Origin of the sequence: Paraburkholderia translucens, from assembly GCF_020881035.1 — a bacterium.
Lineage (GTDB): Bacteria > Pseudomonadota > Gammaproteobacteria > Burkholderiales > Burkholderiaceae > Paraburkholderia > Paraburkholderia translucens.
The window spans coordinates 114,198-170,421 of sequence record NZ_JAJITC010000009.1 but is presented as its reverse complement, the minus strand read 5'-3'; the positions used below and the strand labels follow the sequence as shown (position 1 = coordinate 170,421).

The 56,224-nt window shown below is 64.8% G+C and carries 56 protein-coding genes and 1 pseudogene (2 of these 57 only partly in view); 38 read left to right on the top strand and 19 right to left on the bottom strand.

All coding sequences use genetic code 11. From position 1 onward, the window contains the following. The 14 genes from pheA to cysM all read left to right on the top strand — a co-directional run. Window positions 1-139, top strand: partial view of a prephenate dehydratase gene (gene pheA, locus LJ655_RS18410; protein ID WP_230562666.1) — the 3' portion only. Its footprint begins 941 nt before the window's first position; the window shows 139 of its 1,080 coding nt (coding positions 942-1,080); the start codon falls outside the window, past its left edge; it ends in the stop codon at window positions 137-139. Between the two features lie 82 nt (window positions 140-221). After that, window positions 222-1,343, top strand: a complete 1,122-nt coding sequence (gene hisC, locus LJ655_RS18405; protein WP_230562665.1) for a histidinol-phosphate transaminase — start codon at window positions 222-224, stop codon at window positions 1,341-1,343. Between the two features lie 53 nt (window positions 1,344-1,396). Continuing rightward, window positions 1,397-2,338, top strand: a complete 942-nt coding sequence (locus tag LJ655_RS18400; protein ID WP_230562664.1) for a prephenate dehydrogenase — start codon at window positions 1,397-1,399, stop codon at window positions 2,336-2,338. An 18-nt stretch (window positions 2,339-2,356) separates the two neighbouring features. Beyond that, window positions 2,357-3,661, top strand: coding sequence for a 3-phosphoshikimate 1-carboxyvinyltransferase (gene aroA, locus LJ655_RS18395; protein ID WP_230562663.1), 1,305 nt, complete (start codon window positions 2,357-2,359; stop codon window positions 3,659-3,661). 46 nt (window positions 3,662-3,707) lie between these two features. Further along, a complete protein-coding gene (gene cmk, locus LJ655_RS18390; RefSeq protein ID WP_230562662.1) occupies window positions 3,708-4,394 on the top strand; it encodes a (d)CMP kinase in 687 nt (228 codons plus the stop codon). Window positions 4,395-4,558: 164 nt separating this feature from the next. Further along, window positions 4,559-6,292, top strand: a complete 1,734-nt coding sequence (gene rpsA, locus LJ655_RS18385; RefSeq protein ID WP_187635523.1) for a 30S ribosomal protein S1 — start codon at window positions 4,559-4,561, stop codon at window positions 6,290-6,292. Between the two features lie 21 nt (window positions 6,293-6,313). Beyond that, on the top strand, window positions 6,314-6,637 hold the full coding sequence (locus LJ655_RS18380) for an integration host factor subunit beta (RefSeq protein ID WP_129961450.1): 324 nt from the start codon (window positions 6,314-6,316) through the stop codon (window positions 6,635-6,637). Between the two features lie 281 nt (window positions 6,638-6,918). Continuing rightward, window positions 6,919-7,212: a LapA family protein gene (locus tag LJ655_RS18375; RefSeq protein ID WP_230562661.1), complete on the top strand. Its 294-nt coding sequence runs from the start codon at window positions 6,919-6,921 to the stop codon at window positions 7,210-7,212. 69 nt (window positions 7,213-7,281) lie between these two features. Continuing rightward, a complete protein-coding gene (gene lapB, locus LJ655_RS18370; RefSeq protein WP_230562660.1) occupies window positions 7,282-8,457 on the top strand; it encodes a lipopolysaccharide assembly protein LapB in 1,176 nt (391 codons plus the stop codon). Between the two features lie 124 nt (window positions 8,458-8,581). Further along, complete coding sequence (locus LJ655_RS18365; RefSeq protein ID WP_230562659.1) at window positions 8,582-9,985, top strand: UDP-glucose dehydrogenase family protein; 1,404 nt, start codon at window positions 8,582-8,584, stop codon at window positions 9,983-9,985. After that, a complete protein-coding gene (gene rfaE1 / locus LJ655_RS18360; protein WP_329959710.1) occupies window positions 9,951-10,958 on the top strand; it encodes a D-glycero-beta-D-manno-heptose-7-phosphate kinase in 1,008 nt (335 codons plus the stop codon). The genes LJ655_RS18365 and rfaE1 overlap by 35 nt, the downstream gene beginning before the upstream one ends. An 86-nt stretch (window positions 10,959-11,044) precedes the next feature. Beyond that, the gene (gene rfaD / locus LJ655_RS18355; RefSeq protein ID WP_230562658.1) at window positions 11,045-12,037 is read left to right on the top strand and encodes an ADP-glyceromanno-heptose 6-epimerase; all 993 of its coding nucleotides are present in this window, start codon (window positions 11,045-11,047) and stop codon (window positions 12,035-12,037) included. Window positions 12,038-12,115: 78 nt separating this feature from the next. Continuing rightward, complete coding sequence (locus tag LJ655_RS18350; RefSeq protein ID WP_230562657.1) at window positions 12,116-12,490, top strand: ComEA family DNA-binding protein; 375 nt, start codon at window positions 12,116-12,118, stop codon at window positions 12,488-12,490. Window positions 12,491-12,725: 235 nt separating this feature from the next. Then, window positions 12,726-13,628: a cysteine synthase CysM gene (gene cysM / locus LJ655_RS18345; protein ID WP_230562656.1), complete on the top strand. Its 903-nt coding sequence runs from the start codon at window positions 12,726-12,728 to the stop codon at window positions 13,626-13,628. 112 nt (window positions 13,629-13,740) lie between these two features. Here cysM and mltB read toward each other — a convergent pair whose 3' ends face one another. Beyond that, window positions 13,741-14,919, bottom strand: a complete 1,179-nt coding sequence (mltB, locus tag LJ655_RS18340; protein ID WP_230562655.1) for a lytic murein transglycosylase B — start codon at window positions 14,917-14,919, stop codon at window positions 13,741-13,743. Between the two features lie 323 nt (window positions 14,920-15,242). Between mltB and LJ655_RS18335 the strand changes: the two genes are divergently transcribed. Continuing rightward, window positions 15,243-16,166, top strand: a complete 924-nt coding sequence (locus LJ655_RS18335) for a histone deacetylase family protein (protein WP_230562654.1) — start codon at window positions 15,243-15,245, stop codon at window positions 16,164-16,166. A 76-nt stretch (window positions 16,167-16,242) separates the two neighbouring features. Further along, window positions 16,243-17,052 carry an enoyl-CoA hydratase gene (locus tag LJ655_RS18330; protein ID WP_230562653.1) on the top strand — a complete coding sequence of 270 codons (810 nt, stop codon included), beginning with the start codon at window positions 16,243-16,245 and terminating at the stop codon, window positions 17,050-17,052. 26 nt (window positions 17,053-17,078) lie between these two features. On the opposite strand, the gene LJ655_RS18325 is transcribed toward LJ655_RS18330, so the two are convergent. Continuing rightward, complete coding sequence (locus tag LJ655_RS18325; protein ID WP_230562652.1) at window positions 17,079-17,984, bottom strand: alpha/beta hydrolase; 906 nt, start codon at window positions 17,982-17,984, stop codon at window positions 17,079-17,081. A gap of 240 nt (window positions 17,985-18,224) precedes the next feature. Between LJ655_RS18325 and LJ655_RS18320 the strand changes: the two genes are divergently transcribed. The 6 genes from LJ655_RS18320 (at window position 18,225) to LJ655_RS18295 (ending at window position 24,571) form a co-directional block, all read left to right on the top strand. Continuing rightward, window positions 18,225-19,259, top strand: a complete 1,035-nt coding sequence (locus LJ655_RS18320; RefSeq protein WP_230562651.1) for a methionine ABC transporter ATP-binding protein — start codon at window positions 18,225-18,227, stop codon at window positions 19,257-19,259. Beyond that, window positions 19,249-19,902, top strand: a complete 654-nt coding sequence (locus tag LJ655_RS18315) for a methionine ABC transporter permease (RefSeq protein WP_230562650.1) — start codon at window positions 19,249-19,251, stop codon at window positions 19,900-19,902. Before LJ655_RS18320 ends, LJ655_RS18315 begins: the two co-directional genes overlap by 11 nt. Window positions 19,903-19,949: 47 nt before the next feature. Further along, on the top strand, window positions 19,950-20,747 hold the full coding sequence (locus LJ655_RS18310) for a MetQ/NlpA family ABC transporter substrate-binding protein (RefSeq protein WP_230562649.1): 798 nt from the start codon (window positions 19,950-19,952) through the stop codon (window positions 20,745-20,747). A 236-nt stretch (window positions 20,748-20,983) separates the two neighbouring features. Continuing rightward, window positions 20,984-21,733, top strand: a complete 750-nt coding sequence (locus LJ655_RS18305) for an electron transfer flavoprotein subunit beta/FixA family protein (RefSeq protein ID WP_230562648.1) — start codon at window positions 20,984-20,986, stop codon at window positions 21,731-21,733. 13 nt (window positions 21,734-21,746) lie between these two features. Beyond that, window positions 21,747-22,682, top strand: a complete 936-nt coding sequence (locus LJ655_RS18300) for an electron transfer flavoprotein subunit alpha/FixB family protein (protein ID WP_230562647.1) — start codon at window positions 21,747-21,749, stop codon at window positions 22,680-22,682. 98 nt (window positions 22,683-22,780) lie between these two features. Further along, window positions 22,781-24,571, top strand: coding sequence for an acyl-CoA dehydrogenase (locus LJ655_RS18295; RefSeq protein ID WP_230562646.1), 1,791 nt, complete (start codon window positions 22,781-22,783; stop codon window positions 24,569-24,571). 160 nt (window positions 24,572-24,731) lie between these two features. Here the strand turns inward: LJ655_RS18295 and LJ655_RS18290 are convergent, their stop codons facing one another. After that, window positions 24,732-26,018 (bottom strand): D-amino acid dehydrogenase, encoded by a 1,287-nt coding sequence (locus tag LJ655_RS18290; protein ID WP_230562645.1) that lies wholly within the window; start codon window positions 26,016-26,018, stop codon window positions 24,732-24,734. Between the two features lie 181 nt (window positions 26,019-26,199). Here LJ655_RS18290 and LJ655_RS18285 point away from each other — a divergent pair, with 181 nt between their 5' ends. After that, the gene (locus tag LJ655_RS18285) at window positions 26,200-26,688 is read left to right on the top strand and encodes an Lrp/AsnC ligand binding domain-containing protein (protein ID WP_230562644.1); all 489 of its coding nucleotides are present in this window, start codon (window positions 26,200-26,202) and stop codon (window positions 26,686-26,688) included. Window positions 26,689-26,829: 141 nt separating this feature from the next. Then, window positions 26,830-27,981, top strand: a complete 1,152-nt coding sequence (locus LJ655_RS18280) for a PA0069 family radical SAM protein (protein ID WP_230562643.1) — start codon at window positions 26,830-26,832, stop codon at window positions 27,979-27,981. Window positions 27,982-28,013: 32 nt separating this feature from the next. Here LJ655_RS18280 and LJ655_RS18275 read toward each other — a convergent pair whose 3' ends face one another. Together LJ655_RS18275 and LJ655_RS18270 are read right to left on the bottom strand one after the other, a co-directional pair. After that, on the bottom strand, window positions 28,014-28,481 hold the full coding sequence (locus LJ655_RS18275; RefSeq protein ID WP_230562642.1) for an NINE protein: 468 nt from the start codon (window positions 28,479-28,481) through the stop codon (window positions 28,014-28,016). Between the two features lie 155 nt (window positions 28,482-28,636). Continuing rightward, window positions 28,637-29,821, bottom strand: coding sequence for a PQQ-dependent sugar dehydrogenase (locus LJ655_RS18270; protein WP_230562641.1), 1,185 nt, complete (start codon window positions 29,819-29,821; stop codon window positions 28,637-28,639). Window positions 29,822-29,992: 171 nt separating this feature from the next. Between LJ655_RS18270 and rpsP the strand changes: the two genes are divergently transcribed. From rpsP to LJ655_RS18235, 7 genes are all read left to right on the top strand, one after another. After that, window positions 29,993-30,247: a 30S ribosomal protein S16 gene (gene rpsP, locus LJ655_RS18265; protein ID WP_230562640.1), complete on the top strand. Its 255-nt coding sequence runs from the start codon at window positions 29,993-29,995 to the stop codon at window positions 30,245-30,247. 1 nt (window position 30,248) lies between these two features. After that, a complete protein-coding gene (locus LJ655_RS18260; RefSeq protein ID WP_230562639.1) occupies window positions 30,249-30,389 on the top strand; it encodes a hypothetical protein in 141 nt (46 codons plus the stop codon). Beyond that, window positions 30,382-31,116, top strand: coding sequence for a ribosome maturation factor RimM (gene rimM, locus LJ655_RS18255; RefSeq protein ID WP_230562638.1), 735 nt, complete (start codon window positions 30,382-30,384; stop codon window positions 31,114-31,116). The genes LJ655_RS18260 and rimM overlap by 8 nt, the downstream gene beginning before the upstream one ends. Before the next feature lie 25 nt (window positions 31,117-31,141). After that, entirely contained in the window at window positions 31,142-31,909 is a 768-nt protein-coding gene (gene trmD, locus LJ655_RS18250) for a tRNA (guanosine(37)-N1)-methyltransferase TrmD (protein WP_230562637.1), read from the top strand. Window positions 31,910-32,058: 149 nt separating this feature from the next. Then, window positions 32,059-32,445, top strand: a complete 387-nt coding sequence (rplS, locus tag LJ655_RS18245) for a 50S ribosomal protein L19 (protein WP_230562636.1) — start codon at window positions 32,059-32,061, stop codon at window positions 32,443-32,445. An 87-nt stretch (window positions 32,446-32,532) separates the two neighbouring features. After that, a complete protein-coding gene (locus LJ655_RS18240) occupies window positions 32,533-33,255 on the top strand; it encodes an NUDIX hydrolase (protein WP_230562635.1) in 723 nt (240 codons plus the stop codon). Between the two features lie 150 nt (window positions 33,256-33,405). Continuing rightward, window positions 33,406-34,344, top strand: a complete 939-nt coding sequence (locus LJ655_RS18235) for a CobD/CbiB family protein (protein ID WP_230562634.1) — start codon at window positions 33,406-33,408, stop codon at window positions 34,342-34,344. Between the two features lie 80 nt (window positions 34,345-34,424). Here LJ655_RS18235 and LJ655_RS18230 read toward each other — a convergent pair whose 3' ends face one another. The 3 genes from LJ655_RS18230 to LJ655_RS18220 are packed head-to-tail and all read right to left on the bottom strand — an operon-like array spanning window position 34,425 to window position 36,992. Further along, window positions 34,425-34,745: a putative signal transducing protein gene (locus tag LJ655_RS18230; protein ID WP_230562633.1), complete on the bottom strand. Its 321-nt coding sequence runs from the start codon at window positions 34,743-34,745 to the stop codon at window positions 34,425-34,427. A 1-nt stretch (window position 34,746) separates the two neighbouring features. After that, window positions 34,747-35,736 (bottom strand): ribosome small subunit-dependent GTPase A, encoded by a 990-nt coding sequence (rsgA, locus tag LJ655_RS18225; protein ID WP_230562632.1) that lies wholly within the window; start codon window positions 35,734-35,736, stop codon window positions 34,747-34,749. Then, on the bottom strand, window positions 35,733-36,992 hold the full coding sequence (locus LJ655_RS18220) for a M48 family metallopeptidase (RefSeq protein WP_230562631.1): 1,260 nt from the start codon (window positions 36,990-36,992) through the stop codon (window positions 35,733-35,735). Before LJ655_RS18220 ends, rsgA begins: the two co-directional genes overlap by 4 nt. Before the next feature lie 221 nt (window positions 36,993-37,213). On the opposite strand from LJ655_RS18220, the gene orn reads away from it, so the two are divergent. Continuing rightward, a complete protein-coding gene (gene orn / locus LJ655_RS18215) occupies window positions 37,214-37,825 on the top strand; it encodes an oligoribonuclease (protein ID WP_230562630.1) in 612 nt (203 codons plus the stop codon). Window positions 37,826-37,828: 3 nt separating this feature from the next. Here the strand turns inward: orn and mog are convergent, their stop codons facing one another. Together mog and yjgA are read right to left on the bottom strand one after the other, a co-directional pair. After that, window positions 37,829-38,470, bottom strand: a complete 642-nt coding sequence (mog, locus tag LJ655_RS18210) for a molybdopterin adenylyltransferase (protein WP_230562629.1) — start codon at window positions 38,468-38,470, stop codon at window positions 37,829-37,831. Continuing rightward, entirely contained in the window at window positions 38,451-39,068 is a 618-nt protein-coding gene (gene yjgA / locus LJ655_RS18205; RefSeq protein ID WP_230562628.1) for a ribosome biogenesis factor YjgA, read from the bottom strand. Before yjgA ends, mog begins: the two co-directional genes overlap by 20 nt. 148 nt (window positions 39,069-39,216) lie before the next feature. On the opposite strand from yjgA, the gene pmbA reads away from it, so the two are divergent. Then, window positions 39,217-40,587, top strand: coding sequence for a metalloprotease PmbA (pmbA, locus tag LJ655_RS18200; RefSeq protein WP_230562627.1), 1,371 nt, complete (start codon window positions 39,217-39,219; stop codon window positions 40,585-40,587). 98 nt (window positions 40,588-40,685) lie between these two features. Here pmbA and LJ655_RS18195 read toward each other — a convergent pair whose 3' ends face one another. Together LJ655_RS18195 and LJ655_RS18190 are read right to left on the bottom strand one after the other, a co-directional pair. After that, window positions 40,686-41,186 carry a dihydrofolate reductase gene (locus LJ655_RS18195; protein WP_230562626.1) on the bottom strand — a complete coding sequence of 167 codons (501 nt, stop codon included), beginning with the start codon at window positions 41,184-41,186 and terminating at the stop codon, window positions 40,686-40,688. Window positions 41,187-41,320: 134 nt separating this feature from the next. After that, a complete protein-coding gene (locus LJ655_RS18190; RefSeq protein WP_329959709.1) occupies window positions 41,321-41,578 on the bottom strand; it encodes a hypothetical protein in 258 nt (85 codons plus the stop codon). Window positions 41,579-42,234: 656 nt separating this feature from the next. On the opposite strand from LJ655_RS18190, the gene LJ655_RS18185 reads away from it, so the two are divergent. Together LJ655_RS18185 and LJ655_RS18180 are read left to right on the top strand one after the other, a co-directional pair. Next, complete coding sequence (locus LJ655_RS18185; RefSeq protein WP_230562624.1) at window positions 42,235-43,629, top strand: sigma-54 dependent transcriptional regulator; 1,395 nt, start codon at window positions 42,235-42,237, stop codon at window positions 43,627-43,629. A 149-nt stretch (window positions 43,630-43,778) separates the two neighbouring features. Next, window positions 43,779-44,750 (top strand): thymidylate synthase, encoded by a 972-nt coding sequence (locus LJ655_RS18180; protein ID WP_230562623.1) that lies wholly within the window; start codon window positions 43,779-43,781, stop codon window positions 44,748-44,750. A 105-nt stretch (window positions 44,751-44,855) separates the two neighbouring features. On the opposite strand, the gene LJ655_RS18175 is transcribed toward LJ655_RS18180, so the two are convergent. Together LJ655_RS18175 and LJ655_RS18170 are read right to left on the bottom strand one after the other, a co-directional pair. Continuing rightward, a complete protein-coding gene (locus LJ655_RS18175) occupies window positions 44,856-47,333 on the bottom strand; it encodes a DUF6600 domain-containing protein (RefSeq protein ID WP_230562622.1) in 2,478 nt (825 codons plus the stop codon). A 149-nt stretch (window positions 47,334-47,482) separates the two neighbouring features. Beyond that, on the bottom strand, window positions 47,483-48,196 hold the full coding sequence (locus LJ655_RS18170; protein ID WP_230562621.1) for an ArsR/SmtB family transcription factor: 714 nt from the start codon (window positions 48,194-48,196) through the stop codon (window positions 47,483-47,485). 197 nt (window positions 48,197-48,393) lie between these two features. On the opposite strand from LJ655_RS18170, the gene LJ655_RS18165 reads away from it, so the two are divergent. Together LJ655_RS18165 and LJ655_RS18160 are read left to right on the top strand one after the other, a co-directional pair. Then, on the top strand, window positions 48,394-48,534 hold the full coding sequence (locus tag LJ655_RS18165; protein ID WP_230562620.1) for a hypothetical protein: 141 nt from the start codon (window positions 48,394-48,396) through the stop codon (window positions 48,532-48,534). Window positions 48,535-48,699: 165 nt separating this feature from the next. Then, window positions 48,700-49,206: an acyl-CoA thioesterase gene (locus LJ655_RS18160; protein WP_230562619.1), complete on the top strand. Its 507-nt coding sequence runs from the start codon at window positions 48,700-48,702 to the stop codon at window positions 49,204-49,206. A 38-nt stretch (window positions 49,207-49,244) separates the two neighbouring features. Here LJ655_RS18160 and fumC read toward each other — a convergent pair whose 3' ends face one another. The 5 genes and pseudogenes from fumC to LJ655_RS18135 form a co-directional block, all read right to left on the bottom strand. Continuing rightward, window positions 49,245-50,645, bottom strand: a complete 1,401-nt coding sequence (gene fumC / locus LJ655_RS18155) for a class II fumarate hydratase (RefSeq protein WP_230562618.1) — start codon at window positions 50,643-50,645, stop codon at window positions 49,245-49,247. A gap of 15 nt (window positions 50,646-50,660) precedes the next feature. Continuing rightward, a pseudogene (locus tag LJ655_RS18150) lies at window positions 50,661-52,381 on the bottom strand (phospholipase D-like domain-containing protein). 146 nt (window positions 52,382-52,527) lie between these two features. Next, window positions 52,528-53,487 (bottom strand): ketopantoate/pantoate/pantothenate transporter PanS, encoded by a 960-nt coding sequence (gene panS, locus LJ655_RS18145; protein ID WP_230562617.1) that lies wholly within the window; start codon window positions 53,485-53,487, stop codon window positions 52,528-52,530. Between the two features lie 107 nt (window positions 53,488-53,594). Then, window positions 53,595-55,010, bottom strand: coding sequence for an MATE family efflux transporter (locus LJ655_RS18140; protein WP_230562616.1), 1,416 nt, complete (start codon window positions 55,008-55,010; stop codon window positions 53,595-53,597). A 284-nt stretch (window positions 55,011-55,294) separates the two neighbouring features. Next, complete coding sequence (locus LJ655_RS18135) at window positions 55,295-55,513, bottom strand: RNA-binding S4 domain-containing protein (RefSeq protein ID WP_013090085.1); 219 nt, start codon at window positions 55,511-55,513, stop codon at window positions 55,295-55,297. Window positions 55,514-55,700: 187 nt separating this feature from the next. Between LJ655_RS18135 and LJ655_RS18130 the strand changes: the two genes are divergently transcribed. Further along, window positions 55,701-56,224, top strand: partial view of an ATP-dependent helicase gene (locus LJ655_RS18130; protein ID WP_230562615.1) — the beginning only. The gene runs 1,624 nt beyond the window's last position; the window shows 524 of its 2,148 coding nt (coding positions 1-524); its start codon is at window positions 55,701-55,703; its stop codon lies beyond the right edge, outside the window.

Genomic DNA, 56,224 nt, shown 5'->3' with positions numbered 1-56,224 from the left:
CGTCGGCACATGGGAGTACTACTTCTATATCGACGTCGAAGGCCATCGCGACGATCCGGCCGTAGCTGCCGCACTTGCCGGGCTCGGTGAGAAGGCCGCGTTCCTGAAGATACTCGGCTCGTATCCGCGCGCCCGCTGAGGGTTGGCAGCGCAGTCCGGGCGGCGTCGCGTGCGCTGTCCAAGAGCAGATTTCACCATCCATCGTCGTTCGGAGATTATTCATGACAGCGTCCTTCGGCCCTTCCTATGTGCGAGCGATTGCGCCGTACATCGCCGGCAAGCCGATTTCGGAAGTGGCCCGCGAGTTCGGTCTCGAAGAGGCGAGCATCGTGAAGCTGGCATCGAACGAGAATCCGCTCGGCATGCCTGAGTCCGCGCAGCGCGCAATGGCCCGGGCGATCGGCGATCTCGGTCGTTATCCGGACTCGAACGGTTTCGAGCTGAAGGCGGCGCTCGCCGCGCGCTACGGCGTGCCGGCCGAATGGATCACGCTCGGCAACGGCAGCAACGACATCCTCGAACTCGCCGCGCATGCGTTCGTCGAGAAGGGGCAGGCAGTCGTGTTCTCGCAGTATTCGTTCGCGGTCTATGCGCTCGCGACGCAAGGCGTCGGCGCGCGCGCGATCGTCGTGCCGGCCGTGCGCTATGGTCACGACCTCGACGCGATGCTTGCCGCGATCGACGACGACACGCGCCTCGTGTTCATCGCGAATCCGAATAACCCGACCGGCACGTTCGTCGACGGTCCATCGCTCGAGGCGTTTCTCGACAAGGTGCCGCGCCATGTGGTCGTGGTGCTCGACGAGGCGTACACCGAGTATCTGTCGGCGGACAAGCGCTACGACTCGATCGACTGGTTGCGCCGCTATCCGAACCTGCTGGTGTCGCGCACTTTCTCGAAGGCGTTCGGCCTCGCGGGCCTGCGCATTGGTTTCGCGATCGCGCAGCCCGGCTTGACCGATCTGCTGAATCGTCTGCGACAGCCGTTCAACGTGAATACGCTCGCGCAAGCCGCGGCGATTGCGGCGCTGAACGACAGTGCATTTCTGGAAAAAAGCGCGGCACTGAATGCGCAGGGCTATAAGCTCCTGACCGAGGCGTTCGACAAGCTCGGTCTCGAATACGTGCCGTCCGAGGGAAACTTTGTGCTCGTGCGCGTCGGCGACGACGACAAGGCCGGCGCCCGGGTGAATCTGGCGCTGCTGAAGCAGGCCGTGATCGTGCGACCGGTCCACAACTACGGTTTGCCGCAGTGGCTGCGCATCACGATCGGCCTGCCGGAGGAAAACGAAGCGTTCCTCGCGGCGCTTGAAAAGACGCTTGCCGAGTCTGCCGCAGCGTAAGCATAGATCCTTTACCCCGCGCGTCCGACCGGCAGGAACGGCGCGCTTATCGTGTGACCGACGTGGCCGCGTTTTCTTTTAACAAGCTGGTGATTTTCGGTGTCGGCCTGATCGGCGGATCGCTCGCGCGCGCGTTGCGTGAACGCGGCGAGGCCGGCGGGACGCGCACAGTGATTGGCGTGGGACGGACGTCCGCGTCGAGCGAGCGCGCGTTGGCGCTCGGTGTGATCGACGGCGCCGCGGCACTGAACGACGACGTCGCGCTGCGCGACGCGCTCGCGGGCGCGGACTTCGTGCTGCTCGCGGCGCCCGTCGCGCAGACGCAGCCACTGCTCGAACGCATCGCGCCATTTCTCGACGCCAACACGATCGTCACCGATGCGGGCAGCACCAAGTCCGACGTGGTCGGCGCCGCGCGCGCGGCGCTGGGTGGGCGGGTCGGCCAGTTCGTGCCGGGCCATCCTATTGCGGGCCGCGAATCGAGTGGCGTCGATGCCGCGTTGCCCGATCTGTACGTGAACCGCAACGTCGTGCTGTGCCCGCTGCCCGAGAACACGCCTGAAGCCCTCGAGCGCGTCGCGGCGATGTGGCGCGCCACCGGCGCGCTCGTGCGGGACATGACGCCGCAGCAGCACGACCGCGTGTTCGCGTCGGTCAGCCATCTGCCGCACGTGCTGTCGTTCGCGCTCGTCGAGCAGATCCTCAATTCGCCCGATGCCGCGTTGAAGTTCTCGTTCGCGGCGGGCGGCTTTCGCGACTTTACGCGCATCGCCGCGTCAAGTCCGGAGATGTGGCGCGATGTCTGCGTCGCCAATCGTGCAGCGCTGCTCGATGAACTCGACGCGTACACAGCGGTGCTCGCGCGCCTGCGCACGGCGATCGAAGCCGGCGACGGCGCCGCGCTCGAAGCCGTGTTTGCCCGTTCGCGCGTCGCGCGCAGTCAGTGGCAGGAGCAGCGCGCGGCTGGCATGGCCGGCAGCGACGCATCGAAATAACCGGAGACTGGACACATCATGGAATTCCTCGATCTCGGACCTTTTTCCCGTGCGTCCGGCACGGTTCGTCTGCCTGGCTCGAAGAGCATCTCGAATCGCGTGCTGCTGCTCGCCGCACTCGCCGAAGGCGACACGACGATCACGAACCTGCTCGATTCGGATGACACCCGGGTGATGCTCAATGCGCTCGAAAAGCTCGGCGTGCGTCTGAAACGCGACGGCGACACCTGCGTCGTGACCGGCACGCGTGGCGCGTTCACCGCGCGCACGGCCGACCTGTTCCTCGGCAATGCGGGCACGGCGGTCCGCCCGCTGACCGCGGCGCTTGCCGTGAATGGCGGCGACTACCGGATCCACGGCGTGCCGCGTATGCACGAGCGGCCGATTGGCGATCTCGTCGATGGCCTGCGCCAGATCGGCGCGAAGATCGATTACGAGCAGAACGAAGGCTATCCGCCGCTGCGCATCCGTCCCGGGCAGATTACGGCCGATGCGCCGATTCGCGTGCGCGGTGACGTGTCGAGCCAGTTCCTGACATCGCTGCTGATGGCGCTGCCGCTGCTGCGCACGGCGAGCGGCGTCATCACCGTGCAGGTGGACGGCGAACTGATCTCGAAGCCGTATATCGAGATCACGATCAAGCTGATGGAGCGCTTCGGCATCAAGGTCGAGCGTCACGGCTGGCATCAGTTCGTCGTGCCGGCAGGACTGCGCTATCAGTCGCCGGGCGCGATCATGGTCGAAGGCGATGCGTCTTCGGCGTCGTACTTCCTCGCCGCGGGCGCGCTCGGCGGCGGCCCGCTGAAAGTGGAGGGCGTGGGCCGTGCGAGCATCCAGGGCGACATCGGTTTTGCCGATGCCCTCATCAAGATGGGCGCGAACGTGCAGATGGGCGACGACTGGATCGAAGTGCGCGGGGTCGGCAACGACCACGGCAAGCTCGATCCGATCGACATGGACTTCAACCTGATCCCCGACGCCGCAATGACGATCGCCGTCGCCGCGCTGTTCGCGGATGGCACGAGCACGCTGCGCAATATCGCGAGCTGGCGCGTCAAGGAGACCGACCGCATCGCCGCAATGGCCGCCGAGTTGCGGAAGGTCGGCGCGAAAGTGCAGGAGGGGGAAGACTTTATCGTCGTCACGCCGCCCGAAAAGCTGATTCCGAACGCGGCGATCGACACCTACGACGATCACCGCATGGCGATGTGTTTCTCGCTCGTGAGCCTGGGTGGCGTGCCAATCCGTATCAACGACCCGAAATGCGTCGGCAAGACGTTCCCCGATTACTTCGAGCGCTTCACCGCGCTCGCGCAACCTTGATTCAACCGAGATTCGCCTGCGAATCGCCTGATGTGCGACTTTTTCGATGAAACCGACCCGTCCCTTTCACCAGACGCCCGTCATTGCGATCGACGGCCCTAGCGCCTCCGGCAAGGGCACTGTGGCCGCGATGGTGGCCGCCAACCTCGGCTTTCATCTGCTCGACAGCGGCGCGCTGTACCGGCTCGCGGCGCTTGCGAGTCTGCGCTACAGCGTCGCGGCGGACGACGTCGACGCGCTTGTCAAATTGATCGACGACCTCCATATCACGTTCCGCGAGGGACTGGCGCAGCTGGACGGCGTCGACGTGTCGACTGAAATTCGCGCCGAGGAAGTGGGCAGCCGCGCCTCGGCGATCGCCGTGCATGCGCCGGTTCGAGCCGCGCTGGTGGCGCGCCAGCGGGCGTTTCGCAAGGAGCCGGGGCTCGTCGCCGACGGCCGCGACATGGGCACCGTCATCTTCCAGGATGCCGTCCTGAAAGTGTTCATGACCGCAAGCGTCGAGGCCCGCGCCGCACGCCGGCATAAGCAATTGATCCAAAAAGGATTTTCTGCTAATATAGATGACTTGCTCCGGGATTTGCGTGAGCGCGACGGGCGTGACAGTCAGCGCGCGGCCGCACCGCTCAAGCCCGCGGCGGATGCAAAGCTGCTTGATACCTCCGCAATGTCGGTCGACCAGGCAGTTGAGCAGGTGGTGCAATGGTATGAAGCGCTGGTGCCGCACGCGTAACTGAATACGGTAACGCAGCAGCTGTCAGGCAGCGGCAGTTCCGTTGTTGGTAGGTGCTTCGCGAGGGTCGCGAAGCGTTGTTTTTAACCCTTTAACCCCGCGTGGCGGTCGCGTACTTGCCGAAGTTGCTGACCAGTCCGGTGAGCCAGGCGCATGCGAAAACCATGCAAACCTTGATTTTTATGTCCGACCTGCAAACCTCTACCCCGAATACCGAATCTTTTGCGGCTCTGTTCGAAGAGTCGCTGACCAAGCAGGACATGCGCGCTGGCGAAGTGATCTCCGCCGAAGTCGTGCGTGTCGACCACAACTTCGTGGTCGTGAATGCTGGTCTGAAGTCCGAAGCCTACATCCCGCTTGAAGAGTTCCTGAACGACGCGGGCGAGGTAGAAGTGCAGGCGGGCGACTTCGTTTCCGTCGCGATCGACGCGCTGGAAAACGGCTATGGCGACACCATCCTGTCGCGTGACAAGGCGAAGCGTCTGGCTTCGTGGCTGTCGTTGGAAAAGGCGCTGGACAACAACGAACTCGTGACCGGCACGATCACGGGCAAGGTCAAGGGCGGCATGACCGTGATGGTCAATGGCATCCGCGCTTTCCTGCCGGGTTCGCTGGTTGACACGCGTCCGGTCAAGGACACGACTCCGTACGAAGGCAAGACCCTCGAATTCCGCGTCATCAAGCTCGATCGCAAGCGTAACAACGTCGTGTTGTCGCGTCGCGCTGTCATCGAGGCAACGCAAGGCGAAGAGCGCGCAAAGCTGCTCGAAACGCTGAAGGAAGGCGCGATCGTCGAAGGCGTGGTCAAGAACATCACCGACTACGGCGCGTTCGTGGACCTCGGCGGTATCGATGGCCTGCTGCACATCACCGACATCGCATGGCGTCGTGTGCGTCACCCGAGCGAAGTTCTGTCGGTTGGCCAGGAAGTCACCGCGAAGATCCTCAAGTTCGACCAGGAAAAGAACCGCGTTTCGCTCGGTATCAAGCAACTGGGCGACGATCCGTGGGAAGGCATCTCGCGCCGTTACCCGTCGGGCACGCGTCTGTTCGGTAAGGTCACCAACATCACCGACTACGGCGCATTCGTCGAAGTGGAATCGGGCATCGAAGGCCTCGTCCACGTGTCGGAAATGGACTGGACCAACAAGAACGTTGCTCCGTCGAAGGTTGTCCAGCTGGGCGACGAAGTCGAAGTCATGGTTCTCGAAATCGACGAAGACCGTCGTCGTATCAGCCTCGGCATGAAGCAGTGCAAGCCGAACCCGTGGGATGACTTCAGCCGCAACTTCAAGAAGGGCGACAAGATCAGCGGCGCGATCAAGTCGATCACCGACTTCGGCGTGTTCATTGGCCTGCCGGGTGGTATCGACGGTCTGGTTCACCTGTCGGATCTGTCGTGGAGCGAAACCGGCGAGGAAGCCGTCCGCAAATACAAGAAGGGCGATGAAGTCGAAGCGATCGTTCTTGGCATCGACGTCGAGAAGGAACGCATTTCGCTGGGTATCAAGCAGCTCGAAGGCGACCCGTTCAGCAACTACGTTGCAATGAACGATAAGGGCTCCATCGTCGATGGCACCGTCAAGTCGGTGGACGCGAAGGGCGCTGTCGTCCAGCTGTCGGGTGAAATCGAAGGCTATCTGCGTGCTTCGGAAATCGCGCAAGACCGCGTGGAAGACGCTCGCAACGTGCTGAAGGAAGGCGACAAGGTGAACGCGATGATCATCAACATCGATCGCAAGTCGCGCGGCATCAACCTGTCGATCAAGGCGAAGGATTCGGCTGAGCAGCAGGAAGCCATCCGCGGCCTCGCTGCTTCGGATTCGAGCGCAGCCGCTACCGGCACGACGAACCTCGGCGCGTTGCTGAAGGCCAAGCTCGACGGCCAGAACCAGTAAGCCTGAGAGGTCTGCTGCAGTATGACCAAATCGGAATTGGTCGCCCAGCTGGCTGCGCGATTTCCGCAACTTGTTCTCAAAGATGCGGATTTCGCGGTGAAGACGATGCTCGATGCGATGTCTGAGGCGCTTGCCAAAGGCCATCGCATTGAAATTCGCGGCTTCGGCAGCTTCGGCCTCAACCGCCGTCCCTCCCGCGTCGGACGCAATCCGAAGTCGGGCGAGAAGGTGCTGGTACCCGAGAAGTACGTACCGCACTTCAAGCCGGGCAAGGAATTGCGCGAACGGGTAGATCGTCGCGCGGGCGAGCCGCTGAAGGCCGAGGAGCCGGATGACGACCTTTAATGACTCCGCTGTGCGTCTTGCAGCGTGGCATAGCTAGCTTCTGCGGCCAAAGCCAGTCGGCAAAAGACCAGAAAAAGCGCCTTCGGGCGCTTTTTTTTCGTCCATGCTTCGAGGGCGCCTGGCGCATATCGCGAATCGCCCGCAAGCCCCCCATTCCGCCACTTGCTGCCCAGTCCCGAGGGCATCCATTACAATACGGGTCACTTCGGCGCGGGCGAGGCTGTGGCGCGACGCGTCGTCAAGCCGGCGTCACCCCGCAACTGCCGTCAAGAGATCTATTCATGAAATTTATCGTCTGGCTGATCCGTGTGCTGGTGTTCGTGCTGCTGCTGGTGCTGGCGCTCTCCAACACGCAACCCGCTACGCTGAATTTCCTCGCCGGCTACGTCTGGTCGGCGCCTCTGATTCTGATCGGCCTCGCGTTCTTCGTGATCGGCTTGCTCGCGGGGCTTGTGTCGGCGATGCCTGCCGTCGTGCGTCTGCGCATGGAGAATGGCCGTCTCAAACGAGAGCTGCGCGTGGCGCGCGAAACCCCGGCCGTCGTCGAGCAGCCGCCGATGCCGCCGCTGATCTGAGCTGGCCTGCGCCGCGCACTTTGAGCGCGGCTTTTCGTTTCCGCTTTCCCGCAAACTTGCATTAATCGCATGGATCTAGATTTCTGGTGGCTTCTGGTCATACCCGTCGCGTTCGCGTTCGGCTGGATGGCAGCACGCTACGACCTCAAGACGTTGCTGTCCGAAAGCGCCAACCTGCCGCGTTCGTATTTTCGCGGCCTGAACTTCCTGCTCAACGAGCAGCCCGACAAGGCTATCGACGCGTTCATCGAAGTCGTCAAGCTGGACCCGGAAACGGTCGAACTGCATTTCGCGCTCGGCAACCTGTTCCGCCGACGCGGCGAAACGGACCGCGCCATCCGCGTGCATCAAAATCTGTTGAGCCGCGCGGACTTGCCGGTGAACGAGCGCGACCACGCCCTGTACGAACTCGGTCAGGACTTCCTGAAGGCAGGTCTGCTCGACCGTGCCGAAGAAACTTTTCGCTCGCTGCAGGCGGGTGACTACGCACTGGGAGCTCAGCGCGCGCTGCTGACGATCTACGAGATCGAGAAGGACTGGGTCGAGTCGATCGATACTGCGCGCCACCTCGAAACGATGGGCGCAGCGTCGCTCGACAAGGAAATCGCGCAGTTCCATTGCGAACTCGCGCAGGAAGCGCTGCAACAGAAGAAGCCGGACGAAGCGCGTCGTCAGCTTGATCTCGCGCTGAAGGCAAATCCCACCAACGTGCGTGCCACGATCCTCTTCGGCGACGTCGACGCGGCAGGCGGCGCGCCGGAAGCGGCGATCGGCCAGTGGCGCCGCGTCGAGGAGCAGAACCCCGCGTATCTGCCGCTCGTCGCCGAGAAGATCATGAAAGCGTACGAAGCGCTCGGCCGCGCGCAAGAGGGCGCCGATCTGCTGACCACGTGGGTCGACCGTCATCCGAGCAACGACCTGCTCGACGTCGCGTATCAGTACGTCGCGTCGCTGCGCGGCGCCGATGCCGCGCACGCGCTTGCCCGCTCGCAGATGCAGAAGTCCCCGAACCTGGCCGGCATGACGCGTCTGCTCGAAGCGCAGCAAGCGGTCGCTGAAGAGCCGCGGCGCAGCGAGCTCGAATTGATGCGCACGCTGATCCGGCAGCGCACCAAAAATCTGCCACGCTATACGTGCCAGAATTGTGGCTTCCGGGCGCGGCTTTTCTACTGGCAGTGCCCGGGTTGCAGCGGTTGGGAAACCTATGCGCCGCGTCGCGTCGAGCCGATTACTGCGTCGAGCTGACGCTGCACGGGCGGCGCCGGCCGCGTCGGCGTCGGTAGCCAGGCAACCGCCCGCGAATTTCGCAACGAGTTTATCGCCGGCCTCCTGAGCGGCATCATCACCGGAACCTTCTACCGGAAAGCGTATGAAAATCACCATTATCGGCACCGGCTATGTGGGCCTTGTCACCGGCGCGTGTCTCGCCGAAATCGGCAACGACGTCTTCTGTCTCGACGTCGATCAGCGCAAGATCGACATCCTCAACAAAGGCGGCGTGCCGATTCACGAGCCGGGTCTGCAGGAAATGATCGCCCGCACGCGCGCGGCTGGCCGCATCACGTTTTCGACCGATGTCGCGGCGAGCGTCGCACACGGCGACGTGCAGTTCATCGCGGTCGGCACGCCGCCCGACGAAGACGGGTCCGCCGATCTGCAGTACGTGCTCGAGGCCGCGCGCAACATCGGCCGCACGATGAACGGTTTCAAGGTGATCGTCGACAAATCGACGGTGCCGGTTGGCACGGCGCAGCGTGTGCGCGCGGTGATCGACGAAGAGCTCGCGAAACGTGGGCTCGCCGCCAGTGCGCAGCATCGCTTCTCGGTCGTGTCGAATCCCGAGTTTTTGAAGGAAGGCGCGGCCGTCGACGATTTCATGCGTCCTGACCGCATCGTGATCGGCCTCGACGAGGACGAGCCGGGCGTGCGTGCGCGCGAAATGATGAAGCGCCTGTACGCGCCGTTCAACCGCAACCACGAGCGCACGCTGTACATGGACGTGCGCTCCGCCGAATTCACGAAGTACGCCGCCAACGCGATGCTCGCGACGCGAATCTCATTCATGAACGAGATGTCGAACCTCGCGGACAAGGTCGGTGCCGACATCGAAGCGGTGCGCCGCGGCATCGGTTCCGATCCGCGCATTGGCTATCACTTCCTGTATGCGGGCTGCGGCTATGGCGGCTCGTGCTTCCCGAAGGACGTGCAGGCGCTGATCCGTACCGCGAGCGAAAGCGGTCACAACCTGCGCATTCTCGAAGCGGTCGAGGAAGTGAACGACCAGCAAAAGGATGTGCTCGTGAACAAGATCACCGCGAAGCTGGGCGAGGATCTGGGCGGCCGCACGTTCGCCGTGTGGGGGCTCGCGTTCAAGCCGAATACCGACGATATGCGCGAGGCGCCGAGCCGTCGCGTAATCGGCGAGTTGCTCGCGCGCGGCGCGAAAGTGCGCGCGTACGATCCGGTTGCAGTCACCGAGGCGAGTCGCGTGTTCGCGATGGATCTGCACGCGGCGCCCGAGCAGCTCGCGCGCCTCACATTCACGAGCACCCAGGACGAAACGTTGACCGGCGCCGACGCGCTCGTGATCGTGACCGAATGGAAGGAGTTCAAGAGCCCTGATTTCGTGCATCTGAAGTCAGTGCTGAAGATGCCGCTGATTTTCGACGGCCGCAATCTGTACGAGCCGGACGCGATGACCGAGCTCGGCATCGACTATCACGCCATTGGACGTCCCTATGCCCAACCCTCTGAACTTCCGGCCGATGCCTGAGGCCATGCCCGCGGCGCCCGCATCCACGCCGGCGCAGACGCTAACGGTCGTGCCGCGCGCGCAGCTCAACGCGGCGCGCGTGCTGGTGGTCGGCGACGTGATGCTCGACCGCTACTGGTTCGGCGACGTGAGCCGAATTTCGCCGGAGGCGCCCGTGCCGGTCGTGCACGTGCAGCGTCAGGAGGATCGCCTTGGCGGCGCGGCGAACGTCGCGCGCAACGCGGTCGCGCTCGGCGCCCAGGCGGGCCTGCTGTGCGTGGTCGGCCATGACGAGCCCGGCGAGCGCATCGTGCAGTTGCTCGACGAAAGCGGCGTGACACCGCATCTCGAACGCGACCCCGCCTTACTGACGACGATCAAGCTGCGCGTGCTGTCACGTCAGCAGCAGTTGCTGCGCGTCGACTTCGAAAACTCGCCGGCGCACGAGGTGCTGCTCGCAGGTCTGGCGCGTTTCGACGATCTGCTGCCGTCGCACGACGTGATCCTGATGTCCGACTACGCGAAGGGCGGCCTCACGCACGTCACGCAGATGATCGCCAAGGCGCACGCTGCGGGCAAGCCGGTGCTCGTCGATCCGAAGGGCGACGACTGGGAGCGCTATCGCGGCGCGACGCTGATCACGCCGAATCGCGCCGAGCTGCGCGAGGTAATCGGACAGTGGAAGTCCGAGGAAGATCTGATCGCGCGCGTGACGAAGCTGCGCGCCGAACTACAGTTCAAGGCGCTGCTGCTGACGCGCTCGGAAGAGGGCATGACGCTGTTCTCCGACGACGACATCCTGCACGCGTCGGCCGTCGCACGCGAAGTGTATGATGTGTCGGGCGCGGGCGACACCGTGATCGCGACGCTTGCCGCGATGCTCGGCGCGGGTCTCTCTCTCGTCGACGCAGTCGGGCTCGCGAACCGCGCGGCCGGCATCGTGGTCGGCAAGCTCGGCACTGCCACCGTCGACTACGACGAACTCTTTTCCTGATGCAGCCCGCGGGGCTCCGTCGTCCTGACGGACCAGCGGACCCCGCGCGGCGTTGACTGAACGAAGCTCACTACCGCAGGATCATCATGACTGTTATCGTCACCGGCGCGGCCGGATTTATCGGCAGCAATCTCGTGAAGGCGCTCAACGAGCGCGGCGAACAACGCATCATCGCCGTCGATAACCTCACACGCGCGGACAAGTTCAGGAATCTGGTCGACTGCGAAATCGACGACTATCTCGACAAAACCGAATTCGTCGAGCGCTTTAAGCGCGGCGACTTCGGCAAGGTGCGCGCGATCTTCCACGAAGGCGCCTGCTCGGACACGATGGAGACCGACGGCCGCTACATGATGGAAAACAACTATCGCTACAGCCGCGACGTGCTCGACGTCTGCCTCGCGCAGAACATCCAGTTCCTGTACGCGTCGTCGGCGGCGACGTATGGCGGTTCGAGCCGCTTCGTCGAGGAGCGCGAGGTCGAGCAGCCGCTCAACGTCTACGGCTATTCGAAGTTCCTGTTCGACCAGGTGATTCGCCGCGTGCTGCCCACCGCGAAAAGCCAGATTGCGGGCTTCCGCTATTTCAACGTCTACGGCCCGCGCGAAACGCACAAGGCGCGCATGGCGTCGGTCGCGTTTCACAACTTCAACCAGTTCCGCGCCGAGGGCAAGGTCAAGCTGTTCGGCGAATACAACGGCTATGCGGCCGGTCAGCAGACGCGCGATTTCATCTCGGTCGAAGACGTCGTCAAGGTCAACCTGTTCTTCTTCGATCACCCGGAAAAGTCGGGCATTTTCAATCTTGGTACCGGCCGCGCGCAGCCGTTCAACGACATCGCGAGCACCGTGGTCAACACGCTGCGCGCGCTGAACAACGAGCCGGCGCTCTCGCTCGCGGATCAGGTGCAGCGCGGGCTGATCGAATACGTTCCGTTTCCCGACGCGCTGCGCGGCAAGTATCAGTGCTTCACTCAGGCTGATCAGTCGAAGCTGCGGGCGGCCGGCTACGATGCGCCGTTTCTGAGCGTGCAGGAAGGTGTCGATCGTTACGTGCGTTGGCTGTTTGGCCAGGTGTAATTAGTACGTCATCCTCTTTAAACTGGAATCTCCTGGCCGGTGATGGTCGCCGGTCAGTGGCAACAGGGAGATTCCAATATGTTTCGAAAAGTACTGGTTACCGCGGCAATGCTTGCCGCTTTCGGCCACGCGTATGCGGCGGTCGACGTCAATACGGCCAACGAAGATGCGCTGCGCGGCATTAAGGGCATCGGTGCGGCGCGAGCCAAGGCGATTCTCGACGAACGCACCGCGCATGGCCCGTTCAAGGACGCGGCCGATCTCGGCAAGCGCGTCAAGGGCATGGGCGGGCATACCGTCGAGCGCCTGCAGGCGGAGGGTCTCGCTGTCGGGCCGGCTGGCGCGGCTGCTAGCACGCAGGTTGCGGCAGCTGCAGCGGGTAAGGAGCCGGCCGCTACGGTCGCTCCCGCCACCGCGCAGAAGGGCGCCGCCGCAGTGGCGGTGAAGAAGTAAGCGGTCGCGAGCCTTGCGCGTGCCATCACGTGCGGTTTGCGCCGCGCAGGGCTCGCGAACGACCTGTTCCTTCGATTGGTACACACGATTCCCCGCGGTGCGCAGCCGCGGGCTTTTTGCGTAGCAAATGGCATGCATCCATGTGGGCATCAGGGCTGCAGGGCGGCGCCGGACATCGTAGTTTAGAATCGATGGATTGAAGACACTCTTTCGCGCATCGATCGCTAGACCCCATATGGCATACAAAACGATTGAAGACACAGTCGGCAATACGCCGCTCGTGCAACTCGTCCGGCTTCCCGACGACGAGATCCGCAGCCGCAACAACGTGGTCCTTGCAAAGCTCGAGGGCAACAATCCGGCGGGGTCGGTGAAGGATCGTCCGGCGCTGTCGATGATCAAGAAGGCGGAAGCGCGCGGGCGCATCAAGCCGGGCGACACGCTGATCGAATCGACAAGTGGCAACACCGGCATCGCGCTCGCGATGGCCGCCGCGATCCGCGGATACAAGATGGTGTTGATCATGCCGGAGGACCTGTCGGTCGAGCGTCGTCAGAGCATGGCCGCCTACGGCGCGCAGATCATCCTGACACCGGTCAAGGGCGGCATGGAGTACGCGCGCGATCTCGCCGAGCAAATGCAGCGCGAAGGCAAGGGCATCATCCTCGATCAGTTCGCGAACCCGGACAATCCGGCCTCGCATATCGAGGGCACGGGCCCGGAGATCTGGCGCGACACGGAAGGGCGCATCACCCACTTCGTGTCGTCGATGGGCACGACCGGCACGATCATGGGTGTGTCCACGTATCTGAAAGCGCAGAACCAGCAGATCGAAATCATCGGTGCGCAACCGGAAGAGGGCTCGCGGATTCCAGGCATCCGCAAATGGCCGGAAGCGTATCTGCCGAAGATTTTCGACCGTAGCCGCGTCGACCGTGTGGAGAACGTCAGTCAAGCCGCGGCCGAGGCGATGGCGCGCCGCATGGCGTCGGTCGAGGGCATCTTCGCAGGCATTTCGTCGGGCGGCGCGTGTGAAGTTGCCCTGCGCATCGCACGTCAGGTCGAGAATGCGACGATCGTGTTCGTCGTTTGCGATCGCGGCGACCGCTATCTGTCCACCGGGGTGTTTCCCGCTTGAGCGGTTCGCCGGGCGCCTTCACGGGCGCGCGAATCGAACGAAAAGCGCCGGTCGAGCCGGCGCTTTTTTACATCCTTCAACACGAGGCGCGCATAGCGGCTCGCCGCGTGACTCACTGCGAATCGGAGTTCGACTGATCCGCTTGGCCTGGCGACGCGCCGCCGTTGTTGAGCGCCTTCGCGGCGTTCGCCGCATCGATTGCTTCCATCTGCGCCTTGACCTTCTGACCGAGCTGGTACACCGCGAGCGCATAGAAGAAACTGCGGTTGTAGCGCGTGAGCACGTAGAAGTTCTTCAGGCCGAGCACGAATTCCGTCCCGCGTCCCGGAGACGGCAGATCGACCACCGTGACCGGCGTGCCCGCCTCGGACGCAATGTCGACGTCCTGCTCGTTCAGCACGAGCCCGGCGCGCAGCAACTGGTCGAGCGGCCAGTGCGGCTCCGGCTCGCCATTGGCCGCCGCCTGCGCGACGCCGAGGCTGCCCGCGTCCGAGCCGATGCGCCATACCACCGGCCGGCCGCTTTCCCAACCGTTCTGCCGGAGATAGTTCGCGACGCTGCCGATCGCATCGGCCTCGCTCGCGCGCAGGTCGATACGCTTGTTGCCATCGTAGTCGACCGCATATTGCACGATGCTGCTAGGCAGGAACTGCGGAATGCCGATCGCGCCCGTGTATGAACCGAGCACCGTGGTCGGGTCGATCTGCGCGTCGCGCGTCCATACCAGGTAGTCTTCGAGATTCTTGCGGAAGGTCGCCTGGCGGTCCGCGCGATTCGCAGTGTTCGGATAATCGAAACTCAGCGTGGTCAGCGCATCGAGCACGCGGAAGTTGCCCATGTAGCGGCCGTAGATCGTCTCGACACCGATGATGCCGACGATCACCTCCGGCGGCACCCCGAATTCCTGATACGCGCGCTGCAGCGGGGCCCGGTTCTCGCGCCAGAACTGCACGCCGGCATTCACACGCACCGGGTCCAGGAAGCGCGCCTGATACGCGCGCCAGTTCTTGACCGACGGCGTCGGCGACGGCGTGACGAGCTTCACCGCGGTCGCCGAGTAGCTCACGCCGGCAAACAGCGCGTGCAGCGACGCTTCGTCGAAATCGTAGCGCGCGACCATCTCGTTGATAAATGCATCGACGTTCGCGTTGTTCGCGTAACGCTGCGGAATGATCTCTTCCTCGAACGTCTGTCCTTGCGGTATCGGCTGCTGCGGCTGGCTCTGTGCGACCAGCAACGGTGCTTTCCTGGTGGCGCTTTGCGCGCGCGCGGGACTTGCTGCGACGAACATGCACGATGCGACGGTCAGTGAGGCGGCGAGGGTCCCGAGGCGAAGCCGGTTGCGTGTGGATCGTGCGGACAGAGCAAGCTTGACGGTCATGGTGAGCAGTGAGCGCGATGCGTGAGAGACTGATGGCAGCGGGAACGAAACGGCGAGTTGCGGGTCGGGGCAGTATACCCGACGGTTTCTGCGAAACCATGCCGAATGAGCGACAGCGGCGGCGTGTGGTAACTTGACGAATATTGGCGCGCCGGGTCGCGCGCCGCTCGACGGAGACACGCCGCGCGCGCAGTCCATGCGCCGCGCCGTAGAAAAGACGCACAACAGAAACTATGGCAACCGGCTTCTATTCCCACACCGACTGTCTGCGGCACGACATGGGGCAGTGGCATCCCGAGTGTCCCGCGCGCCTGCAGGCGATCGAAGATCAACTGATCGCGAGCCGCATCGACGCGCTGATCGAGCGCGAGTCGGCGCCGCTCGCCGACGAGGCCGCGCTGCTGCGCGTGCATACGCAGGCGCACGTCGACTACATCCGCGGCCGCTCGCCCGTCGCGGGCATGGCCGAGATCGATCCCGATACGACGATGAACCCGTACACGTGGCAGGCCGCGTTGCGCGCGGCGGGCGCGGCGGTCGCCGCCACCGACGCGGTGATCGAAGGTCGTTACGACAACGCATTCTGCAGCGTGCGGCCGCCGGGCCATCACGCGGAGCCGGCGCGCGCGATGGGCTTCTGCTTCTTCAACAACGTCGCGATCGCCGCGCGCCACGCCCTCGACGTTCACGGACTCGCGCGCGTCGCGATCATCGACTTCGACGTTCATCACGGCAACGGCACCGAAGCTGCGTTCGCGGGCGACCCGCGCGTGCTGATGTGCAGCATCTTCCAGCATCCGTTCTATCCATTCACCGGCGCCGACAATCAGGCGCCCAACATGTGCAACGTGCCGATGCCGGCGCGCTCGAACGGCCTGGCCGTGCGCGAGGCCGTCGACATGCTGTGGTTGCCGCGCCTGCACGATTTCAAGCCGCAGATGCTCTTCATTTCAGCGGGATTCGACGCCCATCGCGAGGACGACCTCGGCAACATGGGGCTCGTCGAAGATGATTACGCGTGGATCACCGGCCAGATGTGTGAGATCGCGCGGCGCTACGCGCGCGGGCGCATCGTCAGTTGTCTCGAGGGCGGCTACAACCTGTCGGCGCTCGGCCGCAGCGTGGTTGCGCACGTGCGGGCGCTGGCGGAAATCTGAGGCTACCTTCCTGCGCGCGGCGGCGGTTCGAAGGCCGGTGATCGCAGATCGACATTCACGCACCGAGGAGCGAGCCATGAGCGCCAGCCCCGCCAGCAGCGACGACGCCTCGCTGGTCACGATCGAACACGACGCGTATCGCGTGCCGGGCGTCGTGCGCGTGACGATGAACCGGCCCGGCGCGTTCAATGCACTGTCCGAAGCGCTGCTCGACGAACTGCAGCAGACCCTGACCGGCATCGCGAAGACCGCTGCGCGCGTGGTCGTGATCGCCGGTGCGGGCCGCGCGTTCTGCGCGGGCCACGACCTGAAGGAAATGCGCGCGGCGCCGTCGCTCGCTTACTACCAGCAGTTGTTCGCGCGCTGCACGAAGCTGATGATGACGATCCAGCGCATGCCGCAGCCGGTGGTCGCGCGTGTTCATGGCATCGCGACAGCGGCCGGCTGTCAGCTCGTCGCGATGTGCGATCTCGCGGTCGCCGCCGATACCGCGCGCTTCGCCGTGTCGGGCGTGAACCTCGGCCTGTTCTGCGCGACGCCGTCGGTGCCGCTGTCGCGCAACCTGTCGCGCAAGGCTGCGCTCGAAATGCTGCTGACTGGCGATTTCATCGACGCTGCCGAAGCGCGCAAGCAGGGGCTCGTGAACCGCGTCGCCCCAGCCGATGCGCTCGACGACGAAATCGCGCGGCTTGCCGCGAGCATCTGCGCGAAGCCGGTCGAAGCGGTTAGCGCGGGCAAGGGCCTGTTCTACCGGCAGCTTGAGATGGGCATCGAAGCCGCGTACCAGCTCGCCGGGCAGACGATGGCGTGCAACATGATGGACGACGCGGCGCTCGAAGGCGTGCAGGCTTTCATCGACAAGCGCGCACCGCAGTGGCGGCGGTAGCCGGTGGCGGCCAGTGCCGCGCTTCCTCAACTCCTGCCCAGCGCCCGCCTTTCAATCCATTCGATCAACGCTTCGATCACCCGATCGCGATCGAGGTCGTTCATCGTCTCGTGATAACTGCCCTCGTGCAACGTGAGCGTCTTGTCCGGTGAACCCGCGTGCTCGCCAAACGCGCGGCTGCCATCGGGTTCGGTCAGTTTGTCGTCGGTGCCATGAAACACCAGCAGCGGCATGCGTAGTGCCGCGCGACCGTGTTCGATGCGCGCCATCGCGAGCAGCAGCTCGGCGCCCGTGCGCGCCGGTATCGCGCCGTGATGCACGAGCGGGTCGTCACGGTTGGCCTTGACCACCGGCTGAAGGCGCGAGAGCAGCGCGGGGTCGATCTTCATCGCCGGGAAGTTCGGGTAGATGCGGCTGATCACCTGGCTTAGCGCGAGCAGCCACTTCGGCACGTCCCGGCCCGGCGCGAGCGCGGGGCTCGACAGGATCAGTCCGCTCAAGCGCCGGCCGCTTGCGCCGAGACGCTCGATCGCGTACACGGCGGCGATCGTGCCGCCCATGCTGTGGCCCATCAGGAAAAGCGGCGCGCAGCTTTGCGCGGCGGCGTCGAGCAAGGCCTGCGCGTCGAGCAGATAGTCGTCGAAGCGTTTCACATAGGTGCGCTTGCCGGGCGCGTGACCGTGGCCACGCAGATCGATTGCGACGAGCTCGATGCCCGCCGCGTTGAGCCGGCCCGCCACCGCGGCATAGCGGCCGGCATGCTCCGCGAGACCGTGAAGCAGCGCGACCGTCGCGCGTATCGGGCCGCCCGGCCGCCAGCGGTATAGCGGCAACTCGAGGCCATCACCGGTCATGACCGTGGCGCGCTGCGGCGCGTCCTGATTGAGGTTGCCGGCGCTCGCGCGCACGGTGTGGCTCGGGGAACTCTGCATGGCGGCGGCCTGTGCGCGAAGGGAGGTGGCCCGATCATAGTCGCAGCGGTGCGAGGCGCGCGAGCTTTGCGCGCAAGGCGCGCCTCTAATGCCCTCTGGTTATGAAAAGATCGGAATTGATTATTAAAGGGTATGTCGGCGCTGCGGTAGAATGGCGGCCTCAAATCCCAATAAAAGAAACGGCGGCCGCCTGTCGGGAGCATTTCGCTCGCCGGCAGCCCCCGCCGTTTTCGTTTGTCCATGATCGAAATACGCAATGTTTCCCAGCGCTTCGCCGGACCCCGGGGCTGGGTCGAGGCGCTGCACAACGTCAATCTGTCAATTCCCGCGGGTGAGGTGTTCGGCATCATTGGGCGCAGCGGCGCGGGCAAGAGCACGCTCGTGCGTACGATCAATCTGCTGGCGCGCCCGTCCGAGGGCAACATCCTCGTCAACGGCCTCGACCTGACGGCGCTGCCCGCCGCGCGACTGCGCGACGCGCGTCGCGAGATCGGCATGATCTTCCAGCACTTCAACCTGCTGTCCTCGCGTACCGTGTACGACAACGTCGCGCTGCCGCTCGAGCTGGCCGGCATGAAACGCGACGAAATCGAGGCGAACGTGCTGCCGCTGCTCGAACTCGTCGGCCTGTCGGCGCAGAAGGACCGCTATCCGGCGCAGATCAGCGGCGGCCAGAAGCAGCGCGTGGGTATCGCGCGTGCGCTCGCCAGCAAGCCGAAGGTGCTGCTCTCGGACGAGGCGACTTCCGCGCTCGATCCTGAAACCACGCGCGCCATTCTCGACCTGCTCAAGCGCATCAACCGCGAACTGAACCTGACGATCGTGCTGATCACGCACCAGATGGACGTGATCAAGCAGGTCTGCGATCGCGTCGCGGTGCTCGACGCAGGCCGCGTCGTCGAAGAGGGCAAGGTGATCGACGTGTTTCTGCAGCCGCGCCATGAAGTCACGCGCGCGCTGATCGGCGACGTGATCGCGCAGGACCTGCCGCCCGCCATGAAGGCGCGCGTCGCGCAGCGCCTGCAGAGCGGCAGCGGCCACCTGTTGCGCCTCGCGTTTACCGGCTCGGGCGTCGATCAGCCGATCCTGTCGGAGACGATTCGCCGCTACGAGCTTGACTTCAACATCCTGCACGGCCAGATCGACGAGATCCAGGGGCAGGCGTTCGGCTCGCTCGCGGTTCTGGCGGGTGGCGATCCGACGCAGGTCGTGCAGGCCATCACGTTTCTGCGCGAGCAGGGTGTCGTCGTGGAGGAGCTTTCGCATGTTGAGTGAAATGTTCGATATGTTCGTCCAGTCGTTCTGGGAGACGCTCATCATGGTGGGCGTCTCCGGACTGATTGGCGCTGTAGTAGGCGTGCCGCTCGGCGTGCTGCTGTATCTGACCGACCGCCAGGGCGTGCTAGAAAACGTCGCGGTGAATCGTGTGATGGGCGTGATCGTCAATGCGGTGCGCTCGACGCCGTTCATCATCCTGCTGGTCGCGGTGATCCCGTTTACCCGGCTCGTCGTCGGTTCGTCGATCGGTACGGCGGCGGCGATCGTGCCGCTGACGATCGCTGCCGCGCCGTTCATCGCGCGTCTGGTCGAGACGGCGTTGCGCGAAGTCGACCGCGGGCTGATCGAGGCCGCTCAGGCAATGGGCGCGACGACCAGCCAGATCGTCTTCAAGGTGTTGCTGCCGGAATCGCTGCCGGGCGTGGTCGCCGGGTTGACGATCACGTTCGTGTCGCTGGTCGGCTATTCGGCGATGGCCGGCGCGATCGGCGGCGGCGGTCTTGGCGACCTCGGCATCCGCTACGGCTATCAGCGCTTCCTGCCGGAAGTGATGCTCGCGGTCGTGCTGATCCTGATCGTGTTCGTGCAGCTGGTGCAGTCGTTTGGAGATTGGCTCGTGCGTCGCTTGAGCCACAAGTAAACAAGGGTTTCGGAAACCCGTTTATCGAGATTCGGAGAAGGTCCATCGTGCAACGTCGCTTCATTCTCAAGCTGGCCGCCGCGTTCGCCGCGGCAACGCTTTTCGCCACCCCCGCGGCGCATGCCGAGGATACGATCAAGGTCGGCGTCACCGGCGGCCCGCACGCGCAGATCATGGACGTCGTAAAGACGGTCGCCGCGAGGAACGGCCTGAACATCAAGATCGTCGAATTCTCTGATTACGTGCAGCCGAACGCAGCGCTCGCGAGCGGCGATCTCGACGCGAACAGCTACCAGCACGACCCGTACTTGCAGGCGCAGGTGAAAGATCGCGGCTACAAGCTGATCCGTATCGCCGATACCGTCACCTACCCGATGGGCGTCTACTCGAAGAAGCTGAAGACGCTCGCCGAACTGCAGCCGGGCGCAAAGATCGCGGTGCCTAATGATCCGACCAACGGTGGCCGCGCGCTTCTGCTGCTGCAAAAGCAGGGTCTGCTGAAGCTGCGCGCCGATGCGGGATTGAAGGCAACGCCGCTTGATATCGTCGACAATCCGAGGAAGCTGAAGATCGTCGAGCTCGACGCGGCGCAGATTCCGCGTTCGCTGGGCGACGTCGACGCCGCCGCGATCAACACCAACTTCGCAATGGAAGCGGGCCTGAAGCCGAAGCAGGATGCCATCGCGATCGAAGACCCGAAGGGTCCGTACGTGAACATCATCGCGATCCGCGAGGCCGACAGGAACAAGCCGTGGGTCTCGAAGCTCGTCGCGGCTTACCACTCGCCGGAAGTGAAGCAGTTCGTCGACGGCAAGTTCGGCGGCTCGGTGATCGCCTCCTGGTGAAGCAACGGCTCGCGCGCCTCGCAGAACACGATGGCAATGCGAAATTAGAGGTCGGAGTCGGAACCCGGAGTTGTGTGCCGGGTTTTTTGGAGATTAAAATAGAACGATCGTTCGATATTGCCGTCACGCCGTTGAGGAGCGATATCCTCCCACAAAGCACCCGCGACAGAGCTGCCAGAGGGGCAGTCGCTATAATGTTCGTCGGGTTGACGTATTCGTAACTTTGGAGCGTGTGCATGAAAATTCTGGTGCCAGTGAAAAGAGTGGTCGATTACAACGTGAAGGTCCGTGTGAAGTCGGATAACACGGGAGTCGATATCGCCAACGTGAAGATGTCGATGAACCCGTTCGATGAAATCGCGGTGGAAGAAGCCGTGCGTCTGAAGGAAGCGGGCGTCGCGACCGAAGTGATCGCCGTGTCGGCCGGTGTGACGCAGGCGCAGGAAACGCTGCGCACCGCGCTCGCGATCGGTGCGGATCGCGCGATCCTGGTCGAATCGAACGAAGACCTGCAGCCGCTCGCAGTCGCCAAGCTGCTCAAGGCGCTCGTCGAGAAGGAACAGCCTTCGCTCGTCATTCTGGGCAAGCAGGCGATCGACGACGACTCCAACCAGACCGGCCAGATGCTGGCTGCGCTGGCTAGCTTGCCGCAGGCAACCTTTGCCTCGAAAGTGGTGGTAGCCGATGGCAAGGCGACCGTCTCGCGTGAAGTGGACGGCGGCGCGGAAACGCTGTCGCTGACGCTGCCCGCGGTGGTGACGACCGATCTGCGCCTGAACGAGCCGCGGTACGTGACGCTGCCCAACATCATGAAGGCGAAGAAAAAGCCGCTGGAAACTGTGAAGCCCGAAGATCTCGGCGTCGATGTCACGCCGCGTCTGAAGACGCTGAAGGTCGCCGAGCCGCCCAAGCGCTCCGCCGGTGTGAAGGTGCCGGACGTGAAGACGCTGGTCGAGAAGCTGAAGACCGAAGCCAAGGTGCTGTGAGGAGACGCAAGAAATGACGAACCTGGTAATTGCAGAACACGACAATGCGTCGATCAAGGCCGCGACGCTGAACACGATCGCAGCGGCACAGAAAATCGGCGGTGACATTCACGTGCTGGTCGCGGGCCACAATGCGCAGGCCGCAGCCGAGGCGGCCGCGAAGATCGCGGGCGTGAGCAAGGTACTGCTGGCCGACGCGCCGCAACTGGCAGAGGGCCTTGCGGAAAACGTCGAAGCCACGGTCCTGGGCATCGCTCAGCACTACACGCACATCCTCGCCCCGGCCACCGCCTACGGCAAGAACATCGCGCCGCGCATTGCCGCGAAGCTCGACGTCGCGCAGATCAGCGACATCACCGCAGTCGATAGCGCCGACACGTTCGAGCGTCCGATCTACGCGGGCAACGCGATCGCGACGGTGCAATCGGCTGATCCGGTCAAGGTCATCACGGTGCGCTCGACCGGTTTCGACGCGGTCGCGGCCGAGGGCGGCAGCGCGGCGGTGGAGAAGATCGAAGCGGCCGCCGACGCCGGCATCTCGCAGTTCGTGAGCCGCGAGGTCACGAAGCTCGACCGTCCGGAACTCACGAGCGCGAAGATCATCGTCTCGGGTGGCCGGGGTCTGGGCAACGGCGAGAACTACACGAAGATTCTGGAGCCGCTCGCCGACAAGCTCGGCGCGGCGCTGGGCGCCTCGCGCGCGGCGGTCGACGCGGGCTTCGTGCCGAACGACTATCAGGTCGGCCAGACCGGCAAGATCGTCGCGCCGCAACTGTACGTGGCGGTGGGCATCTCGGGCGCGATCCAGCACCTGGCGGGCATGAAGGACTCGAAGGTCATCGTCGCGATCAACAAGGACGAGGAAGCGCCGATTTTCAGCGTGGCCGATTACGGTCTGGTCGGTGATCTCTTCACCGTCGTGCCGGAACTCGTGAACGCACTGGGCTAAGCGCCGCGGCGCCTCAAAGAGGTCGCCGATAACACGCGAAGGGCGCAGGACCGACCAAGTCCCGCGCCCTTTTTTCATATCAAGGGAGGAGAACCAGAATGAGCTATACGGCGCCCATCAAGGACATGCTGTTCGTGATGAAAGAACTGGCCGGACTCGAAGACATCGCGAAGCTGCCCGGCTTCGAAGACGCTAACCTCGACACGGCGCAGGCCGTGCTCGACGAGTCGGCGAAACTGTGCGGCGAAGTGCTCGCGCCGCTGAACGTCGACGGCGATCGCAATCCGAGCACCTGGAAGGATGGCGTCGTCACCGCGACGCCCGGTTTCAAGGAAGCGTTCCGCCAGTTTGCAGAGGGCGGCTGGCAAGGCGTGCAGCATCCGCTCGACTACGAAGGCCAAGGGCTGCCGAAGCTGATCGCGACCGCGTGCATCGAGATGCTGAACGCGTCGAATCTGTCGTTCGCCCTGTGTCCTTTGCTGACCGACGGCGCAATCGAAGCACTGCTCACGGCCGGCAGTGAAACGCAGAAACAGACCTTCGTGCCGAAGCTGATCTCAGGCGAATGGACCGGCACGATGAACCTGACCGAACCGCAAGCCGGCTCCGATCTGGCGCTCGTGCGCACCCGCGCCGAGCCGCAGGGCGACGGTTCGTTCAAGCTGTTCGGCACCAAGATTTTCATTACGTGGGGCGAGCACGATATGGCGAAGAACATCGTCCATCTCGTACTCGCGCGCACGCCGAACGCGCCCGAAGGCGTGAAGGGCATTTCGCTGTTTCTCGTGCCGAAGTTCCTCGTCAACGAGGACGGCTCGCTCGGCCAGCGCAACGACGTTCATTGCGTGTCGATCGAGCACAAGCTCGGCATCAAGGCGAGCCCGACCGCGGTGCTGCAGTTCGGCGATCACGGCGGCGCGATCGGTCAGCTGATCGGCGAGGAAAATCGCGGTCTCGAGTACATGTTCATCATGATGAACGCCGCGCGCTTCGCGGTCGGGGTGCAGGGCGTGGCGATCTCGGATCGTGCGTACCAGAAGGCCGTCGCGTATGCGAAGGAGCGGGTGCAGAGCCGTCCCGTGGATGGTTCCGCGAAGCAGGCGGTGCCGATCATCCAGCACCCCGACGTGCGCCGCATGCTGTCGACGATGCGCAGTCTGACCGAAGGCGCTCGCGCGCTGGCGTATGTCGCGGCATCGCATTGCGACCTCGCGCATCGTCATCCGGACGATATGACGCGAGCGAAGCACCAGGCGATCTACGAATACCTGGTGCCGGTCGTGAAGGGCTGGAGCACGGAGCTGTCGCTGGAGGTGACGAGTCTCGGCGTGCAGGTGCACGGCGGCATGGGTTTCATCGAGGAAACCGGCGCTGCGCAGTACTACCGCGATGCGCGCATCCTGCCGATCTATGAAGGCACGACCGCGATCCAGGCGAACGATCTGATCGGCCGCAAGACGTTGCGCGACGGCGGCAAGATCGCGAAGGAACTGCTTGCTGGAATCGCCGAAACGGTTGAAGCGCTTGGCGCGCAGCAGGGCGAGGCGTTCGCGTCGATGAAGACGCAACTCGCGCAGGGGCAACGAGCGTTGGGCGCGGTCGTCGATTTCGTCGTCGCCAATGCGAAGGGCGATCCGAATGCAGTGTTCGCGGGCAGCGTGCCGTATCTGAAGCTCGCCGGCATCGTGCTCGGCGGCTGGCAGATGGCGCGCGCGCAGCTTGCCGCGGCGGCCCGGCGCGACGAGGATCCCGCGTTCCATGATGCGAAGATCGCGACCGCGCGGTTTTACGCCGAGCACGTGCTGCCGCTGGCGACGGCGCTCGAAGTGGCGATCGTCAGCGCGAAGGGTGGCGAGGGCGTGCTGGCGTTGTCGGAGGAGCAGTTCTAAGCGTGCGCTGGTGCCACCGTCGCGGCAGCACATTTAGCCGAACGCCAGGCCGTTGAAACGCAAACGGCGCCTCACTTCATCGCGAGGCGCCGTTTGTTTCTGGTGCTTCAGATTATGGTTTGCGCTGAAGCAAATGCCAGGTCAGCGTATGCATTCCAACTCACGCATACGCCGGGCGATGCTCACCCGCGGTCTCGCCGAGATAGCGATGCACCGACAGATCATCCGCGCGGATTGCCGGCTGCTTGCCCGACATCAGATCGGCGAGCAACTGGCCCGAACCGCACGACATCGTCCAGCCGAGCGTACCGTGGCCGGTGTTCAGGAACAGGTTCGGCACCGGCGTGCGACCGACGATCGGCGTGCCGTCCGGGGTCATCGGCCGCAGACCGGTCCAGAACGTCGCCTTCGACGTATCGCCGCCGCCCGGGAACAGGTCGTTCACACAGAGCTCGAGTGTTTCGCGACGCGCCTTGCGTAGCGATTTGTCGAAGCCGACGATCTCGGCCATGCCGCCGACGCGAATCCGATCATCGAAGCGCGTGATCGCAATCTTGTAGGTCTCGTCGAGCACGGTCGATACGGGCGCGGCCGCCGCGTCGACGATGGGCGCGGTGATCGAATAACCCTTCAGCGGATAAACCGGAATCTTTACGATGCCGTCAAGGAAGCGCGTCGAGTACGAGCCGAGCGCGACGACGAACGAATCCGCGCGCACCAGCTCAGCGCCGCACTGCACGCCGGCGACGCGCGCGCCGGCCATCGCGAGTGCGTCGATCGACGTGTTGTAGCGGAACTTGACGCCCAGCTGTTCCGCGAGCGCGGCGAGGCGCGTCGTGAACATCTGGCAATCGCCGGTTTCGTCGCCGGGCAGACGCAGTCCGCCGGTGAGCTTTTGCGACACCGCAGCCAGCGCCGGTTCGGCCTTCGCGAGTTCGTCTGCCGACAGCAGTTCGTACGGCACGTTGGCTTCCTGCAGCACGGCGATGTCTTTCGCTGCGCCGTCGAACTGCTGCTGCGTGCGGAACACCTGCAGCGTGCCGCCGGTGCGGCCTTCGTACTGGATACCGGTGTCGGCGCGCAGCGCCTGTAGACAGTCGCGGCTGTATTCGGCAAGCCGCACCATCCGGCCCTTGTTCACCGCGTAGCGCGACGCCGTGCAGTTCTGCAGCATCTGCCACATCCATTGCAGCTGGAACGCGGTGCCATCGAGGCGGATCGCGAGCGGCGCGTGCCGCTGAAACATCCACTTGACGGCCTTCAGCGGCACGCCCGGCGCGGCCCACGGCGACGCGTAGCCCGGCGAGATCTGACCGGCGTTGGCAAAGCTGGTTTCGAGCGCCGGGCCGGCCTCGCGATCGATCACGGTCACGTCGTGACCCGCGCGCGCGAGGTAATACGCAGTCGTCACGCCAACGACGCCACTGCCCAAAACGACGACCCGCATAGCTGCTCCAGGTATTGAGAGAAGTGAATAAGGGCAAGGTGCTCGTCGCTGGACAGGATCTGATTCGACTCAGCGAGCTGCAACGCACGGTAAAATGCTGTCCGCCCAGTGTTAACCGCTATACTATTAGCAGTAGAGCAGGTTTTGTTATCGTATTTTCATCATTTTCAGCAAAAACACCATGCGTACCCAGCGTCAGCCGGTGCGGGCTCTCGACAAGCTCGATCAGAAGATCCTTCGGCTCCTCCAGCAGGACGGCCGGATGGCGATGAAGGACCTGGCGGAGCAGGTGGGGCTGTCGGTGACGCCGTGCATCGAGCGGGTCAAGCGGATGGAGCGCGACGGCGTAATCACCGGCTATTACGCGCGCGTGAACCCGGCTGAGCTGGGCGCGGCGCTGCTCGTGTTCGTCGAGATCACGCTCGATCACAAGAGCGGCAACATGTTCGACCTGTTCCGGCGGGAGGTGCAGAAGATCCCCGAGGTGCTCGAGTGCCACCTCGTGTCGGGCGATTTCGACTATCTGATCAAGGCGCGCATCGGCGAAATGGCTGATTACCGCAAGCTGCTCGGCGACATCCTGCTGCAGCTGCCGGGCGCGGTGCAGTCGAAGAGCTATGTAGTGATGGAGGAAATCAAGGAGACGCTGACGATTGCAGTCGGCGAGTAAGTGCCGACTCGCTGATGGTGCTCCGCGCGCATCGCGCGGCCAACGAAGTGCTCGACAAACGGCGTAAACACTGTATATTTATACAGGTGTTTTGCGCCGTTTTTTCGCATTTCCTGTTCGCTTTTCTTTGCGTGGCCCGCCGTGGATGATCCCGACACTCCTGACATTCCGGAATATCCGATCGCGCCGCCGGCGCCTCGCAAGGGGCGTGGCGCGGTCACGAACCTGCAAGGCCGCTACGAGCTCAACCAGCGCGACGCCGTCGACGACGGCTGGCAGACGGCCGAGGAAGACTGCGAGCCGAAAATCCTGCGCACACAAGTGTTCGAGGAGCGTGCGAAAACGATCCTCACGCATAACGCGTCACCGGACATTCCGTTCAGTGTTTCGCTGAATCCGTATCGCGGCTGCGAACACGGTTGCATCTATTGCTTCGCGCGGCCTACGCACAGCTATCTGGGGTTGTCACCAGGGCTCGATTTCGAAAGCCGCATCTACGCGAAGATCAACGCGCCGGAGCTGCTCGAGCGGGAACTGTCGAAGAAATCGTACGTGCCGGAGCCGATTGCGCTCGGCGTTGCCACGGACGCGTGGCAACCGGCCGAACGCGACTTGCGTCTTACGCGTCGTGTCATCGAGGTGCTCAGTGAGCGCAACCATCCGTTTGCGGCGATCACCAAATCGTCGCTGATCGAGCGCGACATCGACCTGCTCGCGCCTATGGCGGAGCGCGGGCAGTTCATGGCGGCGATTACGATCACCACGTTGGACGCCGACATCGCGCGCACGCTCGAACCGCGTGCGGCCACACCATCAAGGCGGCTGCGCGCGATCCGCACACTCAGCGAGGCGGGCATTCCGGTCGGCGTCAGCATAGCGCCGGTGATCCCGTTCATCACAGAACCAGACATGGAACGCGTTCTGGAAGCGTGCGCGCAAGCGGGCGCCAGCAATGCGAGCTACATCGTATTGCGGTTGCCGTGGGAGGTCGCGCCGCTGTTCAAGGGTTGGCTGAGCGCACATTTCCCGGATCGGGCCGAACGCGTGATGAACCGCGTGCGCGACATGCGGGGCGGCAAGGACTACGACTCGTCATTCTCGACCCGCATGAAGGGAGAGGGTCTGTGGGCGGATCTGCTCAGGCAGCGCTTTCACAAGGCCGTGCGCCGTTTGGGGCTGAACGAACGCCAGGGCGGCATTCTCGACATGTCGCACTTCCGCCGGATAGAGTCGTCGCGCCCTGAGCACGCAACCGCACCGGCGAGCGACAATCCGCAACTGAGGCTTTTCTAGCGCCCTGGGCACGGGCTGGTCCCGCGAGGGTATTACTGCGAAATCGCTTTGGCCGCTTCGATCTGACTTTCAAAGTAGGTCTGGAACGCGAGCGCGAGGCCGGTCATCAGCAGGAACGCACCGATCAGCAGCGAAAAGATCACGACGAAGATGACCGTCCATCCCGAGCGGCTTTTGCGCTGCGTGTGGGCGTTGAATTGTGCATCCCATTTCTGATCCGGACGCAACCCGTAGACGAGCGCCGCCAGAAACGCGGCAAACAGCGAAACCGCGCCGATCGAGGCGAGCAACCAGCCGAGGATCGAGGCACGCTCAGTCGCGATCAGGAGCATCACTCCGGGAATGCCGATCAGCGTGCCGAGCAGATGCGCCCAGCCGTAGATGTCCCGCGTGCCGTGCAAATAAAAGCGGTGAGCGCCAAGGCTGCCGAACAGGAACGCCAACGCGGCGGCGAGCGTCTTGGATCTGAAGCGCGGGGAACTCGAGGCTACGGTGGACATGAACGCATGGGCAAAGAGACAGGCGGTCGAAAGGAGTGGGCCGCCGGAGGCCGCCGACCGACGCGCATTCTACGCTTGCGGCGCATCGATGGACACGTCGCGCGTGAGTGGGCGGTGAGGGCAGCCGTTCTGCTGGAGCGGCCGGTATCCGCGCGCTACGACGCCGAATAGGTGACGCGATAGATCGCACCGGCCGTATCGTCGCTGATCAACAGCGAACCGTCTGGCAGGGGCAGCACGTCGACGGGGCGGCCCCAGACCGAATCGCCGGGTGGCAGCCAGCCTTCGGCAAAGACCTGCTGGCGTGCGTGGCTCCCGTCCGGGTCGGTGGTAACGCGCACGACCCGGTAGCCGACCTTCTTGCTGCGGTTCCACGAGCCGTGCTCGGCGATGAAGATGTTGTCGCGATAGTCGGCCGGAAACATTGCGCCGTCGTAGAAGCGCATGCCGAGCGACGCCACGTGCGCGCCCAGCTTGAGCACCGGCGGCGTGAACTCGCTGCACGGATGATCCTTGCCGAATTCGGGGTCGGGCGTGTCGCCGCCGTGACAATACGGAAAGCCGAAATTCATGCCGGGCCGTGGCGCGCGGTTGAGCTTGTCGTCAGGAACATTGTCGCCGAGCAGGTCGCGTCCGTTGTCGGTGAACCATAGTTCGTGCGTCACCGGGTGCCATGCGAAGCCAACCGAATTGCGGATGCCGCGCGCGACGACCTCGTAGTGGCTGCCGTCCGGGTCCATGCGACCAATCAGCGCGAAGCGGTCCGGATCTCTCTCGCAGACGTTGCACGGCGCCCCTTGCGGCACGTACAGCTTGCCGTCCGGGCCGAACGCGATGAATTTCCAGCCGTGATGTGCCTCCGTGGCCAGCTTGTCGATGACGACGACGGGTTTCGGTGGATCGCTGAGATGCGAATCGATCGCATCGAAGCGAACAATTTTCGACACGGCCGACACATACAACGCGCCGTCATGCCACGCGACGCCGATGGGCATTTGCAGCCCGGACGCGATTACGTGGCGGGCCGTCACGCGGCCGTTGCGCAGTTCGAGCGCATAGACGTGCCCTTCCATGCTGCCTACATAGAGAATGCCTTTGGGCGAGAGGGTCATCGCGCGCGCGCCCGGCACGTCGTCCGACAACACTTCGATGTGAAAGCCCGGCGGCAGTTTGATTTTCTCGACCGGCAGCGCGGCGGTCGCTGTTAACGCCTTTGCAGCGAGCAACGAGGCCGCTGCCCCGCGTAGAATCCGGCTACGCGCGGTGCGCGCAAGTCCTGCAACGCGCAAGAAAAAAACAAAAGGAGTGGACAGAAACGGGAGGATCGGCTGGCGTTGCACGGGCGCTCCTTCAGGTAATTCGGGCATTTTGGCGGGTTCACACACCTCTTGTTGAAGGCCAGCGTAGCCCCGTTCCGCAGTTTATCCCGGTAAGTGTTTGTTATGGCGTCGGTTTCCCGCTATAATCGCGTGTTTCAGTCGTTCTGAACCCCGGTTTTCAAGGATTCTAGTATGGTCATCATCCGCTTGGCTCGTGGCGGCTCCAAGAAGCGCCCGTTCTACAACATCGTCGCTACTGACTCGCGCAGCCGTCGTGACGGCCGCTTCATCGAGCGCGTCGGTTTTTACAACCCGATCGCTACGAAGGGTGAGGCCCTGCGTATCGCTCAGGATCGCTTGACGTACTGGCAAGGTGTTGGCGCGCAACTGTCGCCCACCGTCGAACGTCTCGTGAAGGAAGCGCAAAAGGCGCAGCCGGCTGCTTGATATGGCTGCCCGCACGCGTATCGTCGTCGGTCTGGCCGACGGCTCGTGCAGCTTGCGTGAGCAGCCCGATGCGCAAATTGTTTTACTGAAGCAGACGCCAAAGCAGGCTGTGAAGTTGTTGTCGAGGTTATTCGATGTCTGAGCGTGATTCCGGCAGTTCTGGTCGCGCCAAGGCGGCTTCGCGCGCAAAGGCGTCTGGTCAGGTGTCGTTCGGCACATTCGTCCGCAAGCCGGTCGAACGAACCGACGGCAAGGCGAGAGAGGCGCAAGCCAATGTCGCGAACGCCGGCTCCGAAGCTGCAGAAATGCGCATCGAAACGGCGGCAAGCTGGCCGGCCGATGCGGTCGAGGTCGGTGCAATCGTTGACGCTTATGGCCTCAAAGGCTGGGTCAAGGTGGCCGCGCACGCGGATGCCGGGCGGGGCGGCGAGGCCTTGCTGAGCGCCAAGCGCTGGTGGCTGATGAAAGGCCAGGAGCGCAGATCCGCGCCGGCCTTGCAAGCTAAAACGCATAGCGACAGCGTGGTTGCCCGTCTGGGCGGCGTCGCTGACCGCGATGTGGCGCTGGCGTTGCGCGGCTCGCGCGTGTACGTCAGCCGCAGTGAATTTCCGGCGCTCGAAGCCGACGAATTCTACTGGGTCGATCTGATCGGCCTGGATGTGGTGAATCTCACCGGGCTAAACCTCGGTAAGGTCGCCAGCATGATCGACAATGGCGCGCAGTCGGTGCTGCGCATCGCCTATCCGGCTACCGACAAAAACGGCAAGCCGGTCGTAGGCGAGCGCTTGATCCCGTTCGTCGGCGTCTTCGTCAAAACGGTGGACCAGGCGGCAAGGCAGATCGTCGTCGATTGGGAAGCCGACTATTGAATTCCTTCGTTGAATGGGGAGAGCGATGCAGTTCGATGTCGTGACGCTCTTTCCAGAAATGTTCCGCGCGCTGACCGACTGGGGTATCACCAGCCGGGCGGCGAAGCAGCAGCGCTATGGGTTGCGTACGTGGAATCCGCGCGATTTCACAACCGACAACTACCGCACGATCGACGATCGCCCGTACGGCGGCGGTCCCGGCATGGTCATGCTGGCCCGGCCGCTTGAAGACGCGATCAACGCCGCGAAGGCGGCGCAGTCAGAGCAGGGCATTGGCGCATCGCGCGTCGTGATGATGTCGCCGCAAGGCGCCACGCTGAATCATGAGCGGGTGATGAAGTTTGCAGCCGAACCCGGTTTGATTCTGTTGTGCGGGCGCTACGAAGCGATCGACCAGCGTCTGCTTGACCGTGTCGTCGACGAGGAAGTCAGCCTTGGCGACTTCGTGCTGTCGGGTGGCGAGTTGCCCGCGATGGCGTTGATGGATGCTGTCGTGCGCCAGTTGCCTGGCGTGCTGAACGACTCGCAGTCGGCGGTGCAGGACAGCTTTGTCGACGTGCTGCTCGATTGTCCGCACTACACGCGTCCCGAGGAGTACGAGGGCGTGCGCGTACCTGATGTGCTGCTCGGCGGTCATCATGCGGAAATCGAAGCGTGGCGGCGGCGTGAAGCGCTTCGCAACACGCTGAACAAGCGGCCCGATCTGATCGCGAAGGCCAGAAAGAACAGAATGCTGAGCCGCGCCGACGAGGCGTGGCTCGCAAGTCTCGCGAAGGAAGAACCGACGGCCTGAGGCCCCGGTCTTTTGAGCGGACACAAGGCGGTGCCGTACATGCGTGTGCGGTGCCAGATGTGAACCCATCCTCTATCGGGGCCGTAGCCGAACGCAGTAATCGCGTGAGGCAGGTACGAACGCCGACAAGATGGATCCAGGAGTCAGTGATGAATCTGATTGCAAAACTCGAGCAGGAAGAAATCGCGCGCGTTCTCGGTGAAAAGACCATTCCGGATTTTGGTCCGGGCGATACGGTCGTCGTCAGCGTGAACGTGGTTGAAGGCACGCGTAAGCGTGTGCAGGCTTACGAAGGCGTCGTGATCGCCAAGCGTAACCGTGGTCTGAATTCGTCGTTCATCGTCCGCAAGATTTCGTCGGGCGAAGGCGTCGAGCGTACGTTCCAGACGTATTCGCCGCTGCTGGCAAGCATCGTCGTCAAGCGTCGCGGCGATGTGCGCCGTGCGAAGCTGTACTATCTGCGCGAGCGTTCGGGCAAGTCGGCCCGAATCAAGGAAAAGCTGGTCTCCAAGGACCGCGCTCCTTCCCAAGCGTAAATGCTGTAAGAAAAAGCACCCCTCGCGGGTGCTTTTTTGTTAGCCAGGTCAAAATGGCGACATGTCCCCGCTCATCAGAGAGACCCGTTGATCCGTCCTGTTTTCGAGCCCGAAACCCTGCCTGTCATCGCGACGGGCGCCGATCTGCCACCAGTCGCGGGCGAGTGTCTGACGCCCGATGCACTACGGGCGCGCTTCGAACGGCAGCTTGCCTGGACACCCGAGAAAATTGCCGAGGCGCCGTGGCGCAATCACGAAGCCGATCCGCGCGTGGCCGCAGTGCTGGTGCCGCTCGTCGTCCGTGGGCACGGTCTCACGGTACTGCTCACACAGCGCGCCGACCATCTGAACGATCACGCCGGCCAGGTGAGTTTCCCCGGCGGCCGTCAGGAACCGTTCGACGCCGATGCGACCGCAACGGCGCTGCGCGAAGCACGCGAGGAGGTTGGCCTCGATGCGTCGCGCGTCGAGATACTTGGTGCGTTGCCCGACTATCTGACTGGTACCGGCTTTTGCGTATCGCCGGTGGTCGCGCTTGTGCACCCCCCGTTCTCGCTCGAAATCGACACGCTCGAAGTGGCCGAGGTCTTTGAAGTGCCGCTCGCGTTCCTGATGGACCCGGCCAACCACGAAGAGCGCCTCTTTAGCTATGAAGGCGGCGAGCGCCGCTTCTTCGCGATGCCATACCCGCGCGCCGGGCAGCGCGGCACGCAGACGGCGACGCCAGAGGCCGTGCAAGGCGGCCATCATTTCATCTGGGGCGCGACGGCCGCGATGCTGCGCAACCTGTATCGATTCCTCGCCGCGTGAGTGACCCGCCTCGCATCGACGTGGCGTCGATGCGCAGTTGCGCGAACGACGCACTTGTTGGCGCTTTGTCAGCCTGCGCGCTCAGACTCATCCGACCCTGTGCTATCGTTATAAAACAATCGTAAAAACTTAAAAAGCACGGCGCATCGCATGACTTTTTTCTCCGTATTGCTGGCTCTGATCATTGAACAGGTACGCGCGCTGTCGCCGAGCAATCCGGTGTCCGCATTGCTTCAATATCACGCGGAGTCGGCGGCACAAGGATTCGATGCCGGCAAGCAACGCCACGGTTTGCTAGCGTGGCTCGTGGTGGTGGTGCCCTGGGCGCTCGCGGTCGCGCTTGTCTACTACGTCCTGTATCACATTCACTTCCTGCTCGCATTCCTGTGGAACGTCGTGGTGCTGTACTTCACGCTCGGCTTCCGGCAGTTCAGCCATTACTTCACCGACATCCATCTCGCGCTGAACAACGACGACGTGCCGCGCGCGCGCGAAATTCTCAACGAATGGACCGGTCTCGATACCGTCGACATGCCGGTCAGTGAGATCGTGCGTCATACGCTGATCCATGCGGTGGTCGCGTCGCACCGTCATGTATTCGGCGTGTTCTTCTGGTTCCTGATTCCGGTCGGTCCCGCCGGTGCGGTGTTGTACCGTTGCGCGGAGTATCTGGCGCGCGCATGGACGCAACCCGCCGACGACCGCACCGTCGCGTTTTCGAGCTTCGCGCAGCGTGCGTTCTTCGTGATCGACTGGGTGCCAGCACGGCTCACGTCGCTGGGCTTTGCGATCGTCGGCAATTTCGAGGATGCGATTTACGCGTGGCGCAATCATGCGCGGCAGTGGCCCGATACGAACGACGGCGTGCTGCTCGCGACGGGCAGCGGAGCACTCGGCGCGCGTCTGGCCGGTCCGCTCGCCGAACCGTCGAGCCTCGACGCGCTAGCCACCGGTGACGGCGGTCCGCTGCAGGTCGGCGACGACTGCACGCCACGCACCCTGCAATCGGCGGTCGGGCTCGTGTGGCGCGCGGTCGTGCTGTGGATGATTCTGCTGCTGATGCTGACGATCGCGGTGTGGCTGGGATAACCTGGCCACCTGGTTAGCGTAACGGCGCGCAAAAACGCCAACGCCGGGTATCGCCCGGCGTTTTCAATTTCGGCCGCGCTTCACCCCTTCAGCGGATTGCGCGCGGTTCCGCATTGCCAGCACACGGTGAATTGCGCCTCGAGCATTTCGCCGCACTGCTGGCACTGCCACTCGGCGGCGCCCGGCGCCGGTCCTCGCGACGCAGCTTCGATCAACCGCCGCGCGATCGCTTCATCGCGTGCATCGACGAGCCATAGCTCCGGCGCGCACTGATCGGCCGGAATCTCGCCAAGCGCGCCGCTCAGATAGCGGTTGTGCAACTCGCACGCGATGCCCGCGGTCTCCAGCACATTGACCCAGTGCTGTCCGATGATCAGGTTCGGTGCGCGCATCAGTTTCATCTCAGCGGACGATCTGGCTCGCCTCGTGCACGAGTTGCGCATAAAGCGCATGCCGTTCGCGGCGGACGCGGCCGTCGGCGACCGCCTCGAGAATCGCGCAGCCAGGCTCGTGCAGATGGTGGCAGTTATAGAAACGGCAGTTCGGCAGCAGCGGCCGGAACTCGGGGAACGCGCGTTCGAGCCGGCCTTCGGTCAGGTGGTGCAAGCCGAACTCCTGGAAGCCCGGCGAGTCGATCAGCGCGCCGGCCGCGCCGTTGCCGGCGACCGTGCCATCCGGCTGCGGCAGCGGATAGAGACGCGTGAACGTCGTCGTATGACGCCCGCTGTTCAACGCGGTCGAGATCTCACGTGTTGCGACTTCGGCATCGGGAATCAGCAGATTCACGAGCGTCGACTTGCCCATGCCGGACTGGCCAAGCAGCAGCGTCGCGTGACCGTGCAGGTGTTCGGACAAGGTGGCGCGTGCCGCCTCGGGCTGCACGCGGATCGACACTTCGAGCACCGGATAGCCGAGCGCGCGATACGGCTCGAGCCGCTTGCGTGCGCCGTCCAGAGCAGCGGTGACGTCGATCTTGTTCAGCACGATCAGCGGCTTCAACGCATTCTCCTCGGCGGCAACGAGCGCGCGGCCGAGCAGATCCTCGCTGAAATGCGGCTCGGTTGCGAGCACGATCAATAACTGATCGAGGTTCGCGGCGAATAGCTTCGACTTGTACTGATCCGAGCGATAGAGCAAATTGCGCCGCTCGCCGATCTCGACGATCACGCCTTGATCCGCCGAGGTCGGTTCGTAGATCACGCGGTCGCCGACCGCGACCTCGCTGCGCTTGCCGCGCGGGAAACATTGCAGCAGCGCGCCGCCGTCTTCGGGTGCGACCAGATAGTGGCGGCCGTGCGCGGCGACCACGAGGCCGCCCGTGCCCGCGCCGCGCAAGCCGGACGCGGCGGCTTGCGCGCCGCGCGACGCTCTCTTTGGGGGGCGGCCGTTCATGCGTGCTGCAGCAGTCGGTCGATCCGCTGCGAGGCCGGTGGATGCGAGTAGTAAAACGCCGTATAGAGCGGATCGGGCGTCAGCGTCGACGCGTTGTCCTCGTACAGCTTGACGAGCGCATTGACGAGATCCTGCGCGTCGGTTTGCGTCGCCGCGAATGCGTCGGCTTCGAACTCGTGCTTGCGCGAGCTGAGGCTGCCGAGCGGCGTGACGAAGAACATGAACACCGGCAGCGCGAGGAAGAACAGCACGAGCGCGAGGCCGCTATTGTCGCCGACCAGCGACGGCCGCACGCCGAGCCCCTCGTAGAACCACACGCATTGTGTCAGCCAGCCGAGCAGCGCGAGCATCGCGAGGCTGATCGCGAAAGTGACGAGCATGCGCTTCATGACGTGACGGCGCTTGAAGTGGCCGAGCTCGTGCGCGAGCACCGCTTCGATCTCGCGGCCCGACAGGCGGGCGAGCAGCGTGTCGAAGAACACGATGCGCTTGCTCGCGCCGAAGCCCGTGAAGTATGCGTTGCCGTGCGCCGAACGGCGGCTGCCGTCCATCACGAACAGGCCCTTCGCGGCGAAGCCGCAGCGCTTCATCAGCGCCTCGATGCGGGTCACGAGCGCTTCATCCTTCAGCGGCTCGAACTTGTTGAAGAGCGGCGCGATAAAGGTCGGGAAGATCAGCAGGCCGAACATCTGGAACGCGGTCCAGACCACCCACGCCCACAACCACCACAAGTTGCCGGCGCGGCTCATCAGCCACAGCACGACGAACAGCAGCGGCAGGCCGAACGCGATGCCGAGCAGCGCGCCCTTCAGGCGGTCGAGAAAAAACAGGCTTTTGCTCATGCGGTTGAAGCCGAAGCGCTGTTCGACGACGAACTGACGGTAGTAATCGAACGGCAGGTCGATCGCGCTCGTGATGGCGATCACTGCCGCAACCAGTGCGATCTGGCCGACGTAGCCGCGGCCGAGCCAGTCGGAGATCGCGAGATCGAGCATCTGCACCCCGCCGAGCAGCGTGAGCCAGATCAGCACGGCCGCGCCAACCACGATCTCGACCATCGCGAGCCGCGTGCGCTCGACCGTGTAATCGGCCGCGCGCTGGTGCGCCGTGAGCGCGATGGTGTTCGCGAACTGGCTCGGCACCTGCTCGCGATGAGCGACGACGAAGCGGATCTGCCGCGACGCGAGCCAGAGTTTGGTGCTGACCATCGCGATGACTGCGACGATGAACAGGACGGTGAAGTACAGGGTAGGCATCCGGGGATTCCGTGGTATCTATGCGAGAATTATATGTTTCTTCCTGCCTCGCGGCAGGAGATGCGGTTTAACGCAGCGGTTCATCGCCACGGCACCGGTCCAAGGCGACGCGTCAGCGGGGGCGGGCCGGCTCGAACCGCGCGAATCCATTTCCATCGAACACATGCCGCGCCGCGCGAGTTTCCAGCGAAGCCCGCCGCGCGGCCCTCAGGGTTGCCTTCATGACTGACATCCTCGCATCCACCGAACAGCCGCCGCTCGTGCGCAGCGACATGAATCTCATCTGGCTGGACATGGAAATGACTGGGCTCGAGCCCGACACCGACCGCATTATCGAAATTGCGGTGGTGGTGACGAATTCGACGCTCGACAGGATGGTCGAAGGTCCGGTGCTCGCGATTCATCAGAGCGACGAAACGCTCGCGAAGATGGACGAGTGGAACCAGAACACGCATGGCCGCTCGGGGCTGATCGATCGCGTGAAGGCGTCGACGGTCAGCGAGGCCGACGCCGCCGCGCAGATCCGGGAGTTCCTCGGCCAATACGTGCCGCCGGGCAAGTCGCCGATGTGCGGCAACTCGATCTGTCAGGACCGCCGCTTCATGGCGCGCTGGATGCCGGATCTGGAGAGCTTCTTCCACTACCGCAACCTCGACGTGAGCACGCTGAAGGAACTTTGCCGGCGCTGGCAGCCGGTCATCTACAAAGGCTTCCAGAAGCGCGCGATGCATACCGCGCTCGCCGACATCCACGAGTCGATCGACGAGCTGAAGTATTACCGCGAGCATTTCCTCGTGCCGTCGCCGCCGGACGCGGCCGCGAACGCTCAATAACCCTCACTCCTGCCGCGGTGCGCGTTGCGCGCTCTTCGGCCGGAACGCCTTGACCACCTCGGCGTTGGTCTCCACGTAAGGCCCGCCGATCAGGTCGATGCAGTAGGGCACCGCCGCGAAGATTCCGGGCACCTCGAGCGCGCCGTCATCGCGCAGGCCTTCTAGCGTTTCCCTGATCGATTTCGGCTGGCCTGGCAGGTTGATGATCAGCGCGGCGTGCCCGGCCGTTTCGCGGATCACCGCGACCTGGCGCGACAGAATCGCGGTCGGCACGAAATTCAGGCTGATCTGCCGCATCTGCTCGCCGAAGCCGGGCAGCTCCTTGGTCGCCACCGCGAGCGTTGCCTCGGGCGTCACGTCGCGGCGCGAGGGGCCGGTGCCGCCGGTCGTCAGGACCAGATCGCAGCCCAGTTCGTCGACCAATTCGATCAGCGTGGCCGAGATGGTCGGGGCGTCGTCGGCGATCAATCTCGTGACGACCTGCCACGGCGAGCTCAATGCCGCGCCGAGCCACTCCTGAAGCGCTGGGATGCCCTTGTCCTCATACACGCCCGTCGACGCGCGGTCGCTGATCGACAGGAGGCCGATCACGATTTCGTCGGGGTGCTTACGTTGCTTGCGTGGGTCAGGCGTCGCGGTCGTCATCGTCGTGTTCCGGAGCGAGGTCGGTGTCGCGCGCGTCTTCGGCTTCGTCGTCGGTGCCGGCTGCGTTCTTGATCCATTGGAACAGCTCGCGGAAGTAGCGCGGCGGCTTGCTCTGCTGCGCTTCCTTGCGCGCGTTGCGGATCAGCGTGCGGCCCTGCTGCGGGTCGGCGGCAGGGTGCTCGCGGATGAATTCGGTCAGCGCGGCGTCGTCGGCAAGCAGCTTCTCGCGGGTGCGCTCGATCCAATGGAGTTTCGCCGTTTCGGTCTTGTTGACGCCCTTGTAGGTGTCGAGCGCGGTGCGCAGCGCGGCGGTTTCCGTGTCCAGCAGCGAGCGCATCACGCGGCCGACGTACTGGATCTGGCGGCGCTTGCCTTCGTGGTCGGTGATGCGGCGTGCTTCGCGCACGGCTTCGTCGAGCTTTTCGGGCATCGGCATGCGCTTGAGCGCGTCTTTCGGCAGCGCGACGAGCTCCGCGCCCAGATCCTGAAGCGCTTGCATTTCGCGTTTGACCTGGGACTTGCTCGGACGATCGTAGCCGTTTTCGTCGACTTCCGTGACGACGGATTCGATCGGTTGAATGCGGGTTTTGCGTGTCATGCCGGTATTGTAACTTGCCACGCTGGCCTGACCCGCGGCGGCGCGTACCTTGCTATGATCGCGGGATGCATTTATTCCGCACCCGCGCGCTCGCGCCGAATACGGCGCATACCCAGGGCCGCGCGGCCCCCACAGGACGGCAACCACAATGGCAGCAGACATGGACGTCAAGCAGCGCTTTTTTCCGCATACCCAGGATGAGCTCAAGGAAATCGCCTCGGACATCCTTCGTCACGCGAAGGCGCTCGGCGGCACCGACGCCGCAACCGAGATTTCCGAGGGCGACGGCCTGTCCGTCTCCGTGCGGCGCGGCGAAGTCGAGACGATCGAGCATAACCGCGACAAGATGGTCGGCGTGACGGTGTTCATCGGCAACAAGCGCGGCAACGCGAGCACCTCGGACTTCTCGCCGCAGGCATTGAAGGACACGGTCGCGGCCGCCTACAACATCGCGCGCTTCACCGCCGAAGACGATTGCGCGGGCCTTGCCGAAGCCGAGTTACTCGAAACCGCGCCGCGCGACCTCGATCTGTATCACCCGTGGAATCTGTCGGCCGACGAAGCGGTCGAAATCGCCCGCCGCGCCGAAGACGCCGCATTCGCGACCGATCCGCAGATCAGGAATTCCGAAGGCGCGAGCGTGTCGGCGCAGCACTCGCAGTTCGTGCTGGCGACCTCGCGCGGCTTCCTCGCCGGCTATCCGTACTCGCGCCACTACATCGCGTGCGCGCCGATCGCCGGCAGCGGCCGCAATATGCAGCGCGACGACTGGTACACGTCGACTCGAAGCGCCGACGAGCTCGCCGATCCGGAAGCCGTAGGCCGTTACGCGGCGCAGCGCGCCCTGGCGCGAATCGGCGCGCGCGGCCTCGACACGCGCAAGGTGCCGGTGCTGTTCGAGGCGCCGCTCGCGGCGGGTCTGCTCGGCGCGTTCGTGCAGGCGACGAGCGGCGGCGCGCTGTATCGCAAGACCTCGTTTCTCGTCGACAGCCTCGGCAAGCCGGTGTTCGCGCCGCACGTGCAGGTGGTCGAAGATCCGCATGTCCCGCGCGCGATGGGCAGCGCACCGTTCGACGAGGAAGGCGTGCGCACGCGCCAGCGCTCGGTCGTCAAGGACGGCGTCGTCGAGGGCTACTTCCTGTCTACCTACTCGGCGCGCAAGCTCGGCATGAAGACCACCGGCAACGCGGGCGGCTCGCACAACCTGTCGCTGCTCAGCTCGAACACGCGTCCCGAGGACGACTTCGAGGCGATGCTGAAGAAGCTCGGCACGGGTCTGCTGCTGACCGAGCTGATGGGGCAGGGCGTCAATTACGTGACCGGCGATTACTCGCGCGGCGCGTCCGGCTTCTGGGTCGAGAACGGCAAGATCCAGTATCCGGTCGAGGAGATCACGGTCGCGAGCACGCTGCAGGAGATGTTCCGCCATATCGTCGCGATCGGCGCGGATACGATCACGCGGGGCACCAAGCAGACCGGCTCGGTGCTGATCGAGCGGATGACGATCGCAGGGCAGTGAACGCCGCGGCCTGCTCCCACGCAGCCCTGTCTCAAACGAAAACGCCACGCAATGAAAACGTTGCGTGGCGTTTTTTATCGCATGCGTGGCGCGAGCGTTCAGACGTCCTTGCGCTGATACGTGACGAACGCGTAATCGAAGTCGTTCGGCGCGTTTGAGTGATGCGCCTCGCGCGCGATTTCTTCCCACACCTGCCGGTCGATCGTGGGGAAGGTCGCGTCGCCGTCGAAGTCGGCGGCGATTTCGGTAACGATCAGCTTGTCCGCATGTCGCAGCCCTTCGTCGTACAGTTGCGCGCCACCGATCAGAAACGCTTGCGGCGCCTGGTCTTGCGCGGCGAGCGCGAGCGCGTCGTCGAGATTGGTTGCGGTGTCGCAGCCCTGAAAGCGCCGCGAGGCATCGCGCGTGATGACTATGTTGCGGCGTCCCGGCAGCGGCCGGCCGATCGATTCGTGCGTCTTGCGGCCCATGATGATGGGCGCGCCCATCGTCGTGCGCTTGAAGAACGCGAGGTCCTCGGGCAGTCGCCAGGGCAGCTGGTTGTCGCGGCCGATCACGCCGTTGCTGGCGCGAGCGACGATCAGGGTGAGCGTCGTCATCGAATGAAAAGAAGAGGGTAATCGGGCGATTCTACCCGACGCACCGATGCCGGCCGACGCGCGAGTGCTGCTCAGTTGGGGCGGCCGCTCCTGTATTGCGAGGTCATTGGTTGTCTGCCGGTTGCTTCGTTGCGCTACTTCCGCTGGTACGTCGCGACGTTGCCCTGGACGGCGCGGGCAGCGTCGACAGGCACCGGCAGCGGCGAGGGAGGGGCGATTTCGTCCCACAACGTCACCTGGTTGCCGCGGCTTTCCTTCAGCGGCGCGGTCGCGGCGACGATCAGCCAGCCGGGTGCGCTGCCGCGTTGGCGAGACGGCATCTGCTCGTCGAGCGAAACATCGTCCGCGGCTGCGGCATCGCTGGAATCCGCGAGCGCGGCGGAACGGGACAAGGCGGCTGGCGCTGTGCGGGAAGCGGCACTCACCGGCGGGACGCTGAATGCGAGTCCTGCGCAAATTGCGAAGTACGGTAAGGGGCGGCTTTCGCGTTCGATGCGCAATGCGGGTCGCATGATATCTCTCCTGGTGCCAGCCATTTAGCGAAACCTGTGCCATCGCTCGCAATCCATTGATGCGTCCGGAGGCGACCAGCAGTAACTCGACTAATGCACGCCAAATCGGAAAAAAATGTTTCAGCGCTGAAACGGACCAGCACAAAATACCTATAATTCGTTAATTCGCGAGGTACGAAGTACTGTCGGGCAGCTCCGCGAAAAGCGCTTCCACTAATGTTTTATTTGTTGGCTGAATAAGGCATGACCGCCCGCAAAGCCTTGGTGGGCAACGGGTCCGTGGATTAAATTCGCATCCTTGTTTTCGAAGCGGCGCGTCTATAGTAAGCTCTCGAAAACAGCTTCAGATTTAAAAAGGCCCGATATCGGGCCGTCTCAAACACACACGTCGCTTTCTCGGGGATCAGCTGTCCGCACGGAATGGAATGGCCGTTCGGGTTTTGCGATTCGCGAATCCCGAACGAGTCAGCGTGTCTGAACCGCCGTTTCAGGTGCATGCGTCGTCCTTAACGTTCGTTGACGAGAGGATCTGAATAATGGAACCCGCAACGCGGCAACTGATTTACGTCTCGCGCGACCCGAGCGCGGAACTGAGTACGCGTTTTCTGCAGCGCGGCTGGCAAGTCGAAGTCGTGGGATCGGCGCGCGATGCGCGCCGGGCTGTGCGCACCAATTCGGCTGCGGGCGGCCTGCTCGATCTGTCCAGCGATTTCCTGCCGCACGAAGTCGCCGCTTTTGAATCCTGTTTGACCATGCCGAACGTCGGCTGGGTTGCTGCCACCACCCCCGGTCAGCTGCAGGACGCCTCGCTGCGCCGGCTCGTGCGCGACTACTGCTTCGATTACGTGACGGTGCCGTATTCGGGCGACCGTATCGTCGATTCGGTGGGTCATGCATACGGGATGATTTCGTTGGGCGAGACCGCGTCGAATGACGGCTCGCAGGGCGCCGAGGGCGAGATGGTCGGCTCGTGCGACGCGATGCTCGCGTTGTTCCGCTCGATCCGTAAGGTCGCGATGACCGACGCGCCGGTGTTCATCTCCGGTGAATCGGGCACCGGCAAGGAATTGACAGCGGTCGCCATTCACGAGCGCTCGGCGCGGCGCAATGCGCCGTTCGTACCGATCAATTGCGGCGCGATCCCGCCGCATCTTCTTCAATCCGAACTGTTCGGTTACGAGCGCGGCGCGTTTACCGGCGCGAACCAGCGCAAGATCGGGCGGGTCGAGGCCGCCAACGGCGGCACGCTGTTTCTCGACGAAATCGGCGATCTGCCGCTCGAAAGCCAGGCGAGCCTGTTGCGCTTCCTGCAGGAGCGCAAGGTGGAGCGGCTTGGCGGACACACCGCGATCGACGTCGACGTGCGCATCATTTCGGCCACTCACGTGGACATGACCGCGGCGATGATCGAAGGGCGCTTCCGCTCCGACCTGTATCACCGTCTCTGCGTGCTGCAGATCGACGAACCGCCGCTGCGCGCGCGCGGCAAGGACATCGAGTTGCTCGCGCGGCACATGCTGGAGCGTTTCAAGAAGGACGCAAGCCGTCGCCTGCGCGGTTTCGCTCCCGATGCGATCGCCGCGCTGCATAACTACGGCTGGCCGGGCAACGTTCGCGAGCTGATCAACCGGGTGCGGCGCGCGATCGTGATGTCGGAGGGACGCGCGATCACCGCGCGCGACCTCGAACTCGCGGAATACGTCGAGATCGTGCCGGTTTCGCTCGCGCAAGCGCGCGAAGCAGCCGAGCGTCAGGCGATCGAGCTCGCGTTGCTGCGGCATCGCGGGCGGCTCGGGGACGCGGCGCAGGAGCTCGGCATCTCGCGGGTGACGCTCTATCGGCTGCTGTGTTCACACGGCATGCGGCATATGGAAGGCGAGCCGATCGCGCCGCCGCACGGTGATTTGCCGGCGTCGGTGCAGCATCTGTGAGGAGGCGGCCGAGCGGCGAGGCTGGCGAGGTGGCGTGTGCAGACTTGACGCGTCGTGCCGCGGCGGCGTCCGGTCGCGCTTGTTAGAATCAGGGTTTGCTCAAGTCCGTGGCGTGCCTCGTTGGATCGCGCCGCGTCGAAGGAAACCCGATGAAACAATACCTGGACCTCGTTCGCACGATTCTCGACACCGGCACGTGGCAGGACAACCGCACCGGCATCCGCACGATCAGCATGCCCGGCGCGATGCTGCGCTTCGATTTGCAGCAGGGCTTTCCCGCCGTCACGACGAAGAAGCTCGCGTTCAAGTCGGCGATCGGTGAACTGGTCGGGTTTCTGCGTGCGTCGCGCAGCGCTGCGGACTTTCGCGACCTCGGCTGCAAGGTGTGGGACGGCAACGCCAATCAGAATGCGCAGTGGCTCGCCAATCCGTATCGCGAAGGCCCGGATGATCTGGGCGACGTCTACGGCGTGCAATGGCGCAAATGGCCCGCCTACAAAGTGCTCGACGCCAGCGCGAGCGCGCAGCTCGCCGACGCTCAGGCGCGTGGTTTTCGCGTGATCACGCAGTTCGACGAAGCGGGCCGTTCGAAGGTGCTGCTTTACAAGGCGATCGACCAGCTGCGCCAGTGCCTCGATACGATCATGCAAAACCCCGCCGATCGACGGATTCTGTTCCACGCATGGAATCCGGCCGTGCTGGACCAGATTGCGCTGCCGGCCTGCCATCTGCTGTACCAGTTCCTGCCCAACGCTACGCGCCGCGAGATTTCGCTGTGCCTGTATATCCGCAGCAACGACGTCGGGCTCGGCACGCCGTTCAATCTGACGGAGGGCGCAGCGCTGCTGCATCTGGTCGGGCGGCTGACGGGCTATACGCCGCGCTGGTTCAGCTATTTCATCGGCGACGCGCACATCTACGAAAATCAGCTCGACATGCTGCACCAGCAGCTCAAGCGCGAGCCGTACGAGAGCCCCCGGCTCGTCATTTCGGAGCGCGTACCCGAGTACGCGAAGACCGGCGTGTACGAGCCGGAATGGCTCGAGAAGATCGAGCCGGCGGATTTTTCGCTGCTCGGCTATCGGCATCACGAGCCGCTGACGGCGCCGATGGCGATCTGATCCCGGTGGAGGCGGCGCGGTCGCGCGTCGCCGTCGAAAATGAAAAACCCCGCGACGGTTTGCGTCGCGGGGTTTTGTTTGTTGCCCGTACGGCAGGTAGCCCGCTCAGCCTTTGTGATGCTCGTCGCGATTGCCGCCGCCCTGGTGCTGCTCGGCGTGTTGCTGTTGCGGCTGCGGTTGCGCACGCGGCTGCTGCACCGGCTGCGGCCGCGGCTCGGGGCGTGCCTGCTGCATCTGCGGCCGCGGTTCGGGGCGGGGTTGTGGCATCTGCGGACGCGGTTCGACGCGCGGCTGCTGCGCCTGCTGGAACTGCGGCTCGGGCCGGGCCTGCTGCGTCTGCGGACGCGGCTCGAAACGCGGCTGTTGCGCCTGCTGCATCTGGGGTCCAGGACGCGGCGGCGGCGCGGTGCGCAGCGGCTGTTGCATCGGCGGCGGATGCCCTTCGGGTATCCGGGCCTGCTGCAGCGCGGCCCGGTTCTCCGGCGGACGCGGCACACCAGACTGCTGCGCGAATCCTTGCTGCTGCGGTGCGTGTGGCTGCTCCACACGGGGAGCCTGCTGCCCCATCGGTGCATGGGGCTGCGTCCATGCCGGTTCCGGCCGGCCGACCGCGCCCCATTGCTGCGGCACGCCGTGCTCCTGCGCGGCCGCGTTGGCCCGATTGCCGCCGCCTGCTTGTGGCGGCCGCGGCACACCGTTCGACGGATGGCCCAGATTGCCCGCTGGCCCGGTCTCACCGGGTTGTGGCGGATGCCCATTGCCGGCCGTCTCAGGCGGCATGCCCGGACGCGCCTGCGGCGCTTCGCCATGCGGTCCCATGGCACCTGTTTCGCCGGGCCGCTGGCCAGCTTCCTCGACGCCACGTGGCGGGTTGCCGCCGTTCGCGCCAGGCGCGGCCGCCGCCATTCCTGGTGGACGCCCCGGCACATGCGATTGCACGACCCGCACGTTCGCGACCGGCAGCGCGCCCGGTGCGCCGGTCATATGTGCGGGCACCGAAGTGCGCACGACCGGCGGGCCGCCGCCGGGGACCCGACCGCCGCTTTGCGCGAAGCGCTGCGCGAGCTCGTCGCGATACGCGGCCGGGATGACGGGATTGCGGGTCGCGACGACCGGCCGTGCGCCGACACTCGCCGGCGGCCGATAGTTCGCGCGCCGCAGATCCGCCCCGAAGCTCTCGCGCACCGGCGCGATCCCTGGCGCGCCGGGGGTGATCCGTGCGTTGCGCCACTGCGCGGGATCGACCTTTTGTGAGAAGAGCGCGACAGGCTGACCGTGCACGAACGCGGTTGCCGGCACGGCCGTCACGCAGCCCGGCACGCGATAGTTCACGTAGGTGTTATGGATGTACACGTTCCGATGGAAATCGTTGAAGACCGTCGGACGGTTCACGCGTTCGTAGTACCGGGCGCTCCAGCGGTCGTGATCGCCCCAATGCGGATGCCACGGCTCGCCCGGTCCGAGCGGAAACCACGCGACGCCGGCCGCGATGACCCCGCCGACCGCCAGATTCACGCCCCAGTCGACGCCGCCCTCGTCATCACCGACGAACGCAACCAGCGCCGGCGCGTAGACCGGCGGCGCGTCCGCTTCGAGCGGACCGGGCACCCAGGCCCAGGTACCGTCGACTTGGGCCCAGCGACCGTAGTGGTACGGCGCGAAGCCCCAGGGTTCATCGTCGACCCAGGTCCAGCCCCACGGCGCTTGCCAGACCCAGTGGCCGTCGCGATACGGCGCCCAGCCGGCCGGCGTCGCGTTCGGCACCCAGACTTCGCCATATTGCGGGGTCGCGCGCCACGTGCCGTTGGCGTCGAGATCCTCGTAGCCGGGGATGTCGCGCGACACGTAGCGCGCCGACAGCGAGCGGTCTTCGGTGGCGTCGCGGCTGGCGGCCCACTGGTCCAGTTCGTCGGGAGCAGGCGCGCGGTTGTCGGCGAGCTGCTGCAGGCTGGTGCCGGCGAAGCGGATCTGCTGGCCTGCCGCGACCGGCACCTGGCTGCCGTCCCCGTAAGCGATCGCGCTGCCGCTGCGCACGGTGACGGTCGTGCTGCTGCCGTCGGGCGCGACGTCGACGCGGTAGTCGCCGGGGCCGTTCACGCCGAGCGCGAGATTCGGCGTGTCGATTTCATACGACGTGCCCGGCGCGAGCTCGCGCACGCGCGTCGATAGCGTGCCTTGCGCGATTTTCAGTTGCGCGGTCGTGTCGTCGAGATTGAGCACGTCGAGGCTCGTGTTCTGGCCGAGGCGCACGGCGGTCGAGCCGATGTGCAGCTCGGAGCGCGCGTTCTGGTCGTTCCACAACTGGTCGCCGGTCGTCAGCGGCCGGTTGATCTGCGCGTACGACCAGTCGGTCGCGCCGGCGGGCTCGGTGGTCACGGTGCCGGCCGTGTAGTTCAGACGCGCGATGCGCCCCGGCGGATCGCCCGCCGGCGCGACGGCCGCCGCGGTTTGCGGCGCGGGTGGCGCTTCCTGCGCGGGGCTGGCCTGCGCGGCGAGCGCGACGACGGCGGCCGCGATCAGCGTATAGCCAGTCATCCGGCGTGCGATGCCGGTCTGCTGCATGGGCTGATTGGTATTCGTCATGACTGATCTCCGGCGGACGCGGCAATGGGCCGGGTCCGTTCAGTCACTGTACCCTCCGTCCATGTTTCAAGGCCCGCACATTTGTAAAGTGGATTCGCGGCCCTGTAACAAAAGGTCTCGCGGCCTGGCGACGTGGAGGAAGGCAGGCTCTATCCGGCCAGAAACGCATCGAAATGTTGATGGCCGGCGGGGGTGACGCGCAGCACGCGCGGCCGCTCCGTCCGCTCGACCCAGCCATGCGAAGACCACGCCTCGAGCAGCGCCGCGCCGAGCGCTCCGCCCAGATGCGGCCGGCGCACGCTCCAGTCGAGGCAGGTACACGCGAAGCGTCGCCGCCGGGTCTTCTGCGCGGCGAGGTCGATGCCCCAGTCGGCGAAGCGAGCGGCGCCCGGCCCGGTGGCGTCGAGCGAGGCGCCGTGCTGCGTCAGCAGTCCGCCTTCGAGCATGCGCTCGAAGATCCGCACCGACAGCTCGCCCGCCATGTGGTCGTAACAGGTGCGCGCGTAACGCATGTCGAGCGGCACGGTGCGGGCCGGACGCGGCACGGACCGCTGCGGCGCGCTGACCTGGGCGACGTTGGCGAGCGCTTCGATCGACGCGGCGATGTCCGCAGACGCGATGCGGAAATAGCGATGCCGGCCGCGCACTTCGAGCGCGAGCAGCCCGCCGTCGGTGAGCCGCGCGAGATGGGCGCTCGCCGCCGACGGCGACAGCCCCGCGATCATCGTCAGCTCACCAGCGGGACGGGCGCTGCCGTCCATCAGCGCCCACAACATCGCGGCGCGGCCTGGGTCGGCTAGCAGCGAGCCGATGCGGCTCAGGCCGGGGAAGTGATTCTGGTCGTCTGCGAGAGGGGCGGTCATGGCTGTCTCCGGAAGGGGCGGCGCGGGCAATTTGCAAGGCGCGCGGTCACGCCTCCTACTCTACGCGCATCAGGTATCCGACGTTTCAGCTTTGGGTGAACAATGGATGCGGCCGGGTGTCCTGCCAGCCTGCGTTCCCGCGCTGGCTCATGCCGCCAGGCTAAAATCGAAGCCTGTCCTTGCACGAATACGATGTGATGAAAACTCTTCTGGCCGTCGCCGCGGCGGTTCTGCTGTGCAGCGCCTGCGCGGGGGGCGCGGCCGGTTCGGGCTCGACCGGCAGCGGCAGCATCGATATGTACGGCACCATCGACACGGGGATCAGCGTCCACAACTGACGCCGCGCAACCGTCCCGAAACCAGACCCGGGCCCCAAAAGCGCCGGGCCAACGGCGCGCCTGACCGGCCCATTGCGCCGCGCTTCGCAATCGACACCGCGCCGCGCGCAATATTGCGCTCGTATAATCGCCTCCTTTCAATGAAGCCGATTGACCGGAGCCAAGATGAGCACTGTTCCCGCAGCACCGCTGGACCGTTCGGAAACCACCTTCCGCTTTCTCGCCGAGCCGACCTCGGTCAACTTTGGCGGCAAGGTCCACGGCGGCGCGCTGATGAAGTGGATCGACGAAACCGCCTACGCATGCGCGGCGGTGTGGTCGGGGCGCTATTGCGTGACGGTCAGCGTAGGCAATATCCGTTTCCGCCGCCCGATCCTCGTGGGCAATCTGGTCGAGCTGCGTGCACGCGTCGTTGCGACCGGCCGCACCAGCATGCATATTCACGTGTCGGTGCAGGCGGGCGATCCGAAGGGCGGCGAACTGTTGCAGACCACCGACTGCCTCGTCGTGATGGTCGCCGTCAACGAGAACGGCCATCCGGTGGCGGTGCCCGCTTTCGTGCCGCAGACCGAAGAGCAGAATCGCCTCGCCAAATACGCGATGGACGTGAAGGAAGCGCTCGACGCGATCGTCGAGCTCAAACCTGAAGAAGTCGCGCAGGGCAAGATTTAAGTGCGGCGGGGTTGCGGGCGGCGCGCCGCCTCGCGCACCTACCCCGCCGTACGTCCGACCATATCCTTCGGCCGCACCCACTCGTCGAACTGTTGCTCGGTGACATAGCCGAGCGCCAGCGCCGACGCCTTCAGCGTCGTGCCTTCCTTGTGCGCTTTCTTGGCGATCTGCGCGGCCTTGTCGTAGCCGATGTGCGGATTGAGCGCCGTCACGAGCATCAGCGATTCGTTGAGCAAGGTATCGATGCGTTCATGATTCGGCTCGATGCCGACCGCGCAGTTGTCGTTGAAGCTGCGCGCGCCGTCGGCGAGCAGGCGCACCGACTGCAGCACGTTGTGCGCGATCATCGGCCGGAACACGTTCAGCTCGAAGTTGCCGCTCGCGCCGCCAATGTTCACCGCGACGTCGTTGCCGAACACCTGCGCGCAGAGCATGGTCAGCGCTTCGGACTGGGTCGGATTGACCTTGCCCGGCATGATCGAGCTGCCCGGTTCGTTCTCGGGGATCCGCAGCTCGCCGAGACCGCAGCGCGGGCCGCTCGCGAGCCAGCGGATGTCGTTGGCGATCTTGTTCAGGCCGGCGGCAACCGTTTTCAGCGCGCCGTGCGCGAACACCAGCGCGTCGGCGGCGGCCATTACCTCGAACTTGTTCGGCGCCGATACGAACGGCAGGCCGGTCAGCTTGCCGATCGTGGCGGCGACCGCGTCGGCGAACTTCGGATGCGCGTTCAGTCCCGTGCCGACCGCGGTGCCGCCCTGCGCGAGTTCGTACAGATGCGGCAACGCCGACTCGACGTGACGGATGCCATGCTCCAGCTGCGCGACATAGCCCGAGAACTCCTGGCCGAGCGTGAGCGGCGTCGCGTCCTGCAGGTGGGTGCGGCCGATCTTGACGATGCCGGCGAAGGCCTTCGCCTTGCCGTCGAGCGTGTCGCGAAGCGTCTTCAGCGCGGGCAGCAGATGCTTGACGATGGCGTCCGCGGCAGCCACGTGCATGGCGGTCGGAAATACGTCGTTCGACGATTGCCCGCGATTCACGTCATCGTTCGGATGCACCTTGCGCGCCTCGCCACGCTCGCCGCCGAGTAGCTCGCTCGCACGGTTGGCGATCACCTCGTTCAGGTTCATGTTGGTCTGCGTGCCCGAGCCGGTCTGCCAGACCGCGAGCGGAAATTCGCCCGGATGCTGGCCGGCGATGATCTCGTCGGCCGCCTGCATGATCGCGCGGGCCTTCTGTTCGTCGAGCACGCCCAGGCCGAGGTTGACTTCGGCCGCCGCGCGTTTGATCACCGCGAGCGCGGTGATCAGCTCGGGTGACTGCTTCTCGGTCGAAATCTTGAAGTTCTGCAGCGAGCGCTGCGTTTGCGCGCCCCATAGGCGGGCGTTCGGCACCGCGATCTCGCCGAACGTGTCGCGCTCCATCCGTACGTCTTCAGTCATGTTTTGCTCCGCTTCTCAAAGTTCCGAGTTGACCGGCAATAAGGAGAATAGACCTGTCAGCGCGTTCCGGTAAAAACCGGCCTCCGGATCGAAAATGTAGGTGCGTGTCTGGCCGTGCTCGACGTCGGTCCAGACGAGCGGCGAGAGCGGCGCGCCGATCGAGCCCAGATAGGCGAGCTGCGCCGCGTCGGCGAGCGTGACGTGATAGCTTTGATCGGGCTGGATCGCGCGCTCGAAGATCTTCGCCACCTGATTCGCGAGTTCGGGGCTGTGGATCACGAGCGCAAGCTCGGTGTTCAGATTCGCCGAGCGCGGGTCGAGGTTCAACGAGCCGATCACGAGAATCTGGTGGTCGATCACGTAGGTCTTTGCATGCAGGCTCGAGCGGGAACTCGAGCCGACCAGCCCGACGTCCGGTGAGTCCCGACGCGCCCTGAGTTCGTACAGTTCGACACCCGCCTTCAGCAGCGGCACGCGGAACGGACTGTAGCCTGCCTGCACGGCGACCGCGTCGGTCGCCGCGAGCGAGTTGGTCAGCACCGCGATCCGGATGCCGCGCTGCGTCAGTTCGCCAGCCGCCTGCACGCCCGAGTCGTGCGGCACGAAGTAGGGCGACACGATCAGGAAGTCATGGCGCGCGTCGCGCATCAGTTCGCGCAGCCGGGCGAGCGGCGGGCTCAGGTAGTCCGGCGACGGATGCTCGATCTTCTCCGGCAAGTCGACCCAGAATTCCGCTTTCGCCCAAGTGAGACCGAGCTGCTCGCTCGTGATCTGCGCCGTGAGCGGCGTCGCGTTCAGCGGCTTCGCGTTGTAGGGATCGGCATTGGTGCGCCAGTGCCGGCGCAGGTCGTCGCGCGTCTGGTCGAGTTCTTGCCGGTCGAATTTCTGCCGTTCTGCGCACGCAGCGGATAGGCGAGGTCGCTGTTCCAGTAGTCGTCGAAACTCGCGGAGATGTCGGCGACGATCGGGCCCGCCGCGAGCGCGTCGAGGTCGCGAAACTGCAGCGTTTCGCTCGCGCTGAAGTACTCGTCGCCGAGATTGCGCCCGCCGACGATCGCGAGCTGGTTGTCCGTGATCATCGCCTTGTTGTGCATGCGGCGCGTGAAGTGGTCGATCTGCGTGAACAGGTTCGTGGTGCGCTCGAACATGCCTTCCTGCGCGCTGCCATACGGATTGAAGACGCGAATCTCGATGTTGTCGTGGCTGTTCAACCCCGCCATGATGCGGTCGATGTCCTTGAAGTTCAGATCGTCGACCAGCATGCGTACCCGCACGCCGTGATCGGCCGCGTACAGCGCGGCGCCGAGCAGCAGCTTGCCGGTGGTGTCCTCGTTGGCGATGTAGTACTGCATGTCGAGGGTTTTGGTCGCCGCGCGCGCGAGCGCAATGCGCATTTGCAGCGCGTCCGTGCCGTTCGCCAGCACGCGAAATCCTGACTGCTGCGGATGCTTCGCCTCGAGCGGCGCAAGCGCTGTGCGCAGCGGCGTATCGGCGGTAGCGGGCAGCGCATGCGTGACCTCGCGGTCGAACGCGGTGGCCGGTGGCTTCGTCGTGCAGGCGGTCAAAAATGCCGCCGCACAGCAGAGCAGGAATAATTGTCTCGTTGTGCTGACTATCGATGGGCGGCGCGCGGCCCGATGAAGTCGTTCAAATTGCCACTGCACGCTGTTTTCCCCTTGTTTTGCAGGCTTTTCAGTGGCGGCAGCTAAGACTGCACGCGCTGTCGAGAAAACCATTCTAAGGGAATTGGGGCGCGTGCTCGTCGCTCGTCTGCAAACGTAGGGAAGTGCCGCGCGCTGGCCAGCAATACCGTTGCGGTATGGGCGCCGCCGCGGTCAGGTGATCCATCACCTGTTGCAAACGGCGGCGCGCGGAAGCGGGATCAGACGTGCTCCGCCTGCGGCACGCGCTCGCCGTCGGGACGCGTCGAGCCTTGCGCCGGGCGGCCCGCCCACACACCCGCGAGCAACGAGCCCGACAGGTTGTGCCACACGGAGAACAGCGCGCCGGGCAACGCGGCGAGCGGCGTGAAATAGAGCTTGCCGAGCGTCGCGGCGAGACCGGAGTTCTGCATGCCGACTTCGATCGCGAGCGTGCGGCAGACGGCTTCGTCGAAACCGAGCAGACGGCCGCCCCAGTAGCCGCCGAGCAGGCCGATGCCGTTATGCAGGATGACGCCGGCCATCACGACGAGGCCGACCGAAGCGATGCTCTTCTGCGTGCCGCCCACCACCGCGCCGATGATCAGCACGATCGCGATCATCGATACTAGCGGCAGGATCGGCTCGATCTTGCGCACGAGCTTGCCGAACAGATGATTGACGACGAGGCCGACGACGATCGGTAGTGCGACGATCTGCAGAATGCTCATCAGCATGCCGCGCACGTCGACGACGATCGATGCGTCGACGTAAAGCCGCGTGAGCAGCGGTGTTGCGAACACGCCGACGAGCGTCGAGAGCGCGCTGATCGTCACCGACAGTGCGACGTCGCCGCGCGCGAGATAGATCATCACGTTCGAGGCGGTGCCGCTCGCGACGCTGCCGACCAGCACCATGCCGGCGGTCAGGTCGGGCGGCATGCGCAGCGCCTTCGCGATGACCCACGCGGCGAGCGGCATCACGAGGTAATGCAGCACGATGCCGGCGATCACCGGCGCGGGGCGCGCAAACACGCGCAGGAAATCGGCGGCCGAGAGCGTGACGCCCATCGCCAGCATGATGATCGTAAGCAGCGTGGTGACGTGCGGCGCGATGCCGGAAAACGAGGCCGGCGAGAAGTACGCGGCGATCGAGGCGAGCGCGGCCCAGAGCGGGAACAGGCGGGTGACGCGGGCAAGCATGGCGGGTGGTCCTTGGTTATGTTGTGTCGCGGGAGCGCCCGCGTGATGCGGCGACCATTTTACCTTTTGCAGGGAGTGCTTCAGGAGTGGGTTTGGCGCTGCCTCGCTCACACCGATCGCGCCGGTGGCGTGACCGCGCCCGCCGCCGGTGCCTGCCGCAGACTCAGCCGGTGAAAGCGCAGTGTCATCAGCAGCGCGACGCTAGCGAGGCCCGCCGCGAGGCCCCACCACAAGCCCCGCGCGCCGAGGCCGGCGTGAAACGCGAGCAGATAGCCGGTCGGAAAGCCGATCACCCAGTAGCCGAATGCGGCGGCGATCATCGGCACGCGCGTGTCCTTCAGGCCGCGCAGACAGCCGGAGCCGACCGCCTGCATCCCGTCGACGATCTGGAAAATCGCCGCCACGCCGAGCAGCGAGCTGGCGAGCGCGATGGTCGGCGCATTGGCCGGGTCGTCCAGGCGCAGATACAGACCGACGATCCAGTGCGGCGCGGTGATCAGCAGGAGGCCCGACATCGACATGAAGCCGACACCTAGCGCGAGCGCGACGAAGCCCGCGTGGCGCGCGGCGAGCGGCTGACCGGCGCCGGACCAGAAGCCGACCCGCACGTTGGCTGCCTGACCGATCGACAGCGGCACCATGAACGCGACCGACGCGACGTTCAACGCGATCTGATGCGCGGCCAATTGCGACTCGCCGAGCAGGCCGACCATCAGACCGGTCGCGAGAAACAGCGTGGACTCGACGCCGTAGGTGATCGCGACCGGCCAGCCGATGCCGAACAGCTCGCCCATCAACGGCAGCCTGGGCCGCGTCGCCACGACGAAATGCCGGAAGCGCGGCCGCAGATGCAAGAGCGCCATCAGCACGAGCGCGGTCAGCCACACCGTGATCGTGGTCGCAGCCGCCGAGCCGAGAAAGCCGAGCCGGGGCAATCCGCAGGCGCCATGGATGAGCCCGTAGTTCAGGAAGCCGTTCACGCCGACGCTCGCGATCGACACCCACAACAGGCGCCGCGCCGCGCCGATCGCCGGCAGGAACGAGCGCATCAGACCGACGCCGATCAGGCTCGCGGGTGCGCCCCAGCGCAGCACGGCCGCATATTGACCGACGTTGTGCGCAAGGAGGCCCGGCTCGCCGACCGCCAGCAGGATTCGCGAGGCGAACGACAGCAGGATGAACGCCGGCACTGATAGGAGCACCGACAGCACGAATCCGGTCCAGTAGATATGCGGCACGCGGCCCTCGTCCTGCGCGCCGCGCGCGTGCGCGACGCTCACGCTGACCGAGGTCAGCACACCCTGCAGCAGCGTGACGACGACGAAAAAGAGGTTCGCGCCGAGGCCGCCGGCCGCCAGCGCATCAGGGCCGAGCGAGCCGAGCAGGATCGTATCGGTGACGCTCATCGCCATCTGCGAGAGTTGCGCGATAGCGAGCGGCGCGGCGAGCCGCGCGGTATCGGCCGCGTGACGGGACAGGGTCGGCGGCCGGCTGGCCGCTCGGGCGAAGCTGGAATGAATCATCGAATGCGTGGCGGTGAAAGGGTGACGACAGCGGCGGCGACAGCGAGGGGTGGGCGCAAGCCGCGGTGCGCTGCACGGTGTTGCGCGGTACGGGAGTAAGTGACCTCGCCGTGCTGCGGGCGCGAAAATCCGCGGCGCGGCGGCGAGCCGGTCAGCCGGCTCCTCGCGGTGGGGTGGTCCGTCGCTTGCCTGTCGAAACCGACAGCTTATTGCGTCGCCCGGCCGATGTCGATGGAGAATGCACGATACTGGTGCGTGCCGTCCTGCGAATTTCCGGACTGCCGTCAGCCTTCGTGTACCGCTATCCGCGTATCGCCGAGCAATACGACCTGGCCCGCGCGGATCTTGCAGGTCTTACGCGTCTCGACGCGGCCGTCGACCATCACGGCGCCGTCCGCGACCATCATCTTTGCCGAGCCGCCGCTGTCCGCGAGGCCCGTGATCTTCAGCAGATTGTGTAGTTCGACGTATTCGCCGGTCAGCGTGAAATTGAGGTTGGGCATGGCGTCTGCACCTTGGGAAACGAGGTCGCGTTGGGGGTTCGCATCATAAAGCAAGTCCGCGCGGCGCGTCCGGCGGTGCACGGACCGCACAGATAGCGACCCGGAAAAGGGGCGCTTGTCGCGCGAGGTTGTATGGATATACAGTATGCGTCGCATCCTGAAATCCATCCACCGCGCAAACCGATCCGTGTCCACTGTCGCCGAATCCGCTCCGTCATTCGATACCGCCGCCTGGCTCGCGAAGCTCAACGCCGCCCAACGCGAAGCCGTCGAATACGGGACCGGCACGCCTGGCGCGCTGCCCGGCGCGCTGCTCGTCATCGCAGGTGCCGGCTCCGGCAAGACCAACACGCTCGCGCACCGCGTCGCCAATCTGGTGGTGAAGGGCGCCGATCCGCAGCGCATCCTGCTGTTGACCTTCTCGCGCCGCGCGGCGCTCGAAATGACCCGCCGCGTCACGCGCATCACGGGCGCCGCGGCCGCCACCGCTGGCGCGCCCAGCGTAGGGGCGGCGCTCGCGCAAGGGCTCACGTGGGCGGGCACGTTCCATAGTGTCGGAGCGCGGCTGTTGCGCGAATACGCGGACTTGATCGGCCTCGCACCCGCGTTCACGATCAACGACCGCGAAGACTCCGCCGACCTGATGAACCTCGTGCGCCACGAGCTCGGGCTGTCCGCAAAGGAACGGCGCTTTCCGGCGAAGGGCACCTG

Coding starts and splice junctions, on each gene's coding strand:
- LJ655_RS18275 (WP_230562642.1), bottom strand. CDS start 28,481: ATGTCCACCGTAGCCTCGAGTTCCCCGCGCTTCAGATCCAAGACGCTC.
- LJ655_RS18230 (WP_230562633.1), bottom strand. CDS start 34,745: ATGAAACTGATGCGCGCACCGAACCTGATCATCGGACAGCACTGGGTC.
- rpsA (WP_187635523.1), top strand. CDS start 4,559: ATGCAAACCTTGATTTTTATGTCCGACCTGCAAACCTCTACCCCGAAT.
- panS (WP_230562617.1), bottom strand. CDS start 53,487: ATGCTTGCCCGCGTCACCCGCCTGTTCCCGCTCTGGGCCGCGCTCGCC.
- LJ655_RS18290 (WP_230562645.1), bottom strand. CDS start 26,018: ATGCGGGTCGTCGTTTTGGGCAGTGGCGTCGTTGGCGTGACGACTGCG.
- mltB (WP_230562655.1), bottom strand. CDS start 14,919: ATGTTCGTCGCAGCAAGTCCCGCGCGCGCGCAAAGCGCCACCAGGAAA.
- LJ655_RS18140 (WP_230562616.1), bottom strand. CDS start 55,010: ATGATTCATTCCAGCTTCGCCCGAGCGGCCAGCCGGCCGCCGACCCTG.
- LJ655_RS18220 (WP_230562631.1), bottom strand. CDS start 36,992: ATGCCTACCCTGTACTTCACCGTCCTGTTCATCGTCGCAGTCATCGCG.
- orn (WP_230562630.1), top strand. CDS start 37,214: ATGACTGACATCCTCGCATCCACCGAACAGCCGCCGCTCGTGCGCAGC.
- LJ655_RS18300 (WP_230562647.1), top strand. CDS start 21,747: ATGACGAACCTGGTAATTGCAGAACACGACAATGCGTCGATCAAGGCC.
- lapB (WP_230562660.1), top strand. CDS start 7,282: ATGGATCTAGATTTCTGGTGGCTTCTGGTCATACCCGTCGCGTTCGCG.
- cmk (WP_230562662.1), top strand. CDS start 3,708: ATGAAACCGACCCGTCCCTTTCACCAGACGCCCGTCATTGCGATCGAC.
- rplS (WP_230562636.1), top strand. CDS start 32,059: ATGAATCTGATTGCAAAACTCGAGCAGGAAGAAATCGCGCGCGTTCTC.
- trmD (WP_230562637.1), top strand. CDS start 31,142: ATGCAGTTCGATGTCGTGACGCTCTTTCCAGAAATGTTCCGCGCGCTG.
- fumC (WP_230562618.1), bottom strand. CDS start 50,645: ATGACTGAAGACGTACGGATGGAGCGCGACACGTTCGGCGAGATCGCG.
- rsgA (WP_230562632.1), bottom strand. CDS start 35,736: ATGAACGGCCGCCCCCCAAAGAGAGCGTCGCGCGGCGCGCAAGCCGCC.
- pmbA (WP_230562627.1), top strand. CDS start 39,217: ATGGCAGCAGACATGGACGTCAAGCAGCGCTTTTTTCCGCATACCCAG.
- rimM (WP_230562638.1), top strand. CDS start 30,382: ATGTCTGAGCGTGATTCCGGCAGTTCTGGTCGCGCCAAGGCGGCTTCG.
- LJ655_RS18175 (WP_230562622.1), bottom strand. CDS start 47,333: ATGACGAATACCAATCAGCCCATGCAGCAGACCGGCATCGCACGCCGG.
- LJ655_RS18335 (WP_230562654.1), top strand. CDS start 15,243: ATGGCAACCGGCTTCTATTCCCACACCGACTGTCTGCGGCACGACATG.
- LJ655_RS18135 (WP_013090085.1), bottom strand. CDS start 55,513: ATGCCCAACCTCAATTTCACGCTGACCGGCGAATACGTCGAACTACAC.
- LJ655_RS18350 (WP_230562657.1), top strand. CDS start 12,116: ATGTTTCGAAAAGTACTGGTTACCGCGGCAATGCTTGCCGCTTTCGGC.
- LJ655_RS18320 (WP_230562651.1), top strand. CDS start 18,225: ATGATCGAAATACGCAATGTTTCCCAGCGCTTCGCCGGACCCCGGGGC.
- aroA (WP_230562663.1), top strand. CDS start 2,357: ATGGAATTCCTCGATCTCGGACCTTTTTCCCGTGCGTCCGGCACGGTT.
- LJ655_RS18160 (WP_230562619.1), top strand. CDS start 48,700: ATGAGCACTGTTCCCGCAGCACCGCTGGACCGTTCGGAAACCACCTTC.
- LJ655_RS18365 (WP_230562659.1), top strand. CDS start 8,582: ATGAAAATCACCATTATCGGCACCGGCTATGTGGGCCTTGTCACCGGC.
- rfaD (WP_230562658.1), top strand. CDS start 11,045: ATGACTGTTATCGTCACCGGCGCGGCCGGATTTATCGGCAGCAATCTC.
- LJ655_RS18165 (WP_230562620.1), top strand. CDS start 48,394: ATGAAAACTCTTCTGGCCGTCGCCGCGGCGGTTCTGCTGTGCAGCGCC.
- hisC (WP_230562665.1), top strand. CDS start 222: ATGACAGCGTCCTTCGGCCCTTCCTATGTGCGAGCGATTGCGCCGTAC.
- LJ655_RS18185 (WP_230562624.1), top strand. CDS start 42,235: ATGGAACCCGCAACGCGGCAACTGATTTACGTCTCGCGCGACCCGAGC.
- LJ655_RS18235 (WP_230562634.1), top strand. CDS start 33,406: ATGACTTTTTTCTCCGTATTGCTGGCTCTGATCATTGAACAGGTACGC.
- LJ655_RS18195 (WP_230562626.1), bottom strand. CDS start 41,186: ATGACGACGCTCACCCTGATCGTCGCTCGCGCCAGCAACGGCGTGATC.
- rpsP (WP_230562640.1), top strand. CDS start 29,993: ATGGTCATCATCCGCTTGGCTCGTGGCGGCTCCAAGAAGCGCCCGTTC.
- LJ655_RS18305 (WP_230562648.1), top strand. CDS start 20,984: ATGAAAATTCTGGTGCCAGTGAAAAGAGTGGTCGATTACAACGTGAAG.
- LJ655_RS18315 (WP_230562650.1), top strand. CDS start 19,249: ATGTTGAGTGAAATGTTCGATATGTTCGTCCAGTCGTTCTGGGAGACG.
- LJ655_RS18375 (WP_230562661.1), top strand. CDS start 6,919: ATGAAATTTATCGTCTGGCTGATCCGTGTGCTGGTGTTCGTGCTGCTG.
- LJ655_RS18380 (WP_129961450.1), top strand. CDS start 6,314: ATGACCAAATCGGAATTGGTCGCCCAGCTGGCTGCGCGATTTCCGCAA.
- LJ655_RS18180 (WP_230562623.1), top strand. CDS start 43,779: ATGAAACAATACCTGGACCTCGTTCGCACGATTCTCGACACCGGCACG.
- LJ655_RS18260 (WP_230562639.1), top strand. CDS start 30,249: ATGGCTGCCCGCACGCGTATCGTCGTCGGTCTGGCCGACGGCTCGTGC.
- LJ655_RS18325 (WP_230562652.1), bottom strand. CDS start 17,984: ATGCAGAGTTCCCCGAGCCACACCGTGCGCGCGAGCGCCGGCAACCTC.
- mog (WP_230562629.1), bottom strand. CDS start 38,470: ATGACGACCGCGACGCCTGACCCACGCAAGCAACGTAAGCACCCCGAC.
- yjgA (WP_230562628.1), bottom strand. CDS start 39,068: ATGACACGCAAAACCCGCATTCAACCGATCGAATCCGTCGTCACGGAA.
- LJ655_RS18285 (WP_230562644.1), top strand. CDS start 26,200: ATGCGTACCCAGCGTCAGCCGGTGCGGGCTCTCGACAAGCTCGATCAG.
- LJ655_RS18330 (WP_230562653.1), top strand. CDS start 16,243: ATGAGCGCCAGCCCCGCCAGCAGCGACGACGCCTCGCTGGTCACGATC.
- LJ655_RS18295 (WP_230562646.1), top strand. CDS start 22,781: ATGAGCTATACGGCGCCCATCAAGGACATGCTGTTCGTGATGAAAGAA.
- cysM (WP_230562656.1), top strand. CDS start 12,726: ATGGCATACAAAACGATTGAAGACACAGTCGGCAATACGCCGCTCGTG.
- rfaE1 (WP_329959710.1), top strand. CDS start 9,951: ATGCCCAACCCTCTGAACTTCCGGCCGATGCCTGAGGCCATGCCCGCG.
- LJ655_RS18170 (WP_230562621.1), bottom strand. CDS start 48,196: ATGACCGCCCCTCTCGCAGACGACCAGAATCACTTCCCCGGCCTGAGC.